This window comes from Mycolicibacter sinensis (genome assembly GCF_001673565.1).
Classification (GTDB): Bacteria; Actinomycetota; Actinomycetes; order Mycobacteriales; family Mycobacteriaceae; genus Mycobacterium; species Mycobacterium sinense_C.
Window position 1 is genome coordinate 110,232 of sequence record NZ_LZMF01000137.1, and the last position, 44,140, is coordinate 154,371.

44 protein-coding genes and 1 pseudogene (1 of these 45 running past the window's edge) are annotated in these 44,140 nt (G+C 69.1%); 22 read left to right on the forward strand and 23 right to left on the reverse strand.

What is annotated here, in order from left to right; all coding sequences use genetic code 11:
- The 3 genes from A5648_RS20190 to A5648_RS20200 all read right to left on the reverse strand — a co-directional run.
- Positions 1 to 328, reverse strand: the 5' portion of a protein-coding gene (locus A5648_RS20190) for an alcohol dehydrogenase catalytic domain-containing protein (protein WP_065026294.1). Its footprint begins 851 nt before the window's first position; only the first 328 of its 1,179 coding nucleotides appear in the window; the start codon lies at positions 326 to 328; its stop codon lies off the left edge, out of view.
- Positions 329 to 426: 98 nt separating this feature from the next.
- Positions 427 to 1,200 (reverse strand): SDR family NAD(P)-dependent oxidoreductase, encoded by a 774-nt coding sequence (locus A5648_RS20195; protein ID WP_065026243.1) that lies wholly within the window; start codon positions 1,198 to 1,200, stop codon positions 427 to 429.
- 21 nt (positions 1,201 to 1,221) lie between these two features.
- Complete coding sequence (locus tag A5648_RS20200) at positions 1,222 to 1,425, reverse strand: hypothetical protein (protein WP_065026244.1); 204 nt, start codon at positions 1,423 to 1,425, stop codon at positions 1,222 to 1,224.
- A gap of 269 nt (positions 1,426 to 1,694) precedes the next feature.
- Between A5648_RS20200 and A5648_RS24165 the strand changes: the two genes are divergently transcribed.
- The 5 genes from A5648_RS24165 to A5648_RS20220 all read left to right on the forward strand — a co-directional run bounded on the left by A5648_RS24165 (position 1,695) and on the right by A5648_RS20220 (position 5,019).
- A complete protein-coding gene (locus A5648_RS24165) occupies positions 1,695 to 1,847 on the forward strand; it encodes a hypothetical protein (protein ID WP_165607378.1) in 153 nt (50 codons plus the stop codon).
- 68 nt (positions 1,848 to 1,915) lie between these two features.
- Positions 1,916 to 3,424, forward strand: a complete 1,509-nt coding sequence (locus tag A5648_RS20205) for an FAD-dependent oxidoreductase (protein ID WP_065026245.1) — start codon at positions 1,916 to 1,918, stop codon at positions 3,422 to 3,424.
- Positions 3,425 to 3,440: 16 nt separating this feature from the next.
- Positions 3,441 to 3,896 (forward strand): pyridoxamine 5'-phosphate oxidase family protein, encoded by a 456-nt coding sequence (locus A5648_RS20210; RefSeq protein WP_082966608.1) that lies wholly within the window; start codon positions 3,441 to 3,443, stop codon positions 3,894 to 3,896.
- Complete coding sequence (locus tag A5648_RS20215; protein ID WP_065026295.1) at positions 3,893 to 4,816, forward strand: PfkB family carbohydrate kinase; 924 nt, start codon at positions 3,893 to 3,895, stop codon at positions 4,814 to 4,816. Before A5648_RS20210 ends, A5648_RS20215 begins: the two co-directional genes overlap by 4 nt.
- A complete protein-coding gene (locus A5648_RS20220; protein WP_065026246.1) occupies positions 4,816 to 5,019 on the forward strand; it encodes a DUF2795 domain-containing protein in 204 nt (67 codons plus the stop codon). The genes A5648_RS20215 and A5648_RS20220 overlap by 1 nt, the downstream gene beginning before the upstream one ends.
- An 8-nt stretch (positions 5,020 to 5,027) precedes the next feature.
- Here the strand turns inward: A5648_RS20220 and A5648_RS20225 are convergent, their stop codons facing one another.
- From A5648_RS20225 to A5648_RS20240, 4 genes are all read right to left on the reverse strand, one after another.
- Complete coding sequence (locus A5648_RS20225; protein WP_065026247.1) at positions 5,028 to 5,816, reverse strand: RNA polymerase sigma factor SigF; 789 nt, start codon at positions 5,814 to 5,816, stop codon at positions 5,028 to 5,030.
- Entirely contained in the window at positions 5,813 to 6,250 is a 438-nt protein-coding gene (locus tag A5648_RS20230; RefSeq protein WP_065026248.1) for an ATP-binding protein, read from the reverse strand. The genes A5648_RS20225 and A5648_RS20230 overlap by 4 nt, the downstream gene beginning before the upstream one ends.
- A 204-nt stretch (positions 6,251 to 6,454) precedes the next feature.
- Complete coding sequence (usfY, locus tag A5648_RS20235) at positions 6,455 to 6,766, reverse strand: protein UsfY (RefSeq protein ID WP_065026249.1); 312 nt, start codon at positions 6,764 to 6,766, stop codon at positions 6,455 to 6,457.
- Between the two features lie 180 nt (positions 6,767 to 6,946).
- Positions 6,947 to 7,321 carry a hypothetical protein gene (locus tag A5648_RS20240; RefSeq protein WP_428844361.1) on the reverse strand — a complete coding sequence of 125 codons (375 nt, stop codon included), beginning with the start codon at positions 7,319 to 7,321 and terminating at the stop codon, positions 6,947 to 6,949.
- Positions 7,322 to 7,463: 142 nt separating this feature from the next.
- Here A5648_RS20240 and A5648_RS20245 point away from each other — a divergent pair, with 142 nt between their 5' ends.
- The 3 genes from A5648_RS20245 (at position 7,464) to A5648_RS20255 (ending at position 8,870) form a co-directional block, all read left to right on the forward strand.
- Complete coding sequence (locus tag A5648_RS20245; RefSeq protein WP_065026250.1) at positions 7,464 to 7,703, forward strand: CsbD family protein; 240 nt, start codon at positions 7,464 to 7,466, stop codon at positions 7,701 to 7,703.
- Positions 7,704 to 7,830: 127 nt separating this feature from the next.
- On the forward strand, positions 7,831 to 8,511 hold the full coding sequence (locus tag A5648_RS20250; RefSeq protein ID WP_065026251.1) for a winged helix-turn-helix domain-containing protein: 681 nt from the start codon (positions 7,831 to 7,833) through the stop codon (positions 8,509 to 8,511).
- A gap of 53 nt (positions 8,512 to 8,564) precedes the next feature.
- Positions 8,565 to 8,870 (forward strand): hypothetical protein, encoded by a 306-nt coding sequence (locus tag A5648_RS20255; protein ID WP_065026252.1) that lies wholly within the window; start codon positions 8,565 to 8,567, stop codon positions 8,868 to 8,870.
- Positions 8,871 to 8,896: 26 nt separating this feature from the next.
- Here A5648_RS20255 and A5648_RS20260 read toward each other — a convergent pair whose 3' ends face one another.
- The gene (locus tag A5648_RS20260) at positions 8,897 to 9,268 is read right to left on the reverse strand and encodes a hypothetical protein (protein ID WP_065026253.1); all 372 of its coding nucleotides are present in this window, start codon (positions 9,266 to 9,268) and stop codon (positions 8,897 to 8,899) included.
- Positions 9,269 to 9,376: 108 nt separating this feature from the next.
- On the opposite strand from A5648_RS20260, the gene A5648_RS20265 reads away from it, so the two are divergent.
- Together A5648_RS20265 and nei2 are read left to right on the forward strand one after the other, a co-directional pair.
- On the forward strand, positions 9,377 to 13,825 hold the full coding sequence (locus tag A5648_RS20265) for an Lhr family helicase (protein WP_065026254.1): 4,449 nt from the start codon (positions 9,377 to 9,379) through the stop codon (positions 13,823 to 13,825).
- A complete protein-coding gene (gene nei2, locus A5648_RS20270) occupies positions 13,825 to 14,574 on the forward strand; it encodes an endonuclease VIII Nei2 (RefSeq protein ID WP_065026255.1) in 750 nt (249 codons plus the stop codon). Before A5648_RS20265 ends, nei2 begins: the two co-directional genes overlap by 1 nt.
- Before the next feature lie 750 nt (positions 14,575 to 15,324).
- Here nei2 and A5648_RS24255 read toward each other — a convergent pair.
- Together A5648_RS24255 and A5648_RS20280 are read right to left on the reverse strand one after the other, a co-directional pair.
- The gene (locus tag A5648_RS24255; RefSeq protein ID WP_065026256.1) at positions 15,325 to 15,753 is read right to left on the reverse strand and encodes a hypothetical protein; all 429 of its coding nucleotides are present in this window, start codon (positions 15,751 to 15,753) and stop codon (positions 15,325 to 15,327) included.
- A 50-nt stretch (positions 15,754 to 15,803) separates the two neighbouring features.
- The gene (locus A5648_RS20280; RefSeq protein WP_082966610.1) at positions 15,804 to 16,682 is read right to left on the reverse strand and encodes a pseudouridine synthase; all 879 of its coding nucleotides are present in this window, start codon (positions 16,680 to 16,682) and stop codon (positions 15,804 to 15,806) included.
- 150 nt (positions 16,683 to 16,832) lie between these two features.
- Here A5648_RS20280 and A5648_RS20285 point away from each other — a divergent pair, with 150 nt between their 5' ends.
- Positions 16,833 to 18,221 (forward strand): HNH endonuclease signature motif containing protein, encoded by a 1,389-nt coding sequence (locus A5648_RS20285; RefSeq protein ID WP_065026258.1) that lies wholly within the window; start codon positions 16,833 to 16,835, stop codon positions 18,219 to 18,221.
- 106 nt (positions 18,222 to 18,327) lie between these two features.
- Here the strand turns inward: A5648_RS20285 and A5648_RS20290 are convergent, their stop codons facing one another.
- The 4 genes from A5648_RS20290 to A5648_RS20305 all read right to left on the reverse strand — a co-directional run bounded on the left by A5648_RS20290 (position 18,328) and on the right by A5648_RS20305 (position 24,120).
- Entirely contained in the window at positions 18,328 to 19,173 is an 846-nt protein-coding gene (locus A5648_RS20290) for a hypothetical protein (protein ID WP_065026259.1), read from the reverse strand.
- A 540-nt stretch (positions 19,174 to 19,713) separates the two neighbouring features.
- The gene (locus A5648_RS20295) at positions 19,714 to 20,769 is read right to left on the reverse strand and encodes a hypothetical protein (RefSeq protein ID WP_065026298.1); all 1,056 of its coding nucleotides are present in this window, start codon (positions 20,767 to 20,769) and stop codon (positions 19,714 to 19,716) included.
- 158 nt (positions 20,770 to 20,927) lie between these two features.
- A complete protein-coding gene (glpD, locus tag A5648_RS20300) occupies positions 20,928 to 22,640 on the reverse strand; it encodes a glycerol-3-phosphate dehydrogenase (protein WP_065026260.1) in 1,713 nt (570 codons plus the stop codon).
- 64 nt (positions 22,641 to 22,704) lie between these two features.
- Complete coding sequence (locus tag A5648_RS20305; RefSeq protein WP_065026261.1) at positions 22,705 to 24,120, reverse strand: NAD(P)H-quinone dehydrogenase; 1,416 nt, start codon at positions 24,118 to 24,120, stop codon at positions 22,705 to 22,707.
- Between the two features lie 42 nt (positions 24,121 to 24,162).
- On the opposite strand from A5648_RS20305, the gene A5648_RS20310 reads away from it, so the two are divergent.
- Positions 24,163 to 24,654, forward strand: a complete 492-nt coding sequence (locus tag A5648_RS20310; protein WP_065026262.1) for a gamma-glutamylcyclotransferase — start codon at positions 24,163 to 24,165, stop codon at positions 24,652 to 24,654.
- On the opposite strand, the gene A5648_RS20315 is transcribed toward A5648_RS20310, so the two are convergent.
- A complete protein-coding gene (locus A5648_RS20315) occupies positions 24,651 to 25,829 on the reverse strand; it encodes an amidohydrolase (RefSeq protein ID WP_065026263.1) in 1,179 nt (392 codons plus the stop codon). The genes A5648_RS20310 and A5648_RS20315 overlap by 4 nt on opposite strands.
- Before the next feature lie 43 nt (positions 25,830 to 25,872).
- On the opposite strand from A5648_RS20315, the gene A5648_RS20320 reads away from it, so the two are divergent.
- Both A5648_RS20320 and A5648_RS20325 read left to right on the forward strand, forming a co-directional pair.
- The gene (locus tag A5648_RS20320; protein WP_065026264.1) at positions 25,873 to 26,661 is read left to right on the forward strand and encodes a purine-nucleoside phosphorylase; all 789 of its coding nucleotides are present in this window, start codon (positions 25,873 to 25,875) and stop codon (positions 26,659 to 26,661) included.
- On the forward strand, positions 26,658 to 28,265 hold the full coding sequence (locus A5648_RS20325) for a phospho-sugar mutase (protein WP_065026265.1): 1,608 nt from the start codon (positions 26,658 to 26,660) through the stop codon (positions 28,263 to 28,265). The genes A5648_RS20320 and A5648_RS20325 overlap by 4 nt, the downstream gene beginning before the upstream one ends.
- Positions 28,266 to 28,443: 178 nt before the next feature.
- Here A5648_RS20325 and upp read toward each other — a convergent pair whose 3' ends face one another.
- The 3 genes from upp to A5648_RS20340 form a co-directional block, all read right to left on the reverse strand.
- Positions 28,444 to 29,067 (reverse strand): uracil phosphoribosyltransferase, encoded by a 624-nt coding sequence (gene upp / locus A5648_RS20330; protein ID WP_065026266.1) that lies wholly within the window; start codon positions 29,065 to 29,067, stop codon positions 28,444 to 28,446.
- Between the two features lie 19 nt (positions 29,068 to 29,086).
- The gene (locus A5648_RS20335) at positions 29,087 to 30,502 is read right to left on the reverse strand and encodes a PE-PPE domain-containing protein (protein ID WP_234787494.1); all 1,416 of its coding nucleotides are present in this window, start codon (positions 30,500 to 30,502) and stop codon (positions 29,087 to 29,089) included.
- A 135-nt stretch (positions 30,503 to 30,637) separates the two neighbouring features.
- Complete coding sequence (locus A5648_RS20340) at positions 30,638 to 32,107, reverse strand: PE-PPE domain-containing protein (protein ID WP_234787495.1); 1,470 nt, start codon at positions 32,105 to 32,107, stop codon at positions 30,638 to 30,640.
- Between the two features lie 207 nt (positions 32,108 to 32,314).
- On the opposite strand from A5648_RS20340, the gene satS reads away from it, so the two are divergent.
- Positions 32,315 to 33,586 (forward strand): protein export chaperone SatS, encoded by a 1,272-nt coding sequence (gene satS / locus A5648_RS20345; RefSeq protein ID WP_065026301.1) that lies wholly within the window; start codon positions 32,315 to 32,317, stop codon positions 33,584 to 33,586.
- A gap of 176 nt (positions 33,587 to 33,762) precedes the next feature.
- Entirely contained in the window at positions 33,763 to 34,329 is a 567-nt protein-coding gene (locus tag A5648_RS24260) for an LGFP repeat-containing protein (protein ID WP_207511782.1), read from the forward strand.
- 86 nt (positions 34,330 to 34,415) lie between these two features.
- On the opposite strand, the gene A5648_RS20355 is transcribed toward A5648_RS24260, so the two are convergent.
- Genes A5648_RS20355 through A5648_RS20365 form a run of 3 tightly spaced genes read right to left on the reverse strand, consistent with a single transcriptional unit; the run spans position 34,416 to position 37,164 of the window.
- Entirely contained in the window at positions 34,416 to 35,504 is a 1,089-nt protein-coding gene (locus A5648_RS20355; RefSeq protein ID WP_065026267.1) for an adenosine deaminase, read from the reverse strand.
- A complete protein-coding gene (locus A5648_RS20360) occupies positions 35,501 to 36,781 on the reverse strand; it encodes a thymidine phosphorylase (RefSeq protein WP_065026268.1) in 1,281 nt (426 codons plus the stop codon). Before A5648_RS20360 ends, A5648_RS20355 begins: the two co-directional genes overlap by 4 nt.
- Positions 36,772 to 37,164, reverse strand: coding sequence for a cytidine deaminase (locus A5648_RS20365; protein ID WP_065026303.1), 393 nt, complete (start codon positions 37,162 to 37,164; stop codon positions 36,772 to 36,774). Before A5648_RS20365 ends, A5648_RS20360 begins: the two co-directional genes overlap by 10 nt.
- A 229-nt stretch (positions 37,165 to 37,393) precedes the next feature.
- Between A5648_RS20365 and sdhC the strand changes: the two genes are divergently transcribed.
- From sdhC to A5648_RS20395, 6 genes and pseudogenes are all read left to right on the forward strand, one after another.
- Complete coding sequence (gene sdhC / locus A5648_RS20370) at positions 37,394 to 37,828, forward strand: succinate dehydrogenase, cytochrome b556 subunit (RefSeq protein ID WP_428844364.1); 435 nt, start codon at positions 37,394 to 37,396, stop codon at positions 37,826 to 37,828.
- On the forward strand, positions 37,825 to 38,292 hold the full coding sequence (locus A5648_RS20375) for a succinate dehydrogenase hydrophobic membrane anchor subunit (protein ID WP_065026269.1): 468 nt from the start codon (positions 37,825 to 37,827) through the stop codon (positions 38,290 to 38,292). The genes sdhC and A5648_RS20375 overlap by 4 nt, the downstream gene beginning before the upstream one ends.
- Before the next feature lie 31 nt (positions 38,293 to 38,323).
- Positions 38,324 to 40,078, forward strand: coding sequence for a succinate dehydrogenase flavoprotein subunit (sdhA, locus tag A5648_RS20380; RefSeq protein WP_065026270.1), 1,755 nt, complete (start codon positions 38,324 to 38,326; stop codon positions 40,076 to 40,078).
- Positions 40,078 to 40,935 carry a succinate dehydrogenase iron-sulfur subunit gene (locus tag A5648_RS20385; protein WP_234787496.1) on the forward strand — a complete coding sequence of 286 codons (858 nt, stop codon included), beginning with the start codon at positions 40,078 to 40,080 and terminating at the stop codon, positions 40,933 to 40,935. The genes sdhA and A5648_RS20385 overlap by 1 nt, the downstream gene beginning before the upstream one ends.
- A 135-nt stretch (positions 40,936 to 41,070) precedes the next feature.
- Positions 41,071 to 41,862 carry a 3-oxo-5-alpha-steroid 4-dehydrogenase gene (locus A5648_RS20390; protein ID WP_065026271.1) on the forward strand — a complete coding sequence of 264 codons (792 nt, stop codon included), beginning with the start codon at positions 41,071 to 41,073 and terminating at the stop codon, positions 41,860 to 41,862.
- Between the two features lie 6 nt (positions 41,863 to 41,868).
- Positions 41,869 to 42,486: pseudogene (locus tag A5648_RS20395) on the forward strand (carboxymuconolactone decarboxylase family protein); the annotation flags it as partial.
- Between the two features lie 79 nt (positions 42,487 to 42,565).
- Here A5648_RS20395 and A5648_RS20400 read toward each other — a convergent pair.
- A complete protein-coding gene (locus A5648_RS20400; RefSeq protein WP_065026273.1) occupies positions 42,566 to 43,462 on the reverse strand; it encodes a sigma-70 family RNA polymerase sigma factor in 897 nt (298 codons plus the stop codon).
- 26 nt (positions 43,463 to 43,488) lie between these two features.
- Positions 43,489 to 43,926 (reverse strand): hydrogenase, encoded by a 438-nt coding sequence (locus A5648_RS20405; protein WP_065026274.1) that lies wholly within the window; start codon positions 43,924 to 43,926, stop codon positions 43,489 to 43,491.
- Positions 43,927 to 44,140 lie beyond the last annotated feature (214 nt).

The window sequence follows — 44,140 nt, forward strand, 5'->3', positions numbered from 1 at the left end:
GCACCCGGGTGGTGTCGCACTGGGTCGGCAGCCCCTGACGGCACATCCAGCAGTGCCCGCACGCGATCTGGAACGGGATGACCACCCGGTCCCCCGCCTTGAGATTGCTCACTCCGCGCCCGACCTCGGCGACGACGCCCATCGGTTCGTGGCCGAGGATGTCGCCGTGGTCCATGAACGCCCCGAGCACCTCGTAGAGGTGCAGGTCGGATCCGCAGATGTTGGTGGTCGTCACTTCGATGATGGCGTCGGTCGGCTTCTCGATGACCGGATCGGGCACGGTGTCGACTTGGACTTTGCGCCTGCCCTGCCATGTGACTGCCCGCATCGGGTCGCCTCCGTCGTGTCGTGAGAACACCGCCCGGCTACCCGCCGGCATCCCGGCGCAAACGCCTCGACGGCGGCTGGCGCGCTTGACCGGAAAGCTCACTCGCCCGGGCGTGCGAGCACCCGGTCGATGGCGCCCTTAACCGGGTCGGGCAAGAACCGGAGTGCGACCCCGGAGAGCTTGGTGACCGGCGAGGCGGCTACCACCTGGCGGTCGCCGCGCATGAGCGCATCGAAACCCTGCTCGGCCACATCAGCCGGACTTTCGGTGAGATGGCGGGCCATAAAGGTGTTCTCCATGCCTGCGCGGCGAAAGAACGCGGTGTCGGTTGCGCCGGGCATCAGACTCGTCACGGTCACACCGGTGTTGCGCAATTCGTCGCGCAAAGCGGCGGCGAACGACTGGATAAACGCCTTGGATGCGGCGTAGACGGCCTGATAGGACCCGGGCATCATCGACACGATCGAGGAGGTGAACAACACCTTCCCGGCGTTTCTGCGCTCCATGTCGCGCAACACGAACTTGGCCAGCAACACCGCGCCACGGACGTTGAGATCGACGACGGACAGGTCGTCGTCAAGGTCGCTGTCGACGAAGTTCGGGCTCGAGCCGACGCCGGCATTGAGGGCGGCGATGTCGAGGGGTCGGCCCTGATCGGCGACGCGCCGATACAGTTGCTCCACCCCTGCCCGGGTCCGCAAGTCGACTTGCACCGGCACAACGTCGGTACCCACTCTGGACAGCCGGTCGGCTGCTGCTTGGATGCCGTCGTCTTCGGCCGCAATCACAAGGTCATAGCCGTGCCGGGCGAACTGCGCGGCCAGTGCATAGCCGATTCCGCTGGAGGCACCGGTGATCAACGCGAGTCCCATGAGCTCTGGTTACCTCCGCGACTAGGGCGCGCCGTCGGTGTGGCGGCCAGACACCATGTCCGCCAGCGCCTCGATCTCTTCCAGGGTGGGTTCCAGGCCGTCACGTCGGCTGTCAGCGACCGCGTTGAGCACTACCAGCCGCTGACCGGTGGGCAGGCTGTCCCACAACCGATCCAGCTGCTGCCACTGTTCGGTGGAGGCGTCTTCTAGACGCGTTTCGTCCACGGCTGTCAAACCCCCCTGCTCACAGCAGATCTGCGCATTCGGTTTCAGCCCCGGACGCCCACGTCCAGCCGGGCATTGACCCGAGTCCCGGACGCTCTCGTCCCGCCGGATCGGGGTGTCACCACTAGTGATGCAGGCGAAGCGATCGCACTGCACTAGATGCGGGTCTACCCCGCTGACCGGCGCGTCAACCAATTCTCTTCCGGGTTGCCCGGTGCGCATTTCGGGTACCCGCGACCGTGCCAGTCCTAGCCAGGAAAGCCATGCCGATGACAGAACGCGGTGACGAACCGATTGATCGCAAGACCTCGTTGGAGGACACGGTCGACCGACTCGACGCGAAAGCCGCCGAGGAATACGAATCCGAAACCGGGCCGGAGGAGAGTCCCAAGCACGGCTCGCCGGATGAGCCACCGGATTAGGTGGCCGAAACCCCCTGTTCGTGACGTCGGCACGTTTCGCCGGCGCATTACCGGGTAACTGATCGGCCATGACGTCGTTGTGGCTCGCCGACCGGATCGCGACATCACCGGCTTCAGACACCGCCGAAGATCTTCCCGGTTTTGCCGACGTGGTGGTGGCGGGCGCCGGGATCACCGGGCTGATGACCGCGGTTCTACTGGCCCGGGCGGGCCGCGAGGTGCTGGTGCTGGAGGCCCGGACCGTGGGTGCCTGCGCGACCGGCAACACCACCGCCAAGATCAGCCTGCTGCAGGCCACCCAGCTGTCGACGATCTCGACCAAGCAGGGCAAGCAGCTGGCCGCTGCCTATCTGGAGGGCAACCGCGCCGGCCAGGACTGGATGCTGTCGTTCTGCGCGTCGACGGGGGTCGCGGTGCAGCGTGAGGACGCCTACAGCTTCGCCCAGTCCGAAGGCGGGGTGGCGGCCGCGCGCGCCGAGTATGAGGCCTGCCGCGCGGTCGATCTGCCGGTGACCTGGGAGGCGCAGGCCGAGGTGCCCTTCCCCTATCACGGCGGGGTTCGGCTGGCCGAGCAGGCGCAGTTCGACCCGATGCCGTTTCTGGATGCATTGCGCGCCGAGTTGCTCGACAGCGGCGGACAACTGGTGGAACACGCGCGGGTGCAACGGGTTTCCAGCGGCCGCGACGGCCTGCGAATAAGCGTCGACGGTGCGCGGGTGCACGCCGACGTGAAGGCCACCCAACTGGTGTTGGCCACCGGCATCCCGGTCCTGGACCGCGGTGGATACTTCGCCCGGGTCAAACCCCGCCGGTCGTACTGCATGGCGTTCGAGGTGCCCGGTGAGATCACCCGCCCGATGATGATCTCCACCGATTCACCGACACGGTCGCTGCGTTACGCCCCGGTCACCGGCGCCGAGCGGCTGCTGGTGGGCGGGGCCGGGCACACCGTCGGTCGCGCCAAGCACCCAGGCGTTGCGCTGGCCGAACTCGAGTCCTGGACGATCCGGCACTTCCCGGGCGCGACCCGCACGCACCTGTGGTCGGCGCAGGACTACGCGCCCATCGACGAGCTGCCCTATGTCGGCCCCATCCTTCCCGACAGCGACACAATCTACGTGGCAACGGGTTTCAACAAATGGGGCATGACCAACGGGGCGGCCGCGGCACTGGCGTTGTCGGGCCGGATGTTGGGCGAACGTCCGAAGTGGGATCGGGCGTTCGCCAGTTGGAGCACCCGCGAGCTGCGCGGGCTGTCCACGGCGATGGCGGCCAATCTCGAGGTCGGCTTCAATCTGGCGAAGGGCTGGATCGCCCCGACGGCCCACATCGGCAGCCACGGTCTGGGCCACGATGCGCCCGGCGTGGTCAGCGGCCCCCCGTGGCGCCTGCAGGCCCAGTGCCGGGTGGACGGCGTCGAGCACCGGGTGTCGCCGGTCTGCCCGCACCTCGGCGGCATCGTCAACTGGAACGACGCCGACAAGGCCTGGGAGTGCCCGCTGCACGGGTCGCGCTTCGCCCCCGACGGCACCCTGCTGGAAGGTCCCGCCACCCGGGGCCTGACCCGCGGCGGCTGACACGACGAGGTGAGCGGTGTGCATCATCGACGATGACATGCGCTCGATCGTGGCGAGCGCCAAGCTGGCCTTCGTCGCCACCGTCTGCGAGGACGGTTCACCGAACCTGTCGCCGAAGGAGTCGCTGCTGGTCTACGGCGACGATCACCTGGTGTTCATGCACATGGCGTCGCCGACCACCGTGGCCGACCTGCGCCGCGATCCGCGCATCGAGGTGAACGTGGTCGACTTCCTCAAGCGCCGCGGGTATCGCTTCACCGGCACCGCGCAACTGCGCCCGCCCGGCGACGAGGTCTACGAGTGGCTGCGGCAGTGGGTGACCGCCACCTATGGCCCACGGTTCCCCTGCCGGGAGGCGGTGCTGATCCGGGTGGAACGCGCGCTGCCGATCGCCTCACCGGTCTATCTGTTCGGCGATGCCCACGAGACCGACCTCATCCGGACGTGGTCGGGCCGCTACGGGCTGCGATGACCGTCACGGTGGTCGGGCAGATCGGGCGCGATCTGGTGCTGCGCAGCGCCGGCTTGCCTGCGGCCGGCGGATCGACCCGGGTCGTGCAGCGCCGGGAACTGTTGGGCGGCAAGGGCGCCAACCAGGCCGTGGGCCTGGCCCAGCTGGGCGTGCCGGTGGCCCTGATCGGAGTGGTCGGCGACGACGACGCCGGAGCGGCGGTGCGCGAGCAGGCAGCCCGCGACGGGGTCGATGTCAGCGGGGTGATCGAGCGCGGCGAGACCGCACTGCTGGTCGACCTCGTCGACGAGCCGGGCAGCCGCAGGCTTTTCGAGCATATTCCGGAAAGCTCGCTGCTGACCCCGGCCGACGTGCAGCGGTGCGAGGCTCGGATCGCCGGGTCGGACATGGTGTCGCTGCAGCTGCAGCAGCCCGCCGAGGCGGTGCTGGCGGCCGCCCGGACGGCACGGCGGCACGGCGCGCAGGTGGTGGCCGACGGCAACCCGCCGGCCGAGGCGCGAGACGAAATGCTGTGTCACATCGACGTGTTGCGCGCCGATGCCGACGAGGCGGCGCTGCTCGCCGGGGAACCGGTCACCTCCCCGGCGGCGGCGCGGGCGCTGGCCGGACGCCTGCTGGAAGCCGGGCCGCGGCTGGTCGCCCTGGCCATCCCGGACGTCGGCGATCTGGTGGTGTGGCCGGACGGCCATGCGATGGTCGGCTTGTCCAAGGCGCCGGTGCTCGACCGCACCGGCGCCGGTGATGCGTTCGTGGCCGGGCTGATCGCCGCCCTGCGCCGCGGCGCCGATCCGGCCCAAGCCGGGCGGCTGGCCGCGGCGGCCGCGGCCGCCTGCGTGGCACATCTGGGTGGGCGCCCGCACCTGGCGGGCCTGGCCGGGCCGGGCGTTTCCGGCTCGGTGTCGCCGGGTACTGCGCAGTGATGGGATTCCATGTCACAGAAGTACAGAAGTGCCTGGCGGGTTTCGACTACCCGGGCACGGCGGCGCAGCTCGCTGACCACGCCGCAGACAACGGGGCCGATTCGAAGCTGGTCGACACCCTGCGGGCCTTGAAGAAGGACAGCTTCGACGGACCGGATGCGGTGATGTCGTCGCTGTCCGCCCAGAACGCGCTGGGCGGGTGAGCGGCGGGCTACTGCAACTGATCGCGCAGTTTCGCCAGCGATTTGGCCAGCAGACGCGATACGTGCATCTGCGAGATGCCGACCCGTTCGGCGATCTGGGTCTGGGTCATCGATTCGAAGAACCGCAGCACCAGCACCGTACGTTCCCGCTCGGGAAGCGCATTGAGCAAGGGCCGCAACGCCTCTCGATCCTCGATCCGGTCCATCCCGGCGTCGCTGTCGCCGAGGGTGTCGGCGATCGAACGGACATCGTCCTCGTCGGAGCTGCCGCCGCTGTCGATGGACAAGGTGTTGTAGGAACTGCCCGCCACCAGACCTTCGACCACCTCTTCGCGGCTCAACTCCAGATCACGGGCCAGTTCGGAGGCGGTCGGCGCCCGGCCCAGGCGCTGAGACAGGTCCGCGGTGGCTGCCCCGAGCCGCAGGTGCAACTCCTTGAGGCGCCGGGGCACCTTGACCGACCAGCTGTTGTCCCGGAAATGCCGGCGGACTTCGCCCATAATCGTCGGGACCGCGAACGAGACGAAATCCGAGCCGGTTTCGACGTCGAAGCGGGTTACGGCGTTGACCAGACCGACCCGGGCAACCTGGACCAGGTCATCGCGCAGCTCGCCGCGTCCCTCGAAGCGGCGGGCGATGTGGTCGGCCAGTGGTAGGCACCGCTCCACGATCTTGTCCTTGCGGGTACGGAAGTCGGCGGTGTCGGCGTCGTACTTCGCGAGCTCGCGGAACATGTCGCCGACATCGGAGTACTCCGACCCTGATTGTGAACCGCTACCGGCGGCGCGCGGGCTCACGTCCTGGTTTCCGCCCGCCGGGTCGTCAATGTCACTCCGAATACCTCACCGGCGCCGTCGGACTGCGGGCCCTCACGGAACGTCTGCACGTCATCCACGAGCGAGGTGAGGACGTGCCAGCTGAAGCTGCCCGGGGTCAGCACGTCCGCGCCGTCGCCGGCGGCCGACGCCTGGATCGTCACGGCGTCGTCCTGGGGGTCGATGACGACCTTCAGCGTCGCGCCCGCGGCCGCGCAGCGGATCAGCTGCGTGCACAGCTCATCGATCGCCAGCCGCAGGTCGGCCACCGTATCGACGTTGAGATCCTCGTAGGTCGCGATCGCACCGACCAGCATGCGCACCACGGCCAGACTCTCCAGCCTGGGCGTCACCCGCAATTCGACGGCTCGCTCGCTGCACGACCGTGAGGTCCGGTCGCTGTGGATGTCGGTCATAGAGCCTCCCGGCGATGTCGGACCGAGACTACCGCTGCGCACAGTTGGACGATTCACGCCGTCAGGACCGCATAGTGGGCCGCCGAGAGGTTAGTCACGCGCACTTTGTACCCGGTCGCCGGGCAACTCAATCATCGATTTCGGCAGCAGCAACAAACGGCCCGGCCGGAAACCGGCCGGGCCGCTCGAGGTCTGCTGCAGAAATCAGCTGGCAGAACGCTGCCGCGGCAGCTCCGGGTGCGCTTGGTGCCACTCCTGGTTCACCTTGCCGATCCGCCGGTGCTCGAACAGCAGCCACAGCCCGCCCAGCGCGGCGGCGAGCACCGCGAACGCGGCCACGGCCGCGCCCTGGCGGTCGTTGCCGGTGGCGAATGCGGTGAGCGAGCCGGCCCCGGCGACCATGCTGACCACCAGCAGGCTGTAACCCGGCCAACCCATGACGTCGATCACGGCACGGCCGGCATGCGGCCGGGTCGTCCGGACATGGTCAACGGGGTCATGAAACGTGTCACCCATTGCTGCTTCCTTTCGTGAATCGTCCGGCCAATCCGGAGGCCGCGCCGGGACGCCTGTCGGTGGTGTGATGGCGAACCTGTCCGCTACCAAAACCAGCGTAGGGCGATGTGATCTGGATTACGCGCGGCTTACAGGAGGTTCACAGCGACACGGCAGCGATACCGATGCAAAGAGCTCTGATCAGGCCGTACCGCTGACCGGCCCGGCGCTCATAATCAGTACGAGAAGCATCAACGACAGCAGAAACCAGCCGGCGCCCTGCCATCCCCACCAGGTACCCCGCGCCCGCCACACCCGGTAGGTCCGCAGGAAAGCCCGCACTCCGCCGACGGCGAAGATCGCCGGCCCGCCCGCGGCCAGCACGGCCCGGTATGGCCTGCCGCACGCCACGGTTTCGGCAGCCGCGTCACAGGAGCTGGCCCACCACGCCGCCAGCAAGACGAACGCCACCCCGACGGCGGTGATCACACCGGCAAACCTGATCGCCGAGCGAACCTCATCGTCCTCTTGGCCCAGCCGGTCGCCACCGGGGCGCGGTTGCATGCCGTGTTCCATGCCTCCCACCGTCCGCGCTGATCGGCTCTGGGTCAAGGCGTTTCGACGTTTGGACGGGCGGGCGCGGGGGAAGCCTTGGGGGTGTGGCGGGCCTACAGAAGCACCGGGCCTGCCACGTCCACGAAATCCAGGGAGGGATTTTATGTCTGACGACAAGAAGAGCGGCCCCGAAGAAGGCATCCGCGGCACGGTCGAGGGTGTCAAGGGCAAGGCCAAGGAAGCCGTCGGCACTGTGATCGGCAACGACGAGATGGCCCGCGAGGGCGAGGCGCAGCAGGACAAGGGCGAAGCGCAGCGCGATGCCGCCAAGCGCGAGGCCGAGGCCGAATCGGCCCGGGCCGGCGCGGATGCGGCCGAGGCGCGCCAACAGTCCCACCAGTAGCCCGATGGAGGATAGGCCCGGCCCGCCGCGCGGGCCGGGCCTGTCGCTGTGCGGTTACCCGCGCCGCGTAGCGGGTAATAGTGCGGTAATAGGCACCGACGGGTAGCCCGAGGGTGGGAGCCAGGCGATGGACGTTCTGTTACTGACCGACCGGGACGAGTTCGAACAGTCCCTGTCGGCGCTACGCGTCTTCGGGCACGCGGTTGCTCGCGGGCCGCTGGCCATCGCCACCCGGGCCGACTGCCACAGCGCCACAGCCGTGTTGGTGGACGGGTGTACCGATCTGACGGCCTCCCGCACGACCTGTCTGCGGCTGTGCAGCTGGGAGCCGTCGGCCGCCGTGCTGGTCGTGGTGAGCGCCGAGGACTTCGTCGCGGTGGACCTCGACTGGCAGGTCGACGATGTTCTGGTATCGACCGCGGGGCCGGCCGAGGCGCATGCGCGACTGCGGTTGGCGCTGGCACGCCGACGCGAATCGCTTCACAGCGCAGTGCAATTCGGTGACCTCGTCATCCACCCCGACAGCTACACCGCGTCGCTGTCGAACCGCGAGCTCGACCTCACCCTCACCGAGTTCAAGCTGCTCAACTTTCTGGTGCAGCACGCGGGCCACGCGTTCACGCGCACCAGGCTGCTGCGCGAGGTCTGGGGTGGTGAGGGCAGCCGCCGCAAGGTCGACGTCCACGTCCAGCGGCTGCGCGCCAAGCTCGGCGCCGACCACGAGTCGATCGTCGACACCGTGCGCGGCGTCGGCTATATGACACCGGAGTCACCTCAACCGCAACCGCAATGGGCTATCGCCAATTGAAGCCGATTGACGCCACCTGATACCACCTGAAGCCGACCGAGAGCGCCGAGGACATGACAGAACAACCCCAAGTGGATCCCGAGACCAACACCACCGCCGACGACACCCTGCCGCCGGCCGAGGCCACCGATTCCGACGAGCTGCGCAACGACGACGGCGATGCGACCGTCACGCCCCCGGACGACTGGCAGCCGGTCGACGAGTCGGTCCACGAGTCACTCGACGACAAACTGGCCGCCGAGCAACCCGACGTCGGCGTCGACCAGGGCCTCCACGAATCGACCGGCGGCGGGCGGCATCGCGCTCAAGTCTCCGGCAGCCCCGAAGACGGCGAGTCGTACTACAACGTCGAGAAGTGAGCCAGGCCGCCAGGGGCCGGACGCCATCAGAAGATCCAGACCAGCACGACCAGGTCGGCCGCCAGCAAGGTCCAGCCGCACGCCCAGACCGCGATCCCCCGGCGGTGCGTCGTGGCAAAGAAGAACGCGAGAAACAGCGTAGTCGCCGCTACGGCGGCCGCTCCGTGGTAGAGCAGGCCGAACAGCGACCCGTTCGTCCGCAGAGCGGTGCCCGCCACCCGGGACAGCGCGAATCCCATCAACAGCACCGCGGCCGGTGCGGTCAGCAGCGACAGCGCCCAGTTGATCCAGGTCCAGTCGCGCGGCGGCGCTTCCAGAGCCAACGCCCCCGGCGGCGCCGGTGTCGCATCGGCGAATATCGGCAGTACCGTCGCCGTCCGGTCGTCGAGCATGGTCATGCTGGCCCCCCCAGTCCCCGCCACCACAGGGTCGCGGGATACCCGTCGCGGGCGTGCGCAAAACCGCACCGCCCGGCAGCGCGGCCGCGAAATTGGCACCATGGCGGGGTGAGCCGCGAACCCACCACCCCGCTGGCCCGGTTCTCAGCGCTGACCCGGGACTGGTTCACCGGCACCTTCACCGCGCCCACCACCGCCCAGGAGCAGGCCTGGTCGGCGATCGCCGACGGGCACAACACGCTGGTCGTCGCGCCGACCGGTTCCGGCAAGACGCTGGCGGCGTTCCTGTGGGCGCTGGACCGGCTGGCCGCAGAGCCGGGCCTGATGGCTGCGGGCACCCGGGTGCTCTACGTGTCGCCGCTCAAGGCGCTGGCGGTCGACGTGGAGCGCAACCTGCGCACCCCGCTGGCCGGCATCGGCCGCATCGCGGCGCACCGCGGCCTGCCCGCGCCGGCCATCACCGTCGGGGTCCGCTCCGGCGACACGTCCGCGGCCCGGCGCCGTGAGCTCGTCGCCAAGCCCCCCGACATCCTGATCACCACCCCCGAATCGCTGTTTTTGATGCTGACGTCGGCGGCACGGGAGGCCCTGACCGGGGTCCAGACCGTGATCGTCGACGAGGTGCACGCGGTGGCCGGGACCAAACGCGGCAGCCACCTGGCGTTGTCGCTGGAGCGCCTCGATGCGATGCTGGCCTGCCCGGCGCAGCGCATCGGGCTCAGCGCCACCGTGCGTCCCGCCGAGGAGGTCGCCCGGTTCCTGTCCGGGCAGTCCCCGACCCGGATCGTGGCGCCGCCGGCGGCCAAGACGTTCGAGCTGACGGTGCAGGTGCCGGTGCCCGATATGGCCAGCCCCGCTGAGGGCACCATCTGGCCGCAGGTCGAAGAGCGCATCGTCGACCTGATCGAGGCGCATCACTCCTCGATCGTGTTCGCCAACTCGCGGCGGCTGTCCGAGCGACTGACCGCGCGGCTCAACGAGATTCACGCCGAACGCTGCGATGACCCGGCTGCGCCGGTGTTGGCGCGAGCCCATCACGGGTCGGTGTCCAAGGAGACCCGCGCCGCCGTCGAGGAAGACCTCAAAAGCGGGCGGTTGCGCGCGGTGGTGGCGACCTCGAGCCTGGAATTGGGCATCGACATGGGCTCGGTCGACCTGGTCGTCCAGATCGAGGCGCCGCCGTCGGTGGCCAGCGGCCTGCAGCGCATCGGGCGAGCCGGGCATCAGGTCGGCGAGATCTCGCGGGGCGTTTTGATCCCCAAACACCGCACTGATCTGATCGGCTGCGCCAACGCGGTGCAGCGGATGCTGGCCGGTCAGATCGAGACGTTGACGGTGCCGGCCAATCCGCTGGACATCCTGGCCCAGCATACGGTGGCCGCGGCCGCGCTGGAGCCGCTGGACGCCGAGGCCTGGTTCGACACGGTGCGGCGCAGCGCCCCGTTCGCGACGTTGCCGCGCAGCGTATTCGAGGCCACCCTGGACCTGCTTTCCGGCAAATACCCGTCGACCGAATTCGCGGAGCTGCGGCCCCGGCTGGTCTACGACCGCGACACCGGCACCCTGACCGGCCGGCCCGGCGCCCAGCGGCTGGCCGTCACCTCCGGGGGCGCCATCCCGGACCGCGGGCTGTTCGCGGTGTATCTGGCCGGAACGCAGAAACCTTCGCGGGTAGGCGAACTCGACGAGGAGATGGTCTATGAATCGCGGCCCGGCGATGTGATCTCGCTGGGCGCCACCAGCTGGCGCATCACCGAGATCACCCACGATCGGGTGCTGGTGGCACCGGCGCCCGGCCAGCCCGGCCGGCTGCCGTTCTGGCACGGCGACGGCGTCGGTCGCCCGGCCGAACTCGGCGCCGCGCTCGGGGGGTTCACCGGCGAGTTGGCCGGACTCGACCGCCCGGCACTCGACAAGCGCTGCGCTGGTTTGGGTTTCGACGACTACGCCGCCGACAATCTGTGGCGGCTGCTCGATGACCAGCGCACCGCCACCGGGACGGTTCCCACCGACGCCACGCTGCTGGTGGAGCGGTTCCGCGACGAGCTCGGCGACTGGCGGGTGGTGCTGCACTCCCCCTACGGGCTGCGGGTGCACGGACCGCTGGCGCTGGCGGTGGGCCGGCGGCTGCACGAACGGTACGGCATCGACGAGAAACCGACCGCCTCCGACGACGGCATCGTGGTGCGGTTGCCCGACGCCCTGGACTCCGAGGCGCCCGGAGCGGACCTGTTCGTCTTCGACGCCGACGAGATCGAGCCGATCGTCACCGCCGAGGTGGGCGGCTCGGCGCTGTTCGCCAGCCGGTTCCGCGAATGCGCGGCCCGGGCGCTGCTGTTGCCGCGCCGGCACCCGGGCCGGCGTACCCCGTTGTGGCAGCAACGCCAGCGCGCCGCCCAATTGCTCGATGTGGCCCGCCGATACCCCGCTTTCCCGATCGTGCTGGAGACCGTGCGGGAATGCCTGCAAGACGTCTACGACGTCCCGGCGCTGACCGATCTGATGGCGCGGATCGCGCAGCGCCGGGTGCGGGTGCTGCAGGTCGAGACGGCCACCCCGTCGCCGTTCGCCGCGTCGCTGTTGTTCGGCTACGTCGGGGCGTTCATGTACGAGGGCGACAGTCCGCTGGCCGAGCGGCGCGCGGCGGCACTGTCGCTGGACCCGACCCTGCTGGCGCAACTGCTGGGCCGGGTGGAGCTGCGCGAGTTGCTCGACCCCGACGTCGTTGCCGCCACCGCCCGCCAGTTGCAGCACCTGAGCCCGGAGAAGGCCGCCCGCGACGCCGAGGGGGTGGCGGATCTGCTGCGGCTGCTGGGCCCGCTCACCGGCGAGGAGATCGCAGCCCGGGCCGGCGACCATGATGTGAGCGGTTGGCTGGAGCATCTGCTGGCCGCCCGTCGGGTGCTGGCGGTGTCGTTCGCCGGGCGCAGCTGGTGGATCGCCATCGAGGACATCGGCCGGTTACGCGACGGCATCGGGGTAGCGGTGCCGCCCGGAGTTCCGGCGGGTTTCACCGAGCCGGTCGCCGACCCGCTGGGTGAACTGCTGGGCCGCTTCGCCCGCACCCACGGACCCTTCACCACCGGGCAGGCCGCCGAGCGGTTCGGGCTGGGCACCCGGGTGGCCGCCGATGCGCTGGGCCGGCTGGCCGCCGACGGGCGGGTAGTGCGTGGCGAGTTCGCCGACTTCCCGGACTCCCCGGGCGAGCAGTGGTGCGACGCAGAGGTTCTGCGGATTCTGCGGCGCCGGTCGCTGGCCGCATTGCGCTCGGCGATCGAGCCGGTGTCCCCGACCGCCTACGCGCGTTTCCTGCCGGCCTGGCAACAGATAGGCGCCCGAGGCACCGCATCCGGTCTTGACGGGCTGGCCGGGGTGATCGAGCAGCTGGCGGGTGTGCCGCTGCCGGCGTCGGCGGTCGAGCCGCTGGTGCTGGGTCCGCGGGTGCGCGACTACTCCCCGGCCATGCTCGACGAGCTGCTGGCCTCCGGGGAGGTGCTGTGGGCAGGCGCCGGCGCCCCGGCCGGTAACGCGCCGGCCGCCGACGGCTGGATCACCTTCCACACCGCGGATTCGGCGCCGTTGACGCTGGCCCCCGGCGCACCGCTCGACTTCAATGACGCACATCGGCAGATCCTGGACGCGCTCGACGGCGGCGGCGCGTTTTTCTTTCGCCAGCTCGGCGAGGGCGCCGGCGAGCCCGAGCTGAAAGCCGCGCTGTGGGAGCTGATCTGGGCGGGCTGGGTCACCGGTGACACCTTCGCCCCGATGCGCGCGGTGCTGGCCGGCACCCGGCGTTCCACCCCGGCCCACCGCACCAAGCGCCCACCCCGGCTGAGCCGCTACAGCGTCGCCCACGCTTCCGCCCGGGCCGCCGACCCGGCGGTCGCCGGACGTTGGTCGAGACTGCCTGCACCGCAAGAGGATTCCACTGTGCGCGCGCACCACACCGCCGAGCTACTGCTGCACCGCTACGGCGTGTTGACCCGCGGCGCGGTGGCCGCCGAAGCGGTGCCGGGCGGATTCGCCACCCTGTACAAGGTGCTGAGCGCGTTCGAGGAGGCCGGGCGCTGCCAGCGTGGTTACTTCATCGAATCGCTGGGGGCCGCCCAGTTCGCCCTCGCCTCGACGGTGGACCGGCTGCGCGGTTACCTCGACGGCGTCGACCCGGCCCGCCCGGAGTACCACGCGGTGGCCCTGGCCGCCGCCGATCCGGCCAACCCCTACGGAGCGGCGTTGAGTTGGCCGGCGCATCCCGGTACCGCCCGGCCGGGCCGCAAGGCGGGCGCGCTGGTGGTGCTTGTCGACGGCGAGCTGGTGTGGTTCGTCGAGCGTGGCGGCCGGTCGTTGCTGAACTTCGCCACCGGCGACGATACGGCCGAGGTCCAGCGGGCTGCCGCCGGGGCGCTGGCCGGGTTGATCGCCGAGCGCCGGGTCGACGGCATCCTGGTCGAGCGGGTGGACGGCACCGCGGTGCTGGAGCTGCGTGATTCGCCGACGCTGGCCGCGCTGACCGAGGCTGGGTTCTCCCGCACCCCGCGCGGACTGCGGCTGCGCTGATGCCCGAGGGTGACACCGTCTTCCACACCGCCGCCGTGCTCGATGAGGCACTGACGGGAAAGACGTTGACCCGCTGCGATATCCGGGTGCCCCGCTACGCGGGAGTGGACCTGAGCGGTCAGCGGGTGGAGGAAGTGATCAGCCGCGGCAAGCACCTGTTCATCCGTACCGAACGCGCCAGCATCCACTCGCATCTGAAGATGGAGGGCGCTTGGCGGATCGCGCGTGGACCACTCGACTATCGCGTGCGAATCATCCTGGAGACAGGCCCCGTTCGCGCCCTAGGCATCGACCTGGGGGTACTGGAGGTGCTGGACCGCGACCGCGACGAGCAGGCCGTTGCGCACTTGGGCCCGGATCTGCTTGGCGCCGGCTGGGATCCCGACAGCGCCGTGGCCAACCTGATGGCCGACCCGCAGCGTCCGCTGGCGGCGGCCCTGCTGAATCAAACCGTGCTGGCCGGGATCGGCAACGTCTACTGCAACGAATTGTGCTTCATCGCCGGCCGGTTGCCGACAGCCCCGGTTGCTGCCCTGGCGGATCCGGCCCGCGTGGTGGCGCGGGCCCACGACATGCTGTGGGCCAACCGGCTGCGGTGGTCGCGCTGCACCACCGGCGACACCCGTCCGGGCCGGCAGCTGTGGGTGTACGGCCGGGCCGGCAAACCGTGCCGGCGCTGCGGGTCTCCCATACAGTGCGACCGCACCGGTGAGCGCATCAGCTTCTGGTGCCCTTCGTGTCAGCGGTGATGTCTTCCCTGGTGAGCGTGGATTTGCCCCGGGTGGTTTCGCTGCTCGGGGAAGCCGGGTACCCGCCCTGATGTCCGAAGCAATCGAGCTAAGGAATCGAAAATGATGAACAACAGACACGCGCTGATCGGCGTGAGCGTGGCCGGGCTGGCAGCCGGCGGGATCGTCGCCGCCGTGGGCCTGTCGCCCCTTGCGGGCGCAACGGAACCCGGTGTCGCCACGCAGGTCACCAGCTTCTTACCCCAAGCGCCACCGCCGCCCGGACCGCCGGGGCCTCCCGGACCCCCGGGACCCCCTGGACCTCCCGGTAACGTCGGCCCGCCCGGCGGGCCAGGTGTCATCGGCCCGCCCGGGGCACCGGGCGCCGTCGGGCCTCCTGGCGGACCGGGTGCCGTCGGCCCTCCTGGCGGACCGGGCGCCGTCGGGCCTCCTGGCGGACCGGGTGCGCCGGGACCGGTCGGGCCTCCGGGCGGCGGACCGATTGGGCCTCCGGGTGCTCCCGGACCCCCGGGTGGACCGGGCGCTCCGGGACCGGTCGGACCTGTCGGCCCACCGGGACCTCCCGGGCACTGACCGCCCACCGAAGCCGGCCAGCACTGCCGCTGGCCGGCTTTCGGCTGTCGGGAAAACCAGCCGAGATGCCCGTCACTGCGGGCCAGCTCGAGCAGCGACTCGAGCAGCGAAAAGCTCGCCGAAGGCGCTGGGCGCCGTCGACGAGCCGATCGCGACGTTCCTAGTGTCGGTGACCGATCACGGCCAGCCGCCGCAGCCCACACCGGGCAGGCAGCCGCCGCCACCGCCGGGGCCGCCCCAGCCGGTGGGTCCGCCCGGAATCTGGCCGCCACCGCCGCCGGGGCCACCGCCACCGGTCGGGCCGCCCGGGATCTGGCCGCCGCCACCACCGGGGCCACCGCCACCGGTCGGGCCGCCGGGAATCTCGCCGCCGCCGCCACCGGGGCCGCCACCACCGGTCGGACCGCCGGGCTCGCCGGGGTTCTCCCCACCGGGCGCGCCGGGTGCCGGCTCCATCGGCGTGGTCTCCATCGTGGTGGTCATCTCGATCGTGGTGGTGGTGGTCGTGCTGGTCGGGGTTTCTTCTTTGGTTCCGCTACAACCCGCTGCTACCAGCGCCGCTGCGCTGCCGAGCACTGCGATCGCCATCCTGCTTTGTGCGTTCATCAGATTGAGACTCCCCTCTGGTTTGTCGTGCCTTCCTGTACCCGGCAGGCTCAGGGCTGAAACGCGCGGCCGCTGACGAAGCGACGCAGATGCCCGGTGAAGGGGTCCTCGAACTCGAGCCGGTGCGCTAGCAGCCGCAGCGGGGTGGAGAAGTCGTCGGGAGCGACCTCGATGACATCCGGGTACAGCGGATCACCGTCGATCGGCAGGCCCAGCGAGGCCAGGTGCACCCGCAACTGGTGGGTGCGGCCGGTGCGCGGCGTCAGCCGGTAGCAGCCGCTGTTCGGCGAGTCCAGCGCTTCGACCAGCGTCTCGGCGTTGGGCTCGCCGGGTTCTTCGCGGGCCTGCAGGCAGCCGCGCCGTTTGACGATCCGGCTGCGCACCAACCGCGGGAAATCGCCCACCGGCGGCGCCGAGGAGCGGGCCAGGTACTGCTTGTGCACCGCGCCGCGGGCGAACAGCGTCTGGTAGGGCCCGCGCAGCTCGCGGCGGGTGGTGAACAGCAAGACCCCGGCGGTGAGCCGGTCCAGCCGGTGCGCCGGGCTCAGCTCGGGAATGCCCAGCTCACGGCGCAGCCGCACCAGCGCGGTCTGGGCCACATGACGCCCCCGCGGCATGGTCGCCAGAAAATGCGGCTTATCGACCACCACCAGATCCTCGTCGCGGAATAGCACCGGGATATCGAAGGGCACCGGCACCTCGTCGGGCAGTTCCCGGTACCAGTAGATAGCGGCGCCGGCCGGCAACACCGTCGTCTCATCGACCACCGCGCCGTCAGCGGTCAGCACCTGCCCGGCGGTGACCTTGGCCGCCGCGGCCGGGCCGAACCGGTCGCGCAGCTCGGCGGCCACCGGCCCGCCGTGCAGCCGTAGCCGGGCCGGGCCCAGGCCGTCACGCACCGGAAGCGGGGCGGGACGTCTACGGGTCATCGCGGGGGTTCCTCGGGGATGTGGGCACTGCTGGTGCTTGCGGCGCTTCCCGGCGAGTGTATCTCGTAGGCCTCGTTGTTCACTGTAATCACTTGCGTCACTGTGGCTTTGGCGGGAAATGTTGTCGTAGGGCCTCGTTACTATTTGCACATGTGTTCGAATATCCGCGAAGAGGCGACCCAGGTCTTCGATGACTTGGGCGTCGCGCTGGATCGGGCACTGGAGCTGCCGTTCGACGCGTTGACCACGCCGGAGCGCCTGGCTCTGCTGGAGCGCTGCGAGCGGCTGCGGCGCCGGCTGCCCGCCGTCGAACACCCGTTGATCAACCAGCTGTCCGAGCAGGCCGATCCCGACGAGCTGGGCGGCAAGCTCCCTTGGGCGCTGGCCGACCGGTTGCGCATCACCCGCGCCGAGGCCCGCCGGCGCATCGCGGCCGCCGCCGACCTCGGTGAACGCCGAAGCCTGGTCGGCGAGCCGCTACCGCCGGTGCTACCCGAGACCGCCGCCGCCCAGCGCGACGGGGAGATGGGTCATGCCGCGGTCGAGGTCATCCGTGATTTCTGGCATCAGCTGCCCACCGACGTCGACATCGAGACCCAGGCACGCGCCGAAAAACACCTGGCCGGCCTCGGCCGTGAGCACCGCCCCGAAGAGCTCGCCAAGCTCGCCGACCGACTCACCGCCCAGCTCAACCCCGACGGGAAATTCTCCGATGCCGACCGGGCCCGCCGCCAGGGTCTCACCCTGGGCAACCAGGACCTCGACGGCATGAGCCCCATCAAAGGATGGCTGAGCCCGGAGGCCCGCGCCAGCTTGGATGCGGTCTTGGCCCGCTGGGCCGCTCCGGGCATGTGCAACCCGGACGACGACACCCCGTGCCGCTCCGGCACCCCGTCACAGGCCGCGATCGACAACGACCGCCGTTCGGTCGCCCAGCGCAACCACGATGCGCTGGCGGCGATGAGCGCTGACCTGCTGTCCTCCGGCAAGCTGGGCAGCCATCACGGGCTGCCGGCTACCGTGGTCGTCTCGGTCAGCCTGGCGGAGCTGCATGCCGGGGCCGGCAAGGCGACCACCGCCGGCGGTACCTGGCTGCCGCTGCGCGACGTGATCCGGCTGGCCTCCGACGCGCACCACTACTTGCGGATCTACGACGGGGCCAAAGAAGTCGCGCTGTATCACGCCAAACGGCTCGCCAACCCCGGGCAGCGCTTGGTGCTCTACGCCAAGGAGCGCGGCTGCACCCATCCCGGGTGCCCGGTGCCGGCCCTGCTCACCGAGGTGCACCACGACAATGACTACGTGCGCAGCCGGCGCACCGACATCGACGACCTCACACTGCGCTGTGGGCCGCACCATCGGCTGCTGTCCGACGACGGCTGGCGCACCCGCAAGCGCAGCGACGGGGTGATCGAGACGCTGCCCCCTGCGCACCTCGACCGCGGCCAGCCTCGTACCAACAGCTATCACCACCCGGACAAACTGCTGCGCGACAGCGCCGACGGCGGCGGCGACGACGACGACCCCGAGCATCCGTAGCGGTGGCTGGGTGCGTGAATTCCCTTGCGCGCCAACGACACATCGGCCACAACCCGTCGGGGGCTGTGGCCGATGTGTCCCTATCCGTATTAGTGGATTACTCCACTCAGCCGAGGCCGAACATGCTGAAGATGCCCAGGTCGCCCAGGAAATCGGTCAGCGTGGTGGAGTCGGTGACCGCGGTGGCATCGGTGCCGAGCAGGCTGGTCAGCAAGGCGCTCAACGTCTCCTCGCCCAGGTGCCCGGTGCCTTCCGGGTCGCTCAGGGTGCCGCCAAGCGTGATGCCGTCCACGAACTGGTCCCATCCGGCGCCGAGCTGGTCCGGAGTGATGCCCAGCAGGCTCGCGATGGTGGCGTCGGTCATCCCGTTCGCGTCCAGCAGGTCGTTGATCGAGGTCGTGGCCCCGATGCCCAGCATTTCGTTCAGCAGGGAGGCCAGCGTGTCGGTCGGCGACAGACCGAGCATCGGCAGGTCCAGCAGACCGGCGTAGGGACCCAGGCCGAAGAAGCCCAGCAGATCACCGATGCTCGTGTCCGCACCGGCGCCACCGATGAAGCCACCGATCAACGAGTCGATCGGCACGTCGCCCAGGCCAACGCCGCCAATCTGCACGTCGTTAAGCACCGCAGTGAGGTCGGTGCCGAGGAATCCCCCGGTGATCGCGTTCAGCGACACGTCGTCCGGGTTCAGCGCAGCCAGCAGGTCAGCGAGGGTCGAGGTGGTGCTGATGCCGTCGCCGAACAGACCCAGCACCTGGCCCATGTTGCCGAAGCCGAGGGTGTCCAGCAGCGTCTGCAGGCTCTCGGTGAAAGTCGGGAAGGCGGTCAGAGCGTAGTCGTGCTGTACCGAGGCGGTAATACCGTTCGCAACCGTCGGAGCAACTGCTACGCCGCCGAACAGCGCCGCGCCAGCTAAGGCAGTACCGGCGGTAAGCGCGCCGGCTTTAGCCATGAAACCGCGCGTCCCCATGGGCGCGGTAATGGAAAGAGTGGACATGTAACAGGCCCCCTTCAGGGATCGAACAAAATGATGTGGTGTTTTCTACAACGAACGTTAACTTATTAGTCGCTCAGCCTCGTGTCAACTTTGCTGCCAAAGTCTTTCGCACGCGTCAGCAACCGACATTAGCAGGAACTTCCCAGCTCACAAACTTAGATAGCGACACTCGATATCCGGTGGGCCGAGCGTAGTGTCGAGCCGCTAACACCCATGCAATGACATCTCGCTCAGCTTTTTCTAGGCTTTGCAGTCCGGCCGACCGACTACGTCCGACGGTAAGACGATATAGCGTAAACATTCGGAGATAACGGTCAAACGGTATGAAATTAACGGCCTACGAGTACCGGCGAATACCGGCCAACGGGCGAAATACGCACCGTGCCGTTAGCAAATTGCTAGCAAAGAAAGCACACCCTTATTTCGGGGGTTACGACGGTTACAAAAAAGGCACCCGGCCGGATGGCCGGGTGCCGAGGGGTAGAGCGGAATCCGCTACCAGTTGAACAGGCCGAAGGCCTCAAGAATGTCGGTGATCGGGGTGTCGCCCGTGATCGTCAGGGTGCTGTCGTCGGGCAGGAAGCTGGTCAGCAAGGTGCCCAGCGTCTGGTCGCCCCAGATTTCGTGGGAGGGGTCCAACAGTGTCCCACCGAACGGGAAGTTGGAGACGTACTGATCCCAGGTCTGACCCGGCGTCAGGTTGAACAGCAGCCCGAGGGTCGCGTTGTCCATGGTGGTGCTGTTGGTGTCGCTGACCGGGAGGGTGTGCAGGTATTCGCCGAGGGTATAGCCGCTGCCCGGGACGACCGTGGTAGAACCCAGGCCCGAATACGCGTGCTGGGTGACGTCGGTGGTCGGAACCCCGAGGATCCCGCTCAGCCAGTCAGTCAGCGAGCTGTTGAGGGTCAGATCGGGGTTGCTCGTAACATTCAGGAGAGCGCCACACGTCAGAGTGCAGTTCTCCACGTTCAGGTTCTCGAGGCCGAGCGCAGTGATCATGCTCCCGTACTGGCTCAGCATCGATCCCATTCCTATTGCGTTGGCCAGGTCGGTCAGTGAATGCTCGCCGGCGCCGGCACCGAGCGCGACATCGATCAGGTCGCCGAGGTCGAGGTTGCCGATCGGCACACCGTTCACCAGCCAGTCGCTGCCGTAACCGAGCAGGGATTGGGCGGTGGCACTGTATAGCGGTTCGGTCAGGGAGATCCCGAAGATGTTGGTCAGACCGTTAAGGGTGATGCCGTCGGGATTCAGGGAGGCCAGGAACTGCGAAACCGTCGAATCGACGTTAAAGGTGCCGAACCCGCCGAGCACCGCGTTGAGGTCGCCCATTCCCATGTCATTGAGCAGGGACTGCAGGCTCTCCGAGAAGGTCGGGAAATCCACCAGCGCCACGTTGTGCTGGACGGCAGCGAAGGGCGCACCGGGAAGCTCCGGCCCGACGGTCGCGACGCCGAGGAACCCGGCGCCGGCAAGAACGGTGGCCGCGGCCAGGGTGCCGCCCTTCAATGCCAGCGCGTGCGGGCGCACCACCCCCAAAAGATCCGACATGGACCACACCTTTCCGGTACCCGGATCCCCCATGTGACCCAGCTGATGGGTGGAAAGTAATGGCCCTAGAAACAACTGTCAAACATAAGTTAATGCCAATTTCAGACCATATGCACGGTTTTTCCAGGGACCTGATCCCCTGCGTAACGAAGGTCAGTTCATGGAAGCGGAATAGGCTCCAGAATCTCGGTCCTGGCTTCGGGTGCCCTCGCGCGCAAAGCGTCCGCGGAGGCGTCGTCGGGCTGTTCCTGCGAAAGGATCTCGGCTTCCACCCGGGCGGTGTAGTTGGCCACCTCCGCATCCACGGCGGCGTCGTCCCAGCCGAGCACCGGCGCCATCACCTCGGCGACTTCGCGGGCACAGTTCACTCCGCGGTGGGCGTACTCGATGGAGATCCGGGTCCGTCGGGCCAGCACGTCCTCCAGGTGCAGGGCGCCCTCGGCGGTGACGGCGTAGGCGACTTCCACCTTCAGATAGGTGGGTGCCTCGGCGATCGGGTCCAGCAGCTCCGGCCGGCCCTCGGCCAGCGCCAGCACGTCATGGATCAGCGAGCCGTAGCGATCCAGCAGGTGACGCACCCGGTAGGGGTGCAGGTCCTGTTCGGCGCCGACGTGTTCGGCCTGGTTGACCAGCGCGAAGTAACCGTCGGCGCCCAGCAGCGGCACCTTCTCGGTGATCGACGGCGCCACCCGGGTCGGGATGTACTCGGCGGCCGCGTCGATCGCGTCGGCGGCCATCACCCGGTAGGTGGTGTACTTGCCGCCGGCGATGGCCACCAGGCCCGGCGAGGGGACGGCCACCGCGTGCTCACGCGACAGCTTGGAAGTGTCGTCGTTCTCCCCGGCCAGCAGTGGCCGCAGCCCCGCGTAGACGCCCTCGATGTCGGCGTGCGACAGCGGGGTGGCCAGCGCGGTGTTGACGTTGGTCAGCAGATAGTCGATGTCGGCCTTGGTGGCCGCCGGGTGGGCCAGGTCCAGATTCCAGTCCGTGTCGGTGGTGCCGATGATCCAGTGGGTGCCCCACGGGATGACGAACAGCACCGACTTCTCGGTGCGCAGGATGATCGCCGCCTCGCTGACGATGCGGTCCCGCGGCACCACGATGTGCACGCCCTTGGAGGCCCGCACATGGAAGCGGCCGCGCTGGCGCGACAGCGCCTGGATCTCATCGGTCCACACCCCGGTGGCATTGACCACGACGTGCCCATGCACCTCGGTGGTCGCGCCGTCCTCGGAGTCGCGGATATTCACCCCGGTCACCCGGTCGCCCTCGCGCAGCAGCGCCACCACCTGGGTGGAGGTGCGGATAACCGCCCCATAGTGCGCCGCGGTGCGCCCGACGGTCATGGTGTGGCGGGCGTCGTCGACGACAGTGTCGTAGTAGCGGATCCCGCCGATCAGCGCGCTGCGCCGCAGCCCCGGGCACAGCCGCAGCGCGCCGGCGCGGGTCAGATGCCGTTGCGCGGGAACCGACTTGGCCCCGCCCAGCTGGTCGTAGAGGAAGATGCCGGCGGCCACATACGGCCGCTCCCACCACCTGCTGGTCAGCGGGTACAGAAACGGCAGAGGTTTGACCAAGTGCGGCGCCAGCGTGGTCAGCGACAGCTCGCGTTCGTGCAGGGCCTCGCGCACCAGCCCGAACTCCAGCTGTTCGAGATAGCGCAGGCCGCCGTGGAACATCTTCGAGCTGCGGCTCGACGTGCCGGCGGCGAAGTCCCGGGCCTCCACCAGCGCCACCTTGAGGCCGCGGGTGGCGGCGTCCAGCGCGCACCCGGTGCCCACCACCCCGCCGCCGATCACCACCACGTCGAACTGCTCGGCACCGAGGCGTTCCCAGGCTTGTGCTCGTTGGTCAGGTCCCAGCGTGCTCACGACTGCCAGGCTACGTGGCGCTCGGGCCGCGGCCACGTGTGACACCGGCCTCACCGCTCGCGAATCAGTCCAGGTCGTCGTGCGTCATCAGCCGGCGCGCGGCCTCGGTGAGCGAACCCGACAGCGACGGATACACCGCCAGCGTCTGCGCCAGGTCCGCCACGGTGATCCGGTTCTGCACCGCCAGCGCGATCGGCAGGATCAGCTCGGAGGCGATCGGGGCCACCACCACCCCGCCGATCACCGTGCCGGTCGCCGGCCGGCAGAACAGCTTGAGGAAGCCGTGCCGCATCCGGCTCATCTTGGCCCTGGCGTTGGTCTGCAACGGCAGCATGACGGTGCGGGCGGGCACGGTGCCGTCGTCGATCTGGGACTGCGGCACCCCGACCGCGGCGATCTCGGGCCGGGTGAACACCGCCGCGGCCACCGTGCGCAGCCGGATGGGGGCCACCGCCTCACCCAGCGCGTGATACATCGCGATCCGGCCCTGCATGGCCGCGACCGAGGCCAGCGGCAGCAGCCCGGTGCAGTCCCCGGCGGCGTAGATCCCGGGCACCGACGTCCGCGAGACCCGGTCCACCTGCAGATAGTTTCCGGGACCGAGTTCGATGCCGACGCGCTCCAAGCCCAAACCGGCGGTGTTGGGCACCGAGCCGACCGTCATCAGCGCGTGGCTGCCGGTCACGGTGCGCCCGTCGGTCATGGTGACCAGCACCCCGTCGTCGCAGCGGGTCACCGATGCGGCCCGGGCGTTTTTGACCAGGGTGACGCCGCGTTCGGCGAACGAGCGCTCCAGCACGTGGGCGGCGTCGGGGTCCTCGTGCGGCAGCACCCGGTCGCGGCTGGCGACCACGGTCACGGGCACGCCCAGTTCGGTGTAGGCGTTGACGAACTCCGCGCCGGTCACCCCGGAGCCGACCACCACCAGGTGCTCGGGCAGCGTGCGCAAGTCGTAGAGCTGACGCCAGGTCAGGATCCGCTCGTCGTCCGGCTCGGCGTGCGGCAGGGTGCGCGGGCTGGCGCCGGTGGCGATCAGCACCACGTCGGCGTCGAGCACGCGCTGGCCCCCGTCGGGCTCGGTGACCCGGATGCGGTGGTGGGCCAGCCCGGTTTCGGAGTCGATGAGCTCGCCGCGGCCGGCGATGACGTCGACGCCGGTGTTGATCAGCTGGGTCCGGATGTCGGCGGACTGGGCGGCGGCCAGCGACTTGACCCGCTCGTGAATCTGCTCCAGTTCGATCTCGGCGTCGGTGAAGTGGATGTCGAAACCCAGGTGTGGGGCCCGGCGCAGCTCGGTGCGCACCCCGGACGAGGCGATGAAGGTTTTGGACGGCACGCAGTCCCACAACACGCAGGCGCCGCCGATGCCGTCGGCGTCGACCACGGTGACCGCCACCGCCTCCGGACCCTTGGCCGCCGCGACCAGCGCGGCCTCGTAGCCGGCCGGGCCGCCGCCGAGGATCACAATGCGGGTTGTCACAGCGACCAACTTATCGTCGACGCTGCGTTTAAGCTTTCTGCCGTGCCGCTCTACGCCGCCTACGGGTCAAACATGCATCCCGAACAGATGCTGCAGCGTGCACCGCACTCCCCGATGACCGGCACCGGCTGGATCCACGGCTGGCGGCTGACGTTCGCCGGCGAGGACATCGGCTGGGAGGGCGCGCTGGCGACCGTGGTCGAGGACCCGGGCTCGAGCGTGTTCGTCGTCCTCTACGACGTGACCCATGAGGACGAGAAGAACATGGACCGCTGGGAGGGCTCGGACTTCGGGATCCACAAGAAGATCCGCTGCCGGGTGGAACGGCAGGACGGGATGACGTCGGATCCCGCCGACAGTGCCCCCGAGCCGGTGCTGGCCTGGCTGTATGTGGTGGACGCCTGGGAGGGCGGGCTGCCCTCGGCGCGCTACCTGGGTGTGGTGGCCGAGGCCGCCCAGATCGCCGGGGCGCCAGAGGATTACGTCCGCAACCTGCAGACCCGCCCGGCCCGCAACATCGGCCCGGGGTCCTAGAGCAGCGCGGCCTGGTCGACGATGCCGGCCATCACCTGCACCCCGATCCCCAGCGCCCGCTCGTCAAGGTCGAACGTCGGCTGGTGCAGGTCCCGTTGCGGCCCGGTGCCCGGCCACACCCCGAGCCGGGCCATCGCGCCGGGCACCTGCTCGAGGTACCAGGAGAAGTCCTCGCCGCCCCCGGACTGCCGGGTCTCGGCCAGCACGTCGGGCCCGATGGCTTCGATCGCGTGGGTGAGCATCCGCGTCGACACCGCCTCGTTGACCACCGGCGGCACCCCGCGGTGGTAGTACAGCGTGTGCTCGATGTTCAGCGGCGCCAATAAAGAGGACACCGCGTCCTCGATGACGCCCTGCATCGCCACCCAGGTGTCCCGGCTGGCGGTGCGCACGGTACCGGCCAGCCGCCCGGCCTGCGGGATCGCGTTGGCCGCCGCTCCCGAGTTGACCGCCCCCCACACCAGCACCGTGCTGTTGCGCGGGTCGATGCGCCGGGACAGTACGCCGGGCAGCCCGGTGATCAGCACCCCCAGCCCGTAGACCAGGTCAGCGGTCAGGTGCGGGCGGGAGGTGTGGCCGCCGGGGCCGCCGACGGTGATCTCGATGGTGTCGGCCGCCGAGGTGATCGGTCCGGGGATGGTGGCCACTCGGCCGACCTGCAGTCGCGGATCGCAGTGCAGCGCGAAGATCCGGCTGACCCCGCTCAGCACTCCGGCCGCGATCGCGTCGATCGCACCGCCGGGCATCAACTCCTCGGCCGCCTGGAACACCAGCCGCACCCCGACCGGCAGCTCCGGCGCCGAGGCCAGTGCCAGCGCGGCACCCAGCAGGATCGCGGTGTGCGCGTCGTGACCGCAGGCGTGCGTCACCCCCGGCACCAGCGAGGAGTAGGGCGCTCCGGTCTGCTCGGTCATCGGCAGGGCGTCGATGTCGGCCCGCAACGCGATACGCGGCCCGTCCTCTGGGCCGAAGTCGCAGATCAGCCCGGTTCCGCTGGGCAGCACCTTGGGGTTGAGGCCGGCACCGGCCAGGCGTTCGGCGATGAACTGGGTGGTGGCGAACTCCTGGCGGCTCAGCTCCGGATGGCGGTGCAGATGCCGGCGCCAGGCGACCAGCTCGCCGGCGTTGAGGGCCAACCACGCCTGCGCGGCCTGCGACGCGGAAGCTGAGGGCATTCACGCAGTATCCCACCGTGGCCCCCGGCTAAGCTCAACGGCTGTGACGGTTCCGCTCACGACCCAGGCGGCGGCGGTCGTGGCCCGGCGCACCGGCGTCGACACCCATGACGTAGCGATCGTCCTCGGCTCCGGGTGGGCGCCCGCGGTGGCGGCCCTGGGTACCCCCACCGCGGCGATGCCGATGGCCGACCTGCCCGGGTTCAGTGCACCGACCGCGGCGGGCCATATCGGCGAACTGGTGTCGATACCGATCGGCACACATCAGGTGCTGGTGTTGGTCGGCCGGATCCACGCCTACGAGGGCCATCCGCTGATCGACGTGGTGCGGCCGGTGCGCACCGCCGTCGCGGCCGGCGCGAACACCGTGGTGCTGACCAACGCGGCCGGCGGCCTGCGGGACAACTTCGAGGTCGGCCAGCCGGTGCTGATCAACGACCACCTGAACATGACCGGGCGCTCGCCGCTGGAGGGCGCGCACTTCGTCGACATGGTCGACGCCTACACCCCGGCGCTGCGCGCACTGGCACGCCAGGTCGACCCGACGCTGGTCGAGGGCGTCTACGCCGGAATGTCGGGTCCGCAGTACGAGACCCCGGCCGAGATCCGGATGCTGCGCACGCTGGGCGCCGACCTGGTGGGCATGTCGACCGTGCACGAGGCGATCGCCGCCCGGGCGGCCGGGGCGCAGGTGCTGGGCGTGTCGCTGGTGACCAACCTGGCGGCCGGGATCACCGGCGAGCCGCTCAGCCACGCCGAGGTGCTGGCCGCCGGCCGGGAATCGGCGACCCGCATGGGCGAGCTGCTCGCCGAGGTCATAGCCCGGCTGTGACCCCCGAGGACTGGATCGCCCACGACCCCGACCCGGCGACCGCCGCGGAGGTGGCCGGTTGGAGTGACGACGAACGGGCCGCCCGGTTCGCCGCACCGCTGCGCTTCGGCACCGCGGGCCTGCGCGGACCGGTCCGGGGCGGGCCCGACGCGATGAACCTCGCCGTGGTGCTGCGCGCCACCTGGGCGGTGGCCCAGGTACTGATCGCCCGCCGGCGCGCCGGTGCGACAGTGGTGGTCGGGCGCGACGCCCGCCACGGCTCGGCGGAGTTCGCCGCGGCGACCGCCGAAGTGCTTGCCGCGGCAGGGTTTTCCGTACTGCGGCTACCCGATCCGCTGCCCACCCCGGTGGTGGCGTTCGCGGTGCGTCAGACCGGCGCGGCGGCCGGCATCCAGATCACCGCCTCACATAACCCGGCCGGCGACAACGGTTACAAGGTGTACTTCGACGGCGGGGTGCAGATCGCGACACCGGTCGACACCGAAATCGAGGCCGCGATGGCCGCCGCTCCCCCGGCCGACACCATCGCCCGACGCCCCGTCCCTCCCGCCGGCGGCGAATTGCTCCAGCGCTACATCGCGCGGGCCGCCGCGGTGCGGCGCCACCGCGGTCAGATCCGGGTGGCACTGACCCCGCTGCACGGCGTGGGCGGGGCGCTGGCGGTCGACGTGCTGCGCGCCGCGGGATTCGGCGACATCCACACCGTGGCAAGTCAATTCGATCCAGACCCGGACTTTCCCACGGTGGTGTTCCCCAACCCGGAGGAACCGGGAGCCGCCGACGAGTTGCTGGCGCTGGCCGCCGACGTCGATGCCGACATCGCGATCGCACTGGATCCCGACGCCGATCGGTGCGCGGTCGGTGTCGGCGGCCCGGACGGCTGGCGGATGCTGACCGGCAACGAAACCGGTTGGCTGCTCGGCGATTACCTGCTTTCGGCACTGCCTGAGGGCCGGGCGTCAGGCGCGGTGGTGGCCAGCAGCGTGGTGTCGTCGCGGATGCTGGCGAGCATCGCTGGGCGCTACGGGGCCCGCCATGTCGAGACGCTGACCGGGTTCAAGTGGCTCGCCCGCGCCGATGCGGATCTGCCCGGCGTCTTGGTCTATGCCTACGAGGAGGCGATCGGCTACTGCGTCGACCCGGATGCGGTGCGCGACAAGGACGGCATCAGCGCCGCGGTGCTGGCCTGCGATCTGGTCTCAGCACTACGCGAGCGGGGCGCCTCGGTGGCCGGGGCGCTGGATGAGTTGGCGCGCCGGCACGGCGTGCACGTCACCGACGCGGTGACGCGCCGGGTCGCCGACACCGCCGAAGCCACCGCGGTGATGGCCCGGCTGCGTGCCGATCCGCCCGGCGCGCTGGCCGGATTCGCCGTAACCGCAAGCGATCTGCTGCATCGCCCCGGTCCGACCACCGACGCGCTGGAGTTCGCCGGACGTCGCGACGGCACCTCGGTGCGGCTGGTGGTGCGACCTTCGGGCACCGAGCCCAAGCTCAAGTGCTATCTCGAGGTGGCCCGGGAACCGTCGGATGATCCGGCCGGCGATCGAGCGGAGGCGTCACGGGTCTGCGCCGCCGTCGCCGACGAGGTCCGTACCTGGTAAACCCCATGAACCTCATCCGTCACCGCTTCGAAGGGGGTGGTGTTGTGCCCGCCTCTGAGCGACAACCCCAGCCCTGCCGCTGAATCCAGGCGACGCCGAGCCGTTTGTCGCTCAAAGGCGGGCAACACTCACACCCCCACTCCTCGGTTACCGGAGTGACACAAGGTGTTTCGGGGCCTCAGCGCGGGCCGAACTGCCGGTCACCGGCATCACCGAGCCCCGGCACGATGAAGGCGTCGACGTTGAGCCCGTCGTCGACAGCGGCGGTGAACAGCCGCACCCCCGAACCGGCACTGTCCAGGGCCGCAACGCCTTCCGGTGCGGCCACCACGCACAGCACGGTGATGTCGGTGGCGCCACGATCGGCCAGCAGTCCAACGGTGTGCACCAGCGAGCCGCCGGTGGCCAGCATCGGATCCAGCACCAGCACCGGTCGGGCGCCCAGATCTGCCGGCAGCGAGGCCAGGTACGGCACCGGCAGGTGGGTCGACTCCTCGCGTACCACGCCGACGAACCCGACCTCGGCTTCAGGGATCAGGGCGTGCGCAGCATCGATCATGCCCAGCCCGGCGCGCAGCACCGGTACCAGCAGCGGTGGCCGCACCAGCCGCGCCCCGACGGTGTCGGCCATCGGTGTGCGCACCGCGATCTGCTCACAGGGGGCGTCCCGGGTTGCCTCGTAGATCAGCATCAGGGTCAGATCGTGCAGCGCGGCCCGGAATCCGGCACTGCCGGTGCGCTCGTCGCGCAGCGAAGTCAACCGGACCGCGGCCAGCGGGTGGTCGACGACGCGGACATCCACGGGCTCACACCCTACGGCGTCAGGCGTCGAGATAGTTGAACAGGCTGAAGCCCACCCCGACCAGGTCGAGCAGCGGCTGCGCGGAGATCAGCGGTGCCCCGTTGAAGATGGCGTCGGGCCCCAGCACGTCGAGCAGGTCCCACTGGCTGGCCAGGTGGTGCCACCCGGTCAGGAGCGCCTGATCCAGCTCGATCGTCAGGTTGTAGCCGGTCAGGAGCGTGTCGACGATCGACTGTGACAGCGGAGCCTGCCCGGCGAAGTCCAGCAGGTGGTTGATGGTGTTGGTCAGGCTCTGCACACCCGCGTACTGCAGGCCGGCCAGCATCTGCAGCGGGTCCATCCGCAGCAGGAACCCGGCGACACCGGCGTCCTCGGACAGCTGGCCGGTCGCGGTGACGGCCCAGGCGCCGGCGGCGCCGATCGGGTCGACACCGCCCACGGCGATGCCGGCGTCCGGGGCACCTGGGTTGCCGTAGGACCAGTCGATGGCGACCTTCAGGATCGGCGCCAGCGCGTCGCCGAGCACCTTGCCGACGTCACCGAGCCCGTAGAGCGGTCCCAGGATCGGCAACTGCGCGGTGGGCAGCATGTAGAAGTCGTTGCCCCCGATCGAGCCCAGGTCGATCGCGTTGCCGAGGTTGTCGTTGAAGTAGGCGCCGTGCACCGCCGGAATTCCCATCAGTGCGTTGATTACGGCCAGCAGGTTGGTGGGGTCCACGGGGAAGTTGGACCAGCCGTCGTATTCGGTGCTGTAGATGCTGGCCGAGAAGTCGGTGGGGCCGGCGCCGATGCCCACCGGGATGCCGAGGAACGGGATGTGCTGCATGTTCCCGTCGAGGCCGTCGGCGAAGTGCAGCCGGCTCAGAATGCCGCCGATGGGGCTGTTGGGGTCACCGATCAGCACGAAGTGCAGGTTGTCCGGGTCATAGGAGCCACCCGGCGCGTCGGCGAGCAGCTTCTGCATCGCCAGGGTGGCGACGACCGCGCTCTGCGAGTAGCCGAACACCGTGACGTCGTCGCCGGCCTCCAGTTGCGGGCGGATCGCCGCGTCCAGGTTGGCGGCACCCTCGGCCAGCGAGTCCGCGAAATTCAGCTGCGGTACCGGCAACGGCTGGCAGATGATCGGGCAGAACTGCTCCGGGGTGACCAGGCCGTCGAACACATAGTCCGGGAAGGCCGTCTGCCCGGGGAACCACGGCGCGGCGGGCTGCAGGTAGAACTCCCGCACCACATCCATGTAGTTGCCGACCGTCGGGTCGGACTGGCCGGTGCCGGTCATGATCCAGCCCTGCCCGGCCAGCAGCACGACATCGGCGATCAGCTTCTCCAGCCGGTAGGCCAGCGCCGGTGCCAGCAGCGACGAACTGGCCAACACGATCGCGCAGAGCGCGGCCAGCAGGGTCGCCCCCACCGCGTGCAGTCGCTTAGCCGTCATCGCAGACCTCCCGGTCGTCGCCGTTGTATCGCCAGACGATTCATATCGATCTATAAGGCGAATTTCAGGCTTCACCTTAGGGAGAAAACGCGCGTTGTCAAATACGCGCTACGAGCGGGTCCCGGGACCGGCTTGCTAGGCGCCGAAGACGTTGAAGACGTCGAAGCCCACCCCGACCAGGGCCAGCAGCCCGTCACCGGGGACGCCCACCCCGCTCAGCACCGCGTCGGGGCCCAGCACATCGCCCAGGTCCATCGAATTGGCCAGGCTGCTCCAGCCGTCGAGAATGAACTTGTCGATCGAGTTGACCAGGTCATAGCCGGTGATGACCTGCAAAAAATCGGTGATGCCGGTGATGGTGCTGATGTCCGAGGCCGACAGAGTGCCGCCGTTGGCGGCCGCAGCGACGTCCGCCCACGGGCCGACGAGGCTTTGGATCAGCGCGTTCTGGGTGCCGGCCAGCATCTGCAGCGGGTCCATCTTCATGAACAGCCCCATCGCGCCGGAGCCGTCGTAGAGCTCGCCGGTCGGCGTCATCGCCCACGGCCCACCGGCCACCCCGAAGGCCTGCTGGTAGGCGCTGCCGCTGATGAAGTCACCAGCCGGAATCTTGTAGAGCCCGTTGACATCGGGGTCGCCGGCGTTGCCGTAGCCCCAGTTGATGAGCAACCGGGCCCACGGCGAGAAGAAGTCGCCGAAGAACTGCCCCGCGGTCCCGCCGTTGAACATGAACTGCAGAATCGGCAGGTTCTGCGGAATCATGTAGAAGTTGGCGTCGCCGATGGTTCCCACGCTGATCGCGCTGGCCAGCTGCTCGGCGGTGTAGAGCGGGTAGTAGGGGTGCACGGTGAGAATGCCGATCAGCGCGTTGATCACGGCCAGGATGTTGGTCGGATCCTGCGGGAAGTTCGCCCAGCCGTCGTATTCACCGGTGTAGATGTCGGTCGAGATGTGGTCGGTGGGGGTGGGCGCCAGGCTCAGCGGGATGTTCACGAACGGCACGTGCTGGTCGTCGGGAAACTGGAAGCGGTCCAGGATGCCGCCGATCGCGTTGTTGGGGTCGCCGATCAGCACGAAGTGCAGATTGCCGAGCTGATCCAGGGTCGGATAGCCCGCCGCCCCCGCGTTGGCGATCAGGTCGTTCATCGCGATGGTGCTGATGGCGGCGCTCTGCGAGTAGCCGAACACCGTGACGTTGTCGCCGGCCAGCAGCTGCGGAAGGATCGACTGGTGCAGCGCCGCCACTCCGGCGTTCAGCGAGTCACCGAAGTTGAGCGGGTCCTGGCCGGGGATGCACACGAACGGGCAGAACTGCTCCGGGGTGGTCAGGCCCTGGAAGGTGTAACCGGGAAACGACGGCTGGCCGTCGAAAAGCGGCGATGACGGCTGCAGGTAGTTCGCGAGGATCTGGCTGATATAGGCGCCAACGGTCGGGTCCGGGACCCCGGTGCCGCTCATGATCCAGCCTTCGTCGGCCAGCAGCCGCAGCCGGGCGATGAGCTGATCCGTCCCGGAACTGCCCACCAGTGCTGTCACGCCCAGCATCGCGGCGCACAGCACCGTCAAGACCATCGCCCCCAGCGGGCGCAACCGCCTAGTCGTCATCACGACCTCCCCGACCCCGCGGAATTATGCGCTGCTTCACACATCCCGGTCCTGTGAACCTAACCAAAAGATGAGTGCACCGCCATTGTTAACACGAGAAATTCAGGTTTCTTTATTTGCCGCTGCGAAGGGGCGTTAATCGCCGCACTAATCCCGGCGCGAATCCCGGTTCGGGTGCCCGGCGAGCACCTGGTTACTCTGTGCGCCATGGCAGCTGACCTCGTACCGATCCGTCTTACGGTGACCGCTGGTGACCGCTACACGCTGTGGGCGCCGCGCTGGCGCGACGCCGGCGACGAGTGGGAGGCGTTCCTCGGCAAGGACGAGGACCTGTACGGCTTCGCCACCGCCGCCGACCTGGTGGCATTCGTGCGAACCAACGCCGATAACGACCTGGTGGATCACCCGGCCTGGCCGCGACTGGTCGAGGCCAACGCGCACAAGCTCAACCCGGCCGCCGGCCGCCACTACGACCTGATCGCGGTCGAGGAACTGCTCGCCGAGAAGCCGACCAAGAAATCCGTGCGGATGGTGGCCGACGCGATGGAGGTCGTCTCCTCGATCGGGTCGGTGTGCGACCTGATCACGGTGACGAAGTTCTTCAACGGCAACCCGAGCCTGGGCACCCTGGCCGGCGGCGTCGACAACTTCACCGGCCGAGCCGGCCGCAAGCGGTGGAACGCCCTCGCCGACATCGTCGGCCGCAGCTGGGGCAATGTGCTGGCCGCGGTCGAAGAAGTGCTCAGCACGCCCGACGTCGATGCCGCCGCGTCGTCGAAGGCGGCCGACGAGCTGGCCGAAGAGCCCCCGGCCGAGCTGGAGGAGACCACCTCAGACGAAGCGGCAGAGGGCGACGATGACACCGCCTTGGCGGAGACGGCCGCCGCGACCAGCGAGCGCGCCACCGGCGATCGGGTGGTGCTCGGCGGTGACGCGAACTTCTGGACGAAGGTGGGCATCGACCCGATCCGGATCATCACCGACAACGGGACGTTCTTCACGCTGCGCTGCTACCTCGGCGACCAGCCGGTGTTCCTCGGCCGCAACGGGCGCATCAGCGTCTTCGGCTCCGAGCGCGCCCTGGCCCGCTACCTGGCCGACGAGCACGACCACGACCTGTCGGACCTGAGCACCTACGACGACATCCGCACCGCCGCGACCGACGGCTCGCTGGCGATCGACATCACCGACGACAACGTCTACGTGCTGTCCGGCATGGTCGACGATCTGACCGACGGCCCCGACGCCGTGGACCGCGAGCAACTCGAATTGGCCGTCGAGCTGCTGCAGGACGTGGGCACTTACGCCGAGGACGGCGTCGTCGCAGAAACCCTGAAACCGGACCGCGCGCTGGGCCGACTGGTGAGCTATGTGCTCGACCGAGAATCGGTGGCCGCCCCGCAGCGCCCGTTCGCTCCGGCGGTCAAGGAATGGGAACAACTCGAGCAGTTCATGCAGTCACGGCTGCGCCGCGAGTAACGCCCGAACGCAGGTAAGCCGGGCTTGAGCATCGCAGGAATTCACCGACAATTAACTGCATTCATTTGCCCGATTTCATTGCCGCGGGGTCGTATCCCCGATAACATCTGGCCCGATAACCCTCTGGCCGGGCCGTGTGGTTTTGCGGGGCCCTCCCAAATTCGAAAGGACTACACATGCGCAAGGCAACGCAACGAGCCGCAGCTGTATCCGCCGCAGTTTTGGGCGTCGCATTGATCGGCACGGGGTGCGACAACACCAAAGAGAAGACCAGCGAAGCCCTGAGTTCAGCGAGCTCGGTTGCCTCCTCGGCCAGCTCGGTGCTCTCGTCCGCGGTCAGCACCACCTCCGCCGAGGAGAGCGAGGGCGCCAGCTCGACCGAGATGACCGGCGCGGACGGCAAGGAGTACACCGTCGCCGGCCCGATCCTGGCCAAGCTGGACTCCCTGGACGCCGCGGCCAAGCAGGACCTGGGCGAGCCCACCGGTCCCGAGCAGAAGAACCCCGACGGCGGCACCTACCAGCAGTTCGACGGCGGCGTGATCGTTCACACCACCCGTGCCTACGTGGTGTGGGGCAAGATCCGCGACAAGTGGAACGAGCTGGGCGGCTCACAGGGCAAGCTGGGTTACCCGACCAGCGACGAGACCACCAACGCCGACGGCTCCAAGCAGTCCACGTTCGAGCACGGCGTCATCACCTGGAAAGAGGGCGACCCGGAGGCCACGGTCACCGAGCACTGATCTGAAGTCGAAGGCCGGGCAATCGCAATCGCGATTGCCCGGCTTTCGTCGTTCACCGGGGTTGCTGTGGACGAATCCGGCCGTAATCAACCGACCAGAACGGCGAATCGCGGCTTGATCACTTCCTCGATGATCTCCACCCGCTGATCGAACGGGATGAACGCCGACTTCATCGCATTCACGGTGAACCGCTGAAGATCGGTCCAGCCGTAGCCGAACGTGTCGGCCAGCACCAGCATCTCCTTGCTCATCGTGGTGTCGCTCATCAGCCGGTTGTCGGTATTGACCGTTACCCGCAACCGGGCCCGGGCCAGCAGGTCGAAGGGGTGCTCGGCGATGCTGTCGACCGCACCGGTCTGCACATTGGAGCTCGGGCACAACTCCAACGGAATCCGCTTGTCACGCAGGATCGCCGCCAGCCTTCCCAGCCGCACCGAACCGTCGTCGTCGACGGTGATGTCGTCGGTGATCCGCACCCCGTGTCCGAGCCGGTCGGCGGCGCAGAACGCGATCGCCTCGTGGATGGACGGCAGCCCGAACGCCTCGCCGGCGTGAATCGTGAAGCGGGCGTTGTGGTCTCGCATGTACTCGAACGCGTCCAGGTGCCGGGTCGGTGGATAGCCGGCTTCCGCGCCGGCGATGTCGAAGCCGACCACGCCCTTGTCACGGAACCGGATGGCCAGCTCGGCGATCTCCCGGGACAACGCGTTGTGACGCATCGCGGTCACCAGGCAGCGCACGGTGATCTCCCGGCCGGCGGCCGCGGCGCGGCGCTCCCCGTCGGCGAATCCGGCCAGCACCGCGTCGGTCACCTCGTCGAACGACAGCCCGCCCTCGATGTGCAGTTCGGGCGCGAACCGCACCTCGGCGTAGACGACCGCGTCGTGGGCCAGATCCTCCACGCATTCGGCGGCGACCCGGTGCAGCGCTTCGGGGGTCTGCATCACCGCCACGGTGTGGCTGAACGGCTCCAGATAGCGCTCCAGCGACCCACTGTGCGAGCGGGTGCGAAACCAGGTCGCCAGCTCGTCGGGATCGGTGGTGGGCAGCCCCTCGTAGCCGACCTGCCCGGCGATGTCGACGACGGTGGCCGGGCGCAGGCCACCGTCCAGGTGGTCGTGCAGCAGCGCCTTGGGCGCCTGCCGGATCGTCTCCAAAGTCAGCGGTGTGGTCATGGGGTCGCTCCGATGATCAGTGGCCGCGGGGCCGCCGGGGTATCGCAGATGCGCCAGCCGCCGTCGAGTTCGTCGCGTGCCGGCCCGAACCGTTCGGGGGTGTCGGTGTAGAGCGTGAACAGCGCCTCCCCGGCGCGGACGGGCTCGTTCGGCCGACGGTGGATCCGCACGCCGGCCCCGGCCTGCACCCGCTCACCCGGGCGGGAACGGCCCGCGCCCAGCCGCCATGCCGTCATGCCCACCGCCATCGCGTCGATTTCCCCCATTGTGCCGTCCCGTGCTGCGGTGATCGTCTCCGAACACGCCGCGACCGGCAGCGGAACGCTCAGATCACCGCCCTGCGCGGCGACCATCGCGACGAAGGCGTCCATCGCGGTGCCGTCGGCCAGCGTGGCCGCCGGGTCCCGGTCGCCGATCCCGGCCAGGGCGAGCATCTCGGCGGCCAGCGCCACCGTAAGGGCCACCACGTCGTCGGGTCCGCCGCCGGCGAGCACCTCCAGCGCCTCGGCGACCTCGAGGGCGTTGCCGGCGGTGGCCCCCAGCGGGGTGTTCATATCGGTGAGCAGCACCCGGGTGGGCACCCCGTGCGCCGCGCCGAGTTCGACCATCATGTCGGCCAGTTGCCGGGCTTGGGCCGCCGATTTCATGAAGGCGCCCGAGCCGACCTTGACGTCGAGCACCAGCGCGCCGGCGCCCTCGGCCAGTTTCTTGCTCATCACCGAGCTGGCGATCAGCGGCAGCGACTCCACGGTGGCGGTGATGTCGCGCAGCGCGTAGAGCTTGGCGTCGGCGGGCGCGAGCGCACCGGCGGCGAAGATCGCCGCCCCGACGGTTGTCAGCTGCTCCCGCAGCCGCGCCGTCGGCAGCACCGGGTCGAAACCGGCGATCGACTCCAGCTTGTCCAGGGTGCCGCCGGTGTGCCCCAGGCCGCGCCCGGAGGCCTGCGGCACCGCGGCACCGCAGGCGGCGACCACCGCCACCAGCGGCAGGGTGATCTTGTCGCCCACCCCGCCGGTGGAGTGCTTATCAACAGTGGGGCGGCCCAGATCGCGCCAGTCCATCCGTTCCCCGGAGGCGATCATCGCCGCAGTCCAGCGCGCGGTCTCCGCGGCGTCCATACCGCGCAGGAAGATCGCCATCAACAGCGCCGCCATCTGCTCCTCGGCGATCTCGGCGGCCGTGTAGGAGTCGATCAGCCAGTCGATGGCGTCGTCGGCCAGCCGGTGGCCGTCGCGTTTGGTGGCGATCAGCGTCGGAGCGTCGAACTTCACCGCCATGCGTCGGGTCCGAAGGCGTCCGGCAGCAGTTCGGACAGCCGCCGCGCACCGGCGGGGTGGTCGATGAGCAGCTCAGGACCGCCGTGCTCCAGCAGCACCTGACGACACCGTCCGCACGGCATCAGCAGGTTGCCCGCGGCGTCGGTGCACGACAGCGCCACCAGCCGTCCGCCCCCGGTTGCGTGCAAGGCGGCGACCACCCCACACTCGGCACACAGGCCCAGGCCATATGAGACATTTTCCACATTGCAGCCGGTGAGCAGGCGTCCGTCGCCGGTCAGCGCCGCCGCTCCGACCCGCAGCCCCGAGTACGGCGCGTAGGCGCTCGCTGCCACCGAAATTGCTTTGCGCCGCAACAGTTCCCAGTCGATTACGTCAGACACCGGCGCTGCGCCCATATCGTTTCGAGTACATCGCGCCACCCTGTCCGTCCGCATCGGCTTGTCGAATGTCACCCTAACTTCGGCTATTCCTACCCGCCGGTAACTTCGACGTGGTCGTTTCCACCCTGTGGATGGGTTTAGAGTCCAAGCCGAGGTTTATTGGCAGCGAGGGCGTTGTGTAGCTGCCGCGAGCGTGGATCAAACGGGTGGCTACCGATATTTGGAGGCGCTGATGACGGCGACATCCGCCGATGCGGCGAGGCCCGGGACGCAGGCTGACGCCCGGCGTCCCCGGCGGCAGAGTCTGTATAAGGGCGACCCCGGAATGTGGGCGTTCGCCCTGCACCGGATCACCGGTGCGGCCATCTTCTTCTTCCTGTTCGTGCACGTGATCGACACGGCCCTGGTGCGGGTCAGCCCGCAGGCCTACACCGAGGTCATCGAGACCTACAAGACGCCGATCGTCGGCCTGATGGAGCTGGGCCTGGTGGCCGCGGTGCTCTTCCACGGCCTCAACGGAATCCGGCTGATCCTGATCGACTTCTGGTGGCAGGGCTGCCGCTGGCAGCGCCAGATGCTGGTGGCCGTCGCCGCCATCTGGCTGGTGGTGATGGTTCCGGTGGTGGTCCGGATCGGCATGCACATGGCGGAGCGATTCTTATGAGCACACCTGACCTGCAACTAGGCCGCGGCGCGTTGGCCCCGGTGCGCGGCCCGGACCGCGACCGCCCGGCCAGCCTGGGCGACCCGCGCTCGCCGCGGCGGTCCGCCGGGATGCCCAACTTCGAGAAGTACACCTGGCTGTTCATGCGGTTCTCCGGCGCCGTGCTGATCTTCCTGGTGCTCGGTCACCTGTTCATCATGCTGATGTGGGACGACGGGGTGTACCGGATCGATTTCAACTACGTGGCCGAGCGCTGGCACTCGCCGTACTGGCAGATCTGGGACCTGGCCCTGCTGTGGCTGGCCGAACTGCACGGCGCCAACGGCCTGCGCACGATCATCGCCGACTACACCCGCAGCGCGCGCAGCCGGTTCTGGCTGCTGAGCCTGCTGGCGTTCTCGGTGGTCTTCACGCTGGCGCTCGGCAGCTACGTGCTGCTGAGCTTCGACCCGAACATCTCTTGACGGCAATCGGTAGCGAACGGGTGATATCGCGGTGATTCAGGAACATCGATACGACGTGGTGATCGTCGGCGCCGGCGGCGCCGGGATGCGCGCGGCCGTCGAGGCGGCGCCGCGGGCCCGCACCGCGGTGCTGACCAAGCTGTACCCGACGCGCAGTCACACCGGCGCCGCACAGGGCGGCATGTGCGCCGCGCTGGCCAACGTCGAGGACGACAACTGGGAGTGGCACGCCTTCGACACCGTCAAGGGCGGCGACTACCTGGCCGACCAGGACGCGGTGGAGATCATGGCCAAGGAGGCCATCGACGCGGTGCTGGACCTGGAGAACATGGGCATGCCGTTCTCCCGCACCCCTGAGGGCCGCATCGACCAGCGCCGGTTCGGCGGGCACACCCGCGACCACGGCAAGGCCCCGGTGCGCCGCTCCTGCTACGCCGCCGACCGCACCGGCCACATGATCCTGCAGACGCTCTACCAGAACTGCGTCAAGCACAACGTGGAGTTCTTCAACGAGTTCTACGTACTGGACCTGGTGCTCACCGAGACCGCGTCCGGCCCGGTGGCCACCGGCGTGGTGGCCTACGAGCTGGCCACCGGCGAGATCCATGTCTTCCACGCCAAGGCGATCGTGCTGGCCACCGGCGGGTCGGGCCGGATGTACAAGACCACCTCCAACGCCCACACCCTGACCGGCGACGGCATGGGCGTCGTCTTCCGCAAGGGACTGCCTCTGGAGGACATGGAGTTCCACCAGTTCCACCCGACGGGGCTGGCCGGGCTGGGCATCCTGATCTCGGAGGCCGTGCGCGGTGAGGGTGGCCGACTGCTCAACGCCGACGGCGAGCGGTTCATGGAGCGCTACGCCCCGACCATCGTCGACCTGGCGCCGCGTGACATCGTGGCCCGTTCGATGGTGCTCGAGGTGCTCGAAGGCCGCGGCGCCGGGCCGAACAAGGACTACGTCTACATCGACGTACGCCACCTCGGCGCCGACGTGCTCGAAGAAAAGCTGCCCGACATCACCGAGTTCGCCCGCACCTACCTGGGCGTGGACCCCGTCACCGAGCTGGTGCCGGTCTACCCGACCTGCCACTACGTGATGGGCGGCATCCCGACCACGAACACCGGGCAGGTGCTGCGGGACAACACCGCCACCGTGCCCGGGCTGTACGCCGCCGGCGAGTGTGCCTGCGTGTCGGTGCACGGAGCCAACCGGCTGGGCACCAACTCGCTGCTGGACATCAACGTGTTCGGCCGCCGCGCCGGTATCGCCGCCGCCGAGTACGCCAACGGCCACGACTTCACCGAGATGCCGGAGAACCCGGCCGAGATGGTGGTCAACTGGGTCGCCGACATCCTGTCCGAACACGGCAATGAACGCGTCGCCGACATCCGCGGCGCCCTGCAGCAGTCGATGGACAACAACGCCGCGGTGTTCCGCACCGAGAAGACCCTCAAGCAGGCGCTGAGCGACATCCACGCTTTGAAGGAGCGCTACGCCCGGATCACCGTGCACGACAAGGGCAAGCGCTTCAACTCCGACCTGCTCGAGGCGATCGAGCTGGGCTTCCTGCTGGAGCTGGCCGAGGTCACCGTGGTCGGCGCCTTGAACCGCCAGGAATCCCGCGGTGGACATGCCCGCGAGGACTACCCCAACCGCGACGACGTCAACTACATGCGCCACACCATGGCCTACAAGCAAGGCCCCGACCTGATCGCCGACATCCGGTTGGACTACAAGCCGGTGGTGCAGACCCGCTACGAACCGAAGGAACGGAAGTACTGATGGCTGACGGCTGCTGCGGATCAGATTCAGGCTGCTGCTCGCCGGCTCCGTCGAGTGCGCCGCCGGCGGCGCTGGTCGACGGCCCGCCCGCCGGTGACCCGCCGCTGCCCCCGATCCCCGAGGGCGCCCGGATGGTCACCCTCAAGATCGCCCGCTACAACCCGGAGAACCCCGACGCCTACGCCGCCACCGACGGCTGGCAGAGCTTCCGGGTGCCGGCGCTGCCCACCGACCGGTTGCTCAACCTGCTCATCTACGTCAAGAGCTACCTGGACGGCACGCTGACCTTCCGTCGGTCCTGCGCGCACGGGGTGTGCGGCTCCGACGGGGTGCGGGTCAACGGCAACAACAAGCTGGCCTGCAAGATGCTGATGCGCGACATCCTGCCGAAGAACCCGGCCAAGGAGCTGACGCTGACCATCGAGCCGATGCGCGGGCTGCCGGTGGAAAAAGACCTCGTGGTCAACATGGAACCGTTCATGGATGCCTACAAGGCGATCAAGCCCTACCTGATCACCAGCGGCAACCCGCCCACCAAGGAGTGGATCCAGAGCCCGCACGACCGGCACCGCTACGACGACACCACAAAGTGCATCCTGTGTGCCATCTGCACCACCAGTTGCCCGGTGTACTGGAGCGAGGGAACGTATTTCGGTCCGGCGGCGATCGTCAACGCCCACCGGTTCATCTTCGACTCGCGTGACGAGGGTGCCGCCGAGCGCCTGGACATCCTCAACGAGGTCGACGGGGTGTGGCGCTGCCGCACGACGTTCAACTGCACCGACGCCTGCCCGCGCGGTATCGAGATCACCAAGGCGATCCAGGAGGTCAAGCGGGCCCTGATGTTCGCCCGCTGATTTCCAGCCGCCATTTGCGCGAGCAGTCCCCCGCAAGCGGGAGGTGCCCCCAGCGAAAGCCCCCATTCCTGCGTGGAAATGGGGGCTTTCGCGTCTGATCGCCACGTGGAGGACCGGCCGTGATAGGACACTGGGATGCACTGGTACACCGGTAACACCGTCTACGACACCGTCCTGACCGCGGCGTTCGGCTTCGCCGCGTTCGTGATCATCGGCGGCTTCTTCGGCCAGAGCTCCTACGGGCGGTTCTCCTCGGCGAAGCTCGGCTTCAACCTGAACCCGAAGTTCGGCTGGTGGCTGATGGAGATCCCGGCGACGGTGGTGTTCTTGGCCGCCTACCTCAGCGGGCCGGCCCGGTTCGAGCCGACTTCCCTTGTGCTGGCTGGGATCTGGGCGCTGCATTACGCCAACCGCGGCTGGTTCTTCCCACTGGCGATCCGCCAGGTGCCCGGCAAGCGCAGCACCTTCAACATCTCGGTGGTGGTGATGGGCATGCTCGTCACGACGATGCACGGCTACCTCAACGGGGCGCTGTTCAGCCACGACTACCTGGGGCAGTACGGCAGCGCCTGGTTGACCGACCCGCGCTTCGTGGTGGGCCTGGTGATCTACCTGTGCGGCTTCGCGCTGATCGTGAACTCCGAGTCGATCGTGCGCAACCTGCGCGACAAGAAAAGCCCCGGGGCGGCCGAGTACCGGGTCCCGTTCGGCGGCGGCTTCCGATTCGTCACCAGCCCGGCATATCTGGGCGAGCTGATCGCCTGGACCGGTTTCGCGGTGCTGACCTGGGCGCTGCCCGGCGTGGTGATCCTGCTGATCACCGCCGGCAACCTGATCCCCCGGGCGCTGCAGACCCACCGCTGGTACCGGGAGAAATTCGCCGACTACCCCGCCGACCGCAAGGCCCTGGTGCCGTTCCTGCTCTGAGGCCCCTGCTCGTCACACTTCCGCGGGCTGTCTCGTCTAAGGGGTATGACTACTCAACCTCGCATCGAACCCCTGGCCCCGAAACGCACCAACCTGCTGACCCGCGCCATGTACCGCTACGCCAAGCGCCGCTTCGGTGAGGTCCCCGAGCCCTTCACCGTCATCGCGCATCACCCGCGGCTGCTGGTGGCCGCCGCCGCCCACGAGGGGCTGCTGCAGTCCGGGTCACGCAAGCTGCCCGCCGAAGTGCGCGATCTGGCGGTGTTCTGGACCGCCCGCACCATCGGCTGCTCGTGGTGCGTCGACTTCGGCTCCATGCTGCAACGCCTGGAAGGCATGGACATGGAACGGCTGCAAAGCATCGACGACTACGCGACCTCCCCGCGCTTTTCCGCCGACGAACGGGCCGCAATCGCCTATGCCGACGCGATCACCGCCGACCCGCACTCGGTCACCGACGAGCAGGTCGCCGATCTACGCCAACGGTTCGGCGACGACGGTGTCATCGAGCTGACGTATCAGATCGGGGTCGAGAACATGCGGGCCCGGATTTACGCGGCGCTGGGCATCACCGAGCAGGGCTTCAACTCCGGGGATGCCTGCCGGGTGCCGTGGGCTCAGTAAGGCCTCGAAGCTGGGGTTAGCGTGCAGAAGTTCGAGACGACCTCACGGTAACTACAGTCTCGAGCGACACCGGCGGTGGCTAGGACCGCAGCGGAGTAGCGGTGAACTTGTCCGGGTTGGCGATGTCCCAGACGGCGTAGACCAGACCGTCGCGCACCGTCAGCGCGGTGACACGCGGCATCAGCTCGGCGAACCCCTCGGCACCTGGCGCACCCGGCGTGTAGGTGCCCAGTTCCCCGTTGACCAGCGCCGGCTGGTTCGCGGTCATCAGGGTCGGCCCGTACCGGCGCGCCAAGCCGAACAGGAACCGTGCCACCTTCTCCGGGCCCCGGATGACCCGCACGGCGGTCGGCGCCCGGCGGTTGGCGTCGCCGGTGAACGTCACGTCGGGGTGCAGCAGCGCCACCACCGCGTCCAGGTCGCCGGCGGCCATCGCGGCCATCAGCGACCCGACCGCCTCGGCGTGCCGCGGATCGGGTTGCGGCGGCGGATCGGCGGCAACGGCGCGCCGGGCCCGCGACGCCAGCTGCCGGGCGGCGGCCTCGCTGGTGTGCAGCACCTCGGCCACCTCACCGAAGGGCACCGCGAACCCGTCGTGCAGCACGAACGCCACCCGCTGATCGGGATTCAGCCGCTCGAGCACCACCATCGCGGCGAACCGGGCGTCTTCGCCGGCCACCACCGCCGACAGCGGATCATCAGCGTCGATACCGGTCACCACCGGCTCCGGAAGCCATTCGCCCACATAGGATTCCCGCCGCCGCGACGCCGAGCGCAACCGGTCCAGGCCGAGCCGGCTCACCACCGTCGTCAACCAGGCCCGCGGGTCGGCGATCTGGTCGCGCTCGGCGGCAGCGAAGCGCAACCAGGCGTCCTGCACGATGTCCTCGGCGTCGGCGAACATGCCGGTGAGCCGGTAGGCCACCGCCAAAAGATGCGGCCGCAACGCCTCGAAGTCCTCGACCGCCGCCGTCATCGCACCAGCCTAAGCGCGGGCGGTGCTCACTGCTCCCGGCCGGCGCCGGGCCACAGGCCGACCAGCGCGATCACGCAGACCGCCAGCATCGCCACGGTCAAGCTGTACAGACCGGCGTCGACGAGATTCTCCTGCCACCCGGTGCCATGGTGACCGGCGCCCGCGATCGGAGTCGTCCGGCCGGTGCCGAAGAGCGCCGCGGCCAGGGTGGTGGCCCAGTTGGTATAGGTGCCGTAGAGCGCCAACCAGAACAGCGCCGTCAGCCAGCGCGCCGAGAGCCGCAAGCGGCCCCACAACAGCCCGAGCACCACGAGGAACACGCCGTTCATCACGCCTTCCAGGTGCGCGGACAACCCCATACGGGGGTTGTTCATCGCCCCGGTCACCAGCCCGGTGAGCAAACCCAGCAGGAACAGCAAGACGCCGAACCACAGCAGGAGCCGGTCCTTGTCGACGCGTCTCATCGGCCCTCCTTCGATCCGAGCACGACACTATTCCGTCGGGCGCATTGCCAACCGGATTCGCGGAGACCGCCTTAATGTCGTCGACATGAGCCCCAAGCCGCGCATCTCCCCCGTCCGCTGGCGGCCCCCGCCGTCGCGCCCGCCGGTGTTGGTCACCACCCTGGGCGCGGTGCCGTCGGGGCCGACGGCGATGATGCGCCCGTCCTCGACGCCG

Excerpts from the sequence above, each read along its gene's own strand:
- A5648_RS20280 (WP_082966610.1), bottom strand. The coding sequence starts at position 16,682 with ATGACCCGTAGACGTCCCGCCCCGCTTCCGGTGCGTGACGGCCTGGGC.
- A5648_RS20230 (WP_065026248.1), bottom strand. The coding sequence starts at position 6,250 with ATGACCGACATCCACAGCGACCGGACCTCACGGTCGTGCAGCGAGCGA.
- A5648_RS20205 (WP_065026245.1), top strand. The coding sequence starts at position 1,916 with ATGACGTCGTTGTGGCTCGCCGACCGGATCGCGACATCACCGGCTTCA.
- A5648_RS20195 (WP_065026243.1), bottom strand. The coding sequence starts at position 1,200 with ATGGGACTCGCGTTGATCACCGGTGCCTCCAGCGGAATCGGCTATGCA.
- A5648_RS20245 (WP_065026250.1), top strand. The coding sequence starts at position 7,464 with ATGTCTGACGACAAGAAGAGCGGCCCCGAAGAAGGCATCCGCGGCACG.
- A5648_RS20250 (WP_065026251.1), top strand. The coding sequence starts at position 7,831 with ATGGACGTTCTGTTACTGACCGACCGGGACGAGTTCGAACAGTCCCTG.
- A5648_RS24165 (WP_165607378.1), top strand. The coding sequence starts at position 1,695 with ATGACAGAACGCGGTGACGAACCGATTGATCGCAAGACCTCGTTGGAG.
- A5648_RS24260 (WP_207511782.1), top strand. The coding sequence starts at position 33,763 with ATGCGCAAGGCAACGCAACGAGCCGCAGCTGTATCCGCCGCAGTTTTG.
- A5648_RS20405 (WP_065026274.1), bottom strand. The coding sequence starts at position 43,926 with ATGAGACGCGTCGACAAGGACCGGCTCCTGCTGTGGTTCGGCGTCTTG.
- usfY (WP_065026249.1), bottom strand. The coding sequence starts at position 6,766 with ATGGGTGACACGTTTCATGACCCCGTTGACCATGTCCGGACGACCCGG.
- A5648_RS20335 (WP_234787494.1), bottom strand. The coding sequence starts at position 30,502 with ATGACGGCTAAGCGACTGCACGCGGTGGGGGCGACCCTGCTGGCCGCG.
- A5648_RS20390 (WP_065026271.1), top strand. The coding sequence starts at position 41,071 with ATGCACTGGTACACCGGTAACACCGTCTACGACACCGTCCTGACCGCG.
- A5648_RS20315 (WP_065026263.1), bottom strand. The coding sequence starts at position 25,829 with ATGCCCTCAGCTTCCGCGTCGCAGGCCGCGCAGGCGTGGTTGGCCCTC.
- satS (WP_065026301.1), top strand. The coding sequence starts at position 32,315 with ATGGCAGCTGACCTCGTACCGATCCGTCTTACGGTGACCGCTGGTGAC.
- A5648_RS20360 (WP_065026268.1), bottom strand. The coding sequence starts at position 36,781 with ATGGCGGTGAAGTTCGACGCTCCGACGCTGATCGCCACCAAACGCGAC.
- A5648_RS20285 (WP_065026258.1), top strand. The coding sequence starts at position 16,833 with ATGTGTTCGAATATCCGCGAAGAGGCGACCCAGGTCTTCGATGACTTG.
- A5648_RS20290 (WP_065026259.1), bottom strand. The coding sequence starts at position 19,173 with ATGGCTAAAGCCGGCGCGCTTACCGCCGGTACTGCCTTAGCTGGCGCG.
- A5648_RS20355 (WP_065026267.1), bottom strand. The coding sequence starts at position 35,504 with ATGACCACACCGCTGACTTTGGAGACGATCCGGCAGGCGCCCAAGGCG.
- A5648_RS20385 (WP_234787496.1), top strand. The coding sequence starts at position 40,078 with ATGGCTGACGGCTGCTGCGGATCAGATTCAGGCTGCTGCTCGCCGGCT.
- A5648_RS20220 (WP_065026246.1), top strand. The coding sequence starts at position 4,816 with ATGGGATTCCATGTCACAGAAGTACAGAAGTGCCTGGCGGGTTTCGAC.
- A5648_RS20340 (WP_234787495.1), bottom strand. The coding sequence starts at position 32,107 with ATGACGACTAGGCGGTTGCGCCCGCTGGGGGCGATGGTCTTGACGGTG.
- A5648_RS20240 (WP_428844361.1), bottom strand. The coding sequence starts at position 7,321 with ATGGAACACGGCATGCAACCGCGCCCCGGTGGCGACCGGCTGGGCCAA.
- A5648_RS20260 (WP_065026253.1), bottom strand. The coding sequence starts at position 9,268 with ATGACCATGCTCGACGACCGGACGGCGACGGTACTGCCGATATTCGCC.
- nei2 (WP_065026255.1), top strand. The coding sequence starts at position 13,825 with ATGCCCGAGGGTGACACCGTCTTCCACACCGCCGCCGTGCTCGATGAG.
- A5648_RS20255 (WP_065026252.1), top strand. The coding sequence starts at position 8,565 with ATGACAGAACAACCCCAAGTGGATCCCGAGACCAACACCACCGCCGAC.
- A5648_RS24255 (WP_065026256.1), bottom strand. The coding sequence starts at position 15,753 with ATGAACGCACAAAGCAGGATGGCGATCGCAGTGCTCGGCAGCGCAGCG.
- A5648_RS20215 (WP_065026295.1), top strand. The coding sequence starts at position 3,893 with ATGACCGTCACGGTGGTCGGGCAGATCGGGCGCGATCTGGTGCTGCGC.
- A5648_RS20375 (WP_065026269.1), top strand. The coding sequence starts at position 37,825 with ATGAGCACACCTGACCTGCAACTAGGCCGCGGCGCGTTGGCCCCGGTG.
- A5648_RS20400 (WP_065026273.1), bottom strand. The coding sequence starts at position 43,462 with ATGACGGCGGCGGTCGAGGACTTCGAGGCGTTGCGGCCGCATCTTTTG.
- A5648_RS20295 (WP_065026298.1), bottom strand. The coding sequence starts at position 20,769 with ATGTCGGATCTTTTGGGGGTGGTGCGCCCGCACGCGCTGGCATTGAAG.